This is a genomic window from Nonomuraea indica (assembly GCF_002850745.1).
GTDB classification, from domain to species: domain Bacteria; phylum Actinomycetota; class Actinomycetes; order Streptosporangiales; family Streptosporangiaceae; genus Nonomuraea; species Nonomuraea indica.
In genome coordinates, this window is the sequence record NZ_KZ559484.1 from 38,789 (window position 1) to 92,563 (window position 53,775).

57 protein-coding genes, 4 tRNA genes and 1 riboswitch (1 of these 62 running past the window's edge) are annotated in these 53,775 nt (G+C 71.7%); of the genes, 32 read left to right on the forward strand and 29 right to left on the reverse strand.

Going from position 1 to position 53,775, the window contains the following annotated elements; genetic code table 11:
* Window positions 1–194 precede the first annotated feature (194 nt).
* Together CXR44_RS32925 and CXR44_RS32930 are read right to left on the reverse strand one after the other, a co-directional pair.
* The gene (locus CXR44_RS32925) at window positions 195–416 is read right to left on the reverse strand and encodes a DUF3073 domain-containing protein (protein WP_101790117.1); all 222 of its coding nucleotides are present in this window, start codon (window positions 414–416) and stop codon (window positions 195–197) included.
* Window positions 417–567: 151 nt separating this feature from the next.
* Complete coding sequence (locus tag CXR44_RS32930) at window positions 568–1,647, reverse strand: Leu/Phe/Val dehydrogenase (protein ID WP_101790063.1); 1,080 nt, start codon at window positions 1,645–1,647, stop codon at window positions 568–570.
* Window positions 1,648–1,752: 105 nt separating this feature from the next.
* Here CXR44_RS32930 and CXR44_RS32935 point away from each other — a divergent pair, with 105 nt between their 5' ends.
* Together CXR44_RS32935 and bldC are read left to right on the forward strand one after the other, a co-directional pair.
* Window positions 1,753–2,616, forward strand: a complete 864-nt coding sequence (locus tag CXR44_RS32935) for a DUF8083 family protein (protein WP_101790064.1) — start codon at window positions 1,753–1,755, stop codon at window positions 2,614–2,616.
* A 322-nt stretch (window positions 2,617–2,938) separates the two neighbouring features.
* The gene (gene bldC, locus CXR44_RS32940; RefSeq protein WP_013133571.1) at window positions 2,939–3,142 is read left to right on the forward strand and encodes a developmental transcriptional regulator BldC; all 204 of its coding nucleotides are present in this window, start codon (window positions 2,939–2,941) and stop codon (window positions 3,140–3,142) included.
* 130 nt (window positions 3,143–3,272) lie between these two features.
* Here the strand turns inward: bldC and CXR44_RS32945 are convergent, their stop codons facing one another.
* Entirely contained in the window at window positions 3,273–3,935 is a 663-nt protein-coding gene (locus CXR44_RS32945) for a TetR/AcrR family transcriptional regulator (protein ID WP_245899711.1), read from the reverse strand.
* A 147-nt stretch (window positions 3,936–4,082) separates the two neighbouring features.
* Between CXR44_RS32945 and CXR44_RS32950 the strand changes: the two genes are divergently transcribed.
* The 4 genes from CXR44_RS32950 to CXR44_RS32965 all read left to right on the forward strand — a co-directional run bounded on the left by CXR44_RS32950 (window position 4,083) and on the right by CXR44_RS32965 (window position 8,008).
* On the forward strand, window positions 4,083–5,123 hold the full coding sequence (locus tag CXR44_RS32950) for a LacI family DNA-binding transcriptional regulator (protein ID WP_101790066.1): 1,041 nt from the start codon (window positions 4,083–4,085) through the stop codon (window positions 5,121–5,123).
* A gap of 137 nt (window positions 5,124–5,260) precedes the next feature.
* A complete protein-coding gene (locus CXR44_RS32955) occupies window positions 5,261–5,509 on the forward strand; it encodes a hypothetical protein (RefSeq protein WP_101790067.1) in 249 nt (82 codons plus the stop codon).
* A gap of 28 nt (window positions 5,510–5,537) precedes the next feature.
* Entirely contained in the window at window positions 5,538–6,413 is an 876-nt protein-coding gene (locus CXR44_RS32960) for an N-acetylmuramoyl-L-alanine amidase (RefSeq protein ID WP_101790118.1), read from the forward strand.
* Entirely contained in the window at window positions 6,410–8,008 is a 1,599-nt protein-coding gene (locus tag CXR44_RS32965) for a beta-N-acetylhexosaminidase (RefSeq protein WP_101790068.1), read from the forward strand. Before CXR44_RS32960 ends, CXR44_RS32965 begins: the two co-directional genes overlap by 4 nt.
* Before the next feature lie 13 nt (window positions 8,009–8,021).
* Here the strand turns inward: CXR44_RS32965 and CXR44_RS32970 are convergent, their stop codons facing one another.
* Genes CXR44_RS32970 through CXR44_RS32980 form a run of 3 tightly spaced genes read right to left on the reverse strand, consistent with a single transcriptional unit; the run spans window position 8,022 to window position 10,300 of the window.
* Window positions 8,022–8,573 carry a GNAT family N-acetyltransferase gene (locus CXR44_RS32970; protein WP_245899713.1) on the reverse strand — a complete coding sequence of 184 codons (552 nt, stop codon included), beginning with the start codon at window positions 8,571–8,573 and terminating at the stop codon, window positions 8,022–8,024.
* The gene (locus CXR44_RS32975) at window positions 8,570–9,643 is read right to left on the reverse strand and encodes a quinone-dependent dihydroorotate dehydrogenase (protein WP_180903820.1); all 1,074 of its coding nucleotides are present in this window, start codon (window positions 9,641–9,643) and stop codon (window positions 8,570–8,572) included. The genes CXR44_RS32970 and CXR44_RS32975 overlap by 4 nt, the downstream gene beginning before the upstream one ends.
* A 6-nt stretch (window positions 9,644–9,649) precedes the next feature.
* A complete protein-coding gene (locus CXR44_RS32980) occupies window positions 9,650–10,300 on the reverse strand; it encodes a response regulator (protein ID WP_101790070.1) in 651 nt (216 codons plus the stop codon).
* A gap of 19 nt (window positions 10,301–10,319) precedes the next feature.
* Here CXR44_RS32980 and CXR44_RS32985 point away from each other — a divergent pair, with 19 nt between their 5' ends.
* The 3 genes from CXR44_RS32985 (at window position 10,320) to CXR44_RS32995 (ending at window position 12,447) form a co-directional block, all read left to right on the forward strand.
* Window positions 10,320–10,694, forward strand: a complete 375-nt coding sequence (locus CXR44_RS32985; protein ID WP_101790071.1) for a tautomerase family protein — start codon at window positions 10,320–10,322, stop codon at window positions 10,692–10,694.
* A 77-nt stretch (window positions 10,695–10,771) separates the two neighbouring features.
* Window positions 10,772–11,767, forward strand: coding sequence for an NAD-dependent epimerase/dehydratase family protein (locus CXR44_RS32990; protein WP_101790072.1), 996 nt, complete (start codon window positions 10,772–10,774; stop codon window positions 11,765–11,767).
* Entirely contained in the window at window positions 11,764–12,447 is a 684-nt protein-coding gene (locus tag CXR44_RS32995) for a glycosyltransferase family 2 protein (protein WP_101790073.1), read from the forward strand. The genes CXR44_RS32990 and CXR44_RS32995 overlap by 4 nt, the downstream gene beginning before the upstream one ends.
* On the opposite strand, the gene CXR44_RS33000 is transcribed toward CXR44_RS32995, so the two are convergent.
* Window positions 12,425–13,807, reverse strand: a complete 1,383-nt coding sequence (locus tag CXR44_RS33000; protein ID WP_101790074.1) for a glycosyltransferase 87 family protein — start codon at window positions 13,805–13,807, stop codon at window positions 12,425–12,427. The two genes, CXR44_RS32995 and CXR44_RS33000, sit on opposite strands and share 23 nt — an antisense overlap.
* Before the next feature lie 155 nt (window positions 13,808–13,962).
* Between CXR44_RS33000 and CXR44_RS33005 the strand changes: the two genes are divergently transcribed.
* Both CXR44_RS33005 and CXR44_RS33010 read left to right on the forward strand, forming a co-directional pair.
* Complete coding sequence (locus CXR44_RS33005; RefSeq protein ID WP_101790075.1) at window positions 13,963–14,613, forward strand: TIGR04282 family arsenosugar biosynthesis glycosyltransferase; 651 nt, start codon at window positions 13,963–13,965, stop codon at window positions 14,611–14,613.
* Complete coding sequence (locus CXR44_RS33010) at window positions 14,610–15,221, forward strand: class I SAM-dependent methyltransferase (protein ID WP_101790076.1); 612 nt, start codon at window positions 14,610–14,612, stop codon at window positions 15,219–15,221. Before CXR44_RS33005 ends, CXR44_RS33010 begins: the two co-directional genes overlap by 4 nt.
* 27 nt (window positions 15,222–15,248) lie before the next feature.
* Here the strand turns inward: CXR44_RS33010 and CXR44_RS33015 are convergent, their stop codons facing one another.
* Entirely contained in the window at window positions 15,249–15,932 is a 684-nt protein-coding gene (locus tag CXR44_RS33015) for a hypothetical protein (protein WP_101790077.1), read from the reverse strand.
* An 89-nt stretch (window positions 15,933–16,021) separates the two neighbouring features.
* On the opposite strand from CXR44_RS33015, the gene lpdA reads away from it, so the two are divergent.
* Entirely contained in the window at window positions 16,022–17,401 is a 1,380-nt protein-coding gene (gene lpdA, locus CXR44_RS33020; protein WP_101790078.1) for a dihydrolipoyl dehydrogenase, read from the forward strand.
* Window positions 17,402–17,454: 53 nt separating this feature from the next.
* Here the strand turns inward: lpdA and CXR44_RS33025 are convergent, their stop codons facing one another.
* Entirely contained in the window at window positions 17,455–17,910 is a 456-nt protein-coding gene (locus tag CXR44_RS33025; RefSeq protein ID WP_101790079.1) for an anthrone oxygenase family protein, read from the reverse strand.
* 84 nt (window positions 17,911–17,994) lie between these two features.
* On the opposite strand from CXR44_RS33025, the gene CXR44_RS33030 reads away from it, so the two are divergent.
* Window positions 17,995–18,366: a DUF4345 family protein gene (locus tag CXR44_RS33030; protein ID WP_101790080.1), complete on the forward strand. Its 372-nt coding sequence runs from the start codon at window positions 17,995–17,997 to the stop codon at window positions 18,364–18,366.
* A 331-nt stretch (window positions 18,367–18,697) separates the two neighbouring features.
* On the forward strand, window positions 18,698–18,874 hold the full coding sequence (locus CXR44_RS39805) for a hypothetical protein (RefSeq protein WP_180903821.1): 177 nt from the start codon (window positions 18,698–18,700) through the stop codon (window positions 18,872–18,874).
* A 62-nt stretch (window positions 18,875–18,936) separates the two neighbouring features.
* On the opposite strand, the gene sugE is transcribed toward CXR44_RS39805, so the two are convergent.
* From sugE to CXR44_RS33045, 3 genes are all read right to left on the reverse strand, one after another.
* Window positions 18,937–19,260 carry a quaternary ammonium compound efflux SMR transporter SugE gene (sugE, locus tag CXR44_RS33035; protein WP_101790081.1) on the reverse strand — a complete coding sequence of 108 codons (324 nt, stop codon included), beginning with the start codon at window positions 19,258–19,260 and terminating at the stop codon, window positions 18,937–18,939.
* Window positions 19,261–19,281: 21 nt separating this feature from the next.
* Window positions 19,282–19,348, reverse strand: a riboswitch (guanidine-III (ykkC-III) riboswitch).
* On the reverse strand, window positions 19,349–21,238 hold the full coding sequence (locus tag CXR44_RS33040; protein ID WP_144070175.1) for an ABC transporter ATP-binding protein: 1,890 nt from the start codon (window positions 21,236–21,238) through the stop codon (window positions 19,349–19,351). It abuts the riboswitch before it with no gap.
* A 50-nt stretch (window positions 21,239–21,288) separates the two neighbouring features.
* Window positions 21,289–22,986, reverse strand: coding sequence for an ABC transporter ATP-binding protein/permease (locus CXR44_RS33045; RefSeq protein ID WP_101790083.1), 1,698 nt, complete (start codon window positions 22,984–22,986; stop codon window positions 21,289–21,291).
* Window positions 22,987–23,105: 119 nt separating this feature from the next.
* Between CXR44_RS33045 and CXR44_RS33050 the strand changes: the two genes are divergently transcribed.
* The 4 genes from CXR44_RS33050 (at window position 23,106) to CXR44_RS33065 (ending at window position 27,074) form a co-directional block, all read left to right on the forward strand.
* On the forward strand, window positions 23,106–24,083 hold the full coding sequence (locus CXR44_RS33050; RefSeq protein ID WP_101790084.1) for an ABC transporter substrate-binding protein: 978 nt from the start codon (window positions 23,106–23,108) through the stop codon (window positions 24,081–24,083).
* Entirely contained in the window at window positions 24,080–25,081 is a 1,002-nt protein-coding gene (locus CXR44_RS33055) for a FecCD family ABC transporter permease (protein WP_219602112.1), read from the forward strand. The genes CXR44_RS33050 and CXR44_RS33055 overlap by 4 nt, the downstream gene beginning before the upstream one ends.
* Window positions 25,082–25,191: 110 nt before the next feature.
* Complete coding sequence (locus CXR44_RS33060; protein ID WP_101790121.1) at window positions 25,192–26,247, forward strand: FecCD family ABC transporter permease; 1,056 nt, start codon at window positions 25,192–25,194, stop codon at window positions 26,245–26,247.
* Window positions 26,244–27,074, forward strand: a complete 831-nt coding sequence (locus tag CXR44_RS33065) for an ABC transporter ATP-binding protein (RefSeq protein ID WP_101790085.1) — start codon at window positions 26,244–26,246, stop codon at window positions 27,072–27,074. The genes CXR44_RS33060 and CXR44_RS33065 overlap by 4 nt, the downstream gene beginning before the upstream one ends.
* A gap of 14 nt (window positions 27,075–27,088) precedes the next feature.
* Here CXR44_RS33065 and sigJ read toward each other — a convergent pair whose 3' ends face one another.
* The gene (gene sigJ, locus CXR44_RS33070; RefSeq protein WP_101790086.1) at window positions 27,089–28,018 is read right to left on the reverse strand and encodes an RNA polymerase sigma factor SigJ; all 930 of its coding nucleotides are present in this window, start codon (window positions 28,016–28,018) and stop codon (window positions 27,089–27,091) included.
* 233 nt (window positions 28,019–28,251) lie between these two features.
* On the opposite strand from sigJ, the gene CXR44_RS39810 reads away from it, so the two are divergent.
* The gene (locus CXR44_RS39810) at window positions 28,252–28,389 is read left to right on the forward strand and encodes a hypothetical protein (RefSeq protein WP_180903823.1); all 138 of its coding nucleotides are present in this window, start codon (window positions 28,252–28,254) and stop codon (window positions 28,387–28,389) included.
* Between the two features lie 48 nt (window positions 28,390–28,437).
* On the opposite strand, the gene CXR44_RS33080 is transcribed toward CXR44_RS39810, so the two are convergent.
* From CXR44_RS33080 to CXR44_RS33095, 4 genes are all read right to left on the reverse strand, one after another.
* Window positions 28,438–29,169 carry a neutral zinc metallopeptidase gene (locus CXR44_RS33080; RefSeq protein WP_144070177.1) on the reverse strand — a complete coding sequence of 244 codons (732 nt, stop codon included), beginning with the start codon at window positions 29,167–29,169 and terminating at the stop codon, window positions 28,438–28,440.
* A gap of 57 nt (window positions 29,170–29,226) precedes the next feature.
* The gene (locus CXR44_RS33085; RefSeq protein ID WP_245899715.1) at window positions 29,227–30,384 is read right to left on the reverse strand and encodes an MFS transporter; all 1,158 of its coding nucleotides are present in this window, start codon (window positions 30,382–30,384) and stop codon (window positions 29,227–29,229) included.
* A 379-nt stretch (window positions 30,385–30,763) separates the two neighbouring features.
* Complete coding sequence (locus tag CXR44_RS33090; protein WP_144070178.1) at window positions 30,764–32,416, reverse strand: hypothetical protein; 1,653 nt, start codon at window positions 32,414–32,416, stop codon at window positions 30,764–30,766.
* Between the two features lie 117 nt (window positions 32,417–32,533).
* Complete coding sequence (locus tag CXR44_RS33095; RefSeq protein WP_101790090.1) at window positions 32,534–33,082, reverse strand: GNAT family N-acetyltransferase; 549 nt, start codon at window positions 33,080–33,082, stop codon at window positions 32,534–32,536.
* A gap of 303 nt (window positions 33,083–33,385) precedes the next feature.
* On the opposite strand from CXR44_RS33095, the gene CXR44_RS41850 reads away from it, so the two are divergent.
* Window positions 33,386–34,387, forward strand: a complete 1,002-nt coding sequence (locus tag CXR44_RS41850; protein ID WP_101790091.1) for a LysR family transcriptional regulator — start codon at window positions 33,386–33,388, stop codon at window positions 34,385–34,387.
* Window positions 34,388–34,444: 57 nt separating this feature from the next.
* On the opposite strand, the gene CXR44_RS33105 is transcribed toward CXR44_RS41850, so the two are convergent.
* The 3 genes from CXR44_RS33105 to CXR44_RS33115 all read right to left on the reverse strand — a co-directional run bounded on the left by CXR44_RS33105 (window position 34,445) and on the right by CXR44_RS33115 (window position 36,121).
* Complete coding sequence (locus CXR44_RS33105) at window positions 34,445–34,654, reverse strand: hypothetical protein (RefSeq protein ID WP_101790092.1); 210 nt, start codon at window positions 34,652–34,654, stop codon at window positions 34,445–34,447.
* A 44-nt stretch (window positions 34,655–34,698) separates the two neighbouring features.
* On the reverse strand, window positions 34,699–35,403 hold the full coding sequence (locus CXR44_RS33110) for an alpha/beta fold hydrolase (protein WP_101790093.1): 705 nt from the start codon (window positions 35,401–35,403) through the stop codon (window positions 34,699–34,701).
* 97 nt (window positions 35,404–35,500) lie between these two features.
* Window positions 35,501–36,121: an isochorismatase family protein gene (locus CXR44_RS33115; protein ID WP_101790122.1), complete on the reverse strand. Its 621-nt coding sequence runs from the start codon at window positions 36,119–36,121 to the stop codon at window positions 35,501–35,503.
* A gap of 31 nt (window positions 36,122–36,152) precedes the next feature.
* Between CXR44_RS33115 and CXR44_RS33120 the strand changes: the two genes are divergently transcribed.
* Window positions 36,153–37,127, forward strand: a complete 975-nt coding sequence (locus CXR44_RS33120) for a LysR family transcriptional regulator (RefSeq protein WP_245899717.1) — start codon at window positions 36,153–36,155, stop codon at window positions 37,125–37,127.
* A gap of 461 nt (window positions 37,128–37,588) precedes the next feature.
* Here CXR44_RS33120 and CXR44_RS33125 read toward each other — a convergent pair whose 3' ends face one another.
* The 6 genes from CXR44_RS33125 to CXR44_RS33150 all read right to left on the reverse strand — a co-directional run bounded on the left by CXR44_RS33125 (window position 37,589) and on the right by CXR44_RS33150 (window position 41,637).
* The gene (locus CXR44_RS33125; protein ID WP_219602113.1) at window positions 37,589–38,389 is read right to left on the reverse strand and encodes a helix-turn-helix domain-containing protein; all 801 of its coding nucleotides are present in this window, start codon (window positions 38,387–38,389) and stop codon (window positions 37,589–37,591) included.
* 120 nt (window positions 38,390–38,509) lie between these two features.
* Window positions 38,510–39,199: an alpha/beta fold hydrolase gene (locus CXR44_RS33130; RefSeq protein ID WP_245899719.1), complete on the reverse strand. Its 690-nt coding sequence runs from the start codon at window positions 39,197–39,199 to the stop codon at window positions 38,510–38,512.
* 574 nt (window positions 39,200–39,773) lie between these two features.
* Window positions 39,774–39,847 (reverse strand) — tRNA-Phe (locus tag CXR44_RS33135).
* 5 nt (window positions 39,848–39,852) lie between these two features.
* Window positions 39,853–39,927, reverse strand: a tRNA-Asp gene (locus CXR44_RS33140).
* 95 nt (window positions 39,928–40,022) lie between these two features.
* Window positions 40,023–40,095: transfer RNA gene (locus CXR44_RS33145), tRNA-Glu, on the reverse strand.
* Window positions 40,096–41,637 carry a metallophosphoesterase family protein gene (locus CXR44_RS33150; RefSeq protein ID WP_245899721.1) on the reverse strand — a complete coding sequence of 514 codons (1,542 nt, stop codon included), beginning with the start codon at window positions 41,635–41,637 and terminating at the stop codon, window positions 40,096–40,098.
* A gap of 45 nt (window positions 41,638–41,682) precedes the next feature.
* On the opposite strand from CXR44_RS33150, the gene CXR44_RS33155 reads away from it, so the two are divergent.
* Window positions 41,683–42,033 carry a metallopeptidase family protein gene (locus CXR44_RS33155; RefSeq protein WP_397019012.1) on the forward strand — a complete coding sequence of 117 codons (351 nt, stop codon included), beginning with the start codon at window positions 41,683–41,685 and terminating at the stop codon, window positions 42,031–42,033.
* A gap of 108 nt (window positions 42,034–42,141) precedes the next feature.
* A complete protein-coding gene (locus CXR44_RS33160; protein ID WP_245899723.1) occupies window positions 42,142–43,425 on the forward strand; it encodes an MFS transporter in 1,284 nt (427 codons plus the stop codon).
* Here CXR44_RS33160 and CXR44_RS33165 read toward each other — a convergent pair whose 3' ends face one another.
* Window positions 43,426–43,737, reverse strand: coding sequence for a PspC domain-containing protein (locus tag CXR44_RS33165; RefSeq protein ID WP_101790098.1), 312 nt, complete (start codon window positions 43,735–43,737; stop codon window positions 43,426–43,428).
* Between the two features lie 91 nt (window positions 43,738–43,828).
* Here CXR44_RS33165 and CXR44_RS33170 point away from each other — a divergent pair, with 91 nt between their 5' ends.
* Both CXR44_RS33170 and CXR44_RS33175 read left to right on the forward strand, forming a co-directional pair.
* Entirely contained in the window at window positions 43,829–44,983 is a 1,155-nt protein-coding gene (locus CXR44_RS33170) for an acyl-CoA dehydrogenase family protein (RefSeq protein WP_101790099.1), read from the forward strand.
* 110 nt (window positions 44,984–45,093) lie between these two features.
* A tRNA-Lys gene (locus CXR44_RS33175) sits at window positions 45,094–45,166 on the forward strand.
* Window positions 45,167–45,237: 71 nt separating this feature from the next.
* Here the strand turns inward: CXR44_RS33175 and CXR44_RS33180 are convergent.
* Window positions 45,238–45,663 carry a tyrosine-type recombinase/integrase gene (locus CXR44_RS33180; protein WP_180903824.1) on the reverse strand — a complete coding sequence of 142 codons (426 nt, stop codon included), beginning with the start codon at window positions 45,661–45,663 and terminating at the stop codon, window positions 45,238–45,240.
* Between the two features lie 675 nt (window positions 45,664–46,338).
* Between CXR44_RS33180 and CXR44_RS33190 the strand changes: the two genes are divergently transcribed.
* The 7 genes from CXR44_RS33190 (at window position 46,339) to CXR44_RS33220 (ending at window position 53,066) form a co-directional block, all read left to right on the forward strand.
* Window positions 46,339–46,677 carry a YciI family protein gene (locus CXR44_RS33190; RefSeq protein ID WP_101790101.1) on the forward strand — a complete coding sequence of 113 codons (339 nt, stop codon included), beginning with the start codon at window positions 46,339–46,341 and terminating at the stop codon, window positions 46,675–46,677.
* On the forward strand, window positions 46,677–47,837 hold the full coding sequence (locus CXR44_RS33195; RefSeq protein WP_101790102.1) for an RNA polymerase sigma factor: 1,161 nt from the start codon (window positions 46,677–46,679) through the stop codon (window positions 47,835–47,837). The genes CXR44_RS33190 and CXR44_RS33195 overlap by 1 nt, the downstream gene beginning before the upstream one ends.
* 94 nt (window positions 47,838–47,931) lie before the next feature.
* A complete protein-coding gene (locus CXR44_RS33200; RefSeq protein ID WP_245899727.1) occupies window positions 47,932–48,354 on the forward strand; it encodes a YybH family protein in 423 nt (140 codons plus the stop codon).
* Window positions 48,355–48,384: 30 nt separating this feature from the next.
* Window positions 48,385–48,756, forward strand: coding sequence for a DoxX family protein (locus CXR44_RS33205; RefSeq protein ID WP_101790104.1), 372 nt, complete (start codon window positions 48,385–48,387; stop codon window positions 48,754–48,756).
* A gap of 135 nt (window positions 48,757–48,891) precedes the next feature.
* Window positions 48,892–50,232, forward strand: coding sequence for an FAD-binding oxidoreductase (locus CXR44_RS33210; RefSeq protein WP_101790105.1), 1,341 nt, complete (start codon window positions 48,892–48,894; stop codon window positions 50,230–50,232).
* Window positions 50,233–50,506: 274 nt separating this feature from the next.
* Window positions 50,507–51,358: an SDR family NAD(P)-dependent oxidoreductase gene (locus CXR44_RS33215; protein WP_101790106.1), complete on the forward strand. Its 852-nt coding sequence runs from the start codon at window positions 50,507–50,509 to the stop codon at window positions 51,356–51,358.
* A 475-nt stretch (window positions 51,359–51,833) separates the two neighbouring features.
* Window positions 51,834–53,066 carry an SGNH/GDSL hydrolase family protein gene (locus tag CXR44_RS33220; protein ID WP_101790107.1) on the forward strand — a complete coding sequence of 411 codons (1,233 nt, stop codon included), beginning with the start codon at window positions 51,834–51,836 and terminating at the stop codon, window positions 53,064–53,066.
* A gap of 393 nt (window positions 53,067–53,459) precedes the next feature.
* Here the strand turns inward: CXR44_RS33220 and CXR44_RS33225 are convergent, their stop codons facing one another.
* Window positions 53,460–53,775: the 3' portion of a GNAT family N-acetyltransferase gene (locus CXR44_RS33225; protein ID WP_101790108.1), read on the reverse strand. The gene runs 287 nt beyond the window's last position; only the last 316 of its 603 coding nucleotides appear in the window; its start codon lies off the right edge, out of view; its stop codon occupies window positions 53,460–53,462.

Sequence of the window (53,775 nt, forward strand, 5' to 3'; positions counted from 1 at the left end):
GCTGGAGCTTCCCGGGCGTGGCCCCGTGGTCTCCGGGGCGTGGCCGCGTGGTGTCCGGGCGTGGCCGCGTGTTTCGCCGAGCACGACGAAAGCCCCACGGGCTTTCGCCCGTGGGGCCCGACGCGGTGGACGTGCAGCGCGCACCCGGCGTGGCGGCCACGCCAAGTGATCGACTGCGTCACCCGGGAGAGCTGCTAGCGACGTCCGGACGAACGGTCGTCGTCATCGCCGTAGTCGCCGGCGTAATCGGCATAGCGATCAGCCAACTCGTCGTTGAGGTCGTCGGCGTCGTCATTGCGGCTGGGGTCTCCGACCCCGAGTTCGTCGCGAAGACGGTCAAGATCTGTGCCACCGCTGTTGTACTTCAGCTGGCGAGCAACCTTGACCTGCTTGGCCTTTGCTCGGCCGCGCCCCATTGGCTCGACCCCCTCGTGTGGGGTCGTCCCCGACCCCTCGTCGCTAACGCACCACACGCTGACCCCGCCTGACTACGGGCGTCAGCCTATCGTTCGCCTATTACCGTACCTGTTTTGTGCCCAGCTCGGTACGTCGTATGGGCGTGGGGCGTCAGTGGCCCAGCCAAATGGCCCTAATCCGCCCGACTTCCGACATTCTGCGCTCGGCTAGCCTATCGGCTGCGACGGCCGGAGGGACGCCCTCGTCCGCGGCGATCTCGAAAATCTTCAGCGTGGTGTCGTAGATCCGGGCCGCCTTGGCCCTGGCGCGCTCCATGTCGAAGCCCCGGATCTCGTCGGCCACCTGGATGACGCCGCCGGAGTTGACCACGTAGTCGGGAGCGTAGAGGATGCCGCGCTCGGCGAGCTGCTTCTCCACACCCGGGTGGGCGAGCTGGTTGTTGGCCGCGCCGCAGACCACCTTGGCACGCAGCCTGGCCACCGTGTCGTCGTCGAGCGCGCCGCCCAGCGCGCAGGGGGCGAACACGTCGATGTCGGCCGTGGTCAGCGCCTCGGCGTCGGTCACCACCTCGACCTCGGGCCGGCGCTGCCGCACGCGCTCGACGGCCTGCTCGCTGACGTCACAGATCACCACCTCGGCGCCGTCCTCGCGCAGCAGCTCGACCAGGCGGTGGCCGACCTTGCCGACGCCCTCGACGCCGACCCGCCTGCCGAGCAGCGACGGGGTGCCCCAGACGCGCTCGGCCGAGGCGCGCATGCCCTGGAAGACGCCGAAGGCTGTCAGGATGGAGGAGTCGCCGGCGCCGCCCTGGGCGAGCGTGCGGCCGGTGACGTGGCGTGACTCGCGGGCCACGACGTCCATGTCCTCGCTGTAGGTGCCGACGTCGCAGGCGGTGATGTAGCGCCCGCCGAGCGACTCGATGAACCTGCCGTAGGCGCGCAGGAGCGCCTCGCTCTTGTCGCGGGACGGGTCGCCGATGATGACGGCCTTGCCGCCGCCGTGGTCGAGGCCGGCCAGGGCGTTCTTGTAGGCCATGCCGCGCGAGAGGTTGAGCACGTCGGCCAGGGCCGCCTGCTCGCTCTCGTACGGATAGAACCTGGTGCCCCCGAGCGCGGGGCCGAGTGCGGTGTTGTGGATGGCGATGATGGCGCGCAGGCCACTGTGCGCGTCGGCACAGAAGACGACCTGCTCGTGCGCGTCCTTGTGAGACGGGTCGAAGACGTCGGTCACGGTAGTGACTCCCTGTCCGGTCCGCCGCACCTTCGCGGCGGAGATCCCTTCCAGGGTAGTGGGCACGACGGTGCGAGCCGATTGTCTTCATGACACGATGCCTCCGTGCTGCCCTATGCCGCGTACCTCCGCGTCTACGAGCCGTTGACCGCCTTCCCCGAGTCCCAGCAGAAGGTCTGGGCCGACTACGCCGACTCGCGCGACCGGCCGCGCCGCGCCAACGCGCTCAACCACGAGCACGGCGAGTCGGTGCGGCGGCTGCTCGGCACGCCCCCTCAGCCGGTCCCCGCCCAGGAGAGCCCCAACGCCTATCTGCGGCGCGTCGAGGACCGTCTGTACGTCTGCCCCTGGCAGACGCGCCTGCGCTCCTGGCTGGCCTTCTCACGGCTGCGTGGCAGCACTCCCCCGAAGCTGATGGATCACATGGTCCCCAAGGCGATCGCCGAGCAGACCGCCGACGACTTCGACCGCTACAAGCGCGGCGGCTCCTCCTCCGCGCTGCGCACCCACATCCGCACCACGGCCTGGCACGTGCCGCCGTCGTGGTTCGTGCCGTTCGACGGCAACGAGCGCTGGCTCGTGCTCGGCTCTGCGGTCCCCGGGCAGGACGTGACCACGGCCACGGGCCGCAACCTCATCTACGTGACCTCCATGGCGCAGGCCAGGAGGCGGGCGGCGCGGGCCCTGCAGGTGCTGCGGCGGCACCTGGGCGACGTGGCGGCCAACCTCGACGTGGAGGACGTGGCCCGCTGGCTGGAGGAGTTCCATCCGCACTCGCTGGTCGAGCTCGACTACGGCGGCCTGGTGCACCTCATGGACGACGACGCGCTGCAGGCGGACCAGTCGGTCGCGGAGCTGTCGGCCGCCCTCACGGGCCTGGACACGGGTCAAGAAGAGCTTGCCTTCGCCATGTACCAGCGTGTCGTCCTGCGCTGGAAGTCAATGCAACTTCTGGAATCTGCCAACTGAGCCCCAATGCAACCGTCTGACCTGCATGAGTAGGTCATGAGTAGCGGCTGCTCGCTTCTGCGAACTGAGCAGTTTGCCGTTTTCACTGCGATACCACGAAACGTGTCGCTAGAATCACCGAGCGTGACATCGCCATGGGGGCGGGCAGTTGGGTCAAAGAAGGGCTCGCCAATCGCTCAGCGTGGCGGTATGGTCACTTCGGGTGATGCCGCATATGGCCGAGAAAAGCCGCACGTTCGGGGCCATAGGGGGACATCCGTGACACGCGCAAAGGCAGTCACAGGATCGCTAAGCCGGTCCACACGGAGGAGAGGCCGCACAAATGTCAGCTCGTACACCCGAGGCCGAGCCACTGCTCACGCCCGCCGAGGTCGCGACCATGTTCAGGGTCGACCCCAAGACCGTCACGCGGTGGGCCAAGGCGGGCAAGTTGACGTCGATTCGCACCCTGGGGGGCCACCGGCGTTACCGGGAGACCGAGGTCCGGGCTCTGCTGGCGGGGATTCCGCAGCAGCGCTCTGAGTAGTGCCGGGGTTCGTCACGGACCTCAGGGGGGTTGAACGGTGGGCCAGGCCGGCGGCATGGTCCACCTCTGTGACGAGGACCGTCGCGTCCGGAAGCTGGCGCCGCCCGCCCGGCGCCATCCTTCCGATCCCCTATGCCGGCCGCTCCCCCAGCGCCTCGAGGAGCCGGCCGACGTCACCGTCATAGCGGGCGGCCGCGCCCAGGAGCGCGACCAGCTGGTCGACCAGCATCCTCTCCAGCGTCGGCCGCTCGATGTCACGGTGTTCGAGCCAGTCGAGGCCCGCGGTCTCGACCGAGGCGATCCACGAGCGCAACGACGCCCGCAGCACCGGGCTCGGCCGCTCGACGCCCAGTTGCTTCTGGATGCGGCGCGACAGGCGCTGACGCACCCCGTCGACGATCTCGCCGACCTCGCCCGCCCGGTTGGCCGGCCCGCCGCGCAGCAGCGCCGCGAACCCCGCCGCGTGCTCCTCCACGAAGTCGAAGTAGCGGGTGAGGCCCGAGGCCAGCTCGTCCAGCGGGCTCCCGCCGAGCTGCGGACGCAACCTCGACTCCAGCTGATCGGCCGCGCCGCGCAGGGCGGCCACGTAGAGCTCCTGCTTGCCGCCGAAGTAGTGGTAGACCAGCGCCCGTGAGGCGCCCGCCGCCGTGGCGACGTCGTCGATCGAGACGTCCTCGGCGTCACGCGTGCTGAACAGTTCGAGGGCCGCCGCCATGAGCTCCTCGCGGCGACGGTCGACAGTGAGCCTGCGCCGCGCCGGACGCGCCTGCTCGGCTGGCTTCCCGGGTGTCACACCTGCACAGTAACCGAGCGCCCCGTTCTCGGCGGACATGTGACCTCACCGTCAATAACAGGCTTCCCTAACCTCAAGCCGTACCCTGCGGCGAACTCGATCGTTTGGTGAGACAAGGTGCCCATCTACGCATCGCGGGGGAGAACCATGTCAGGACCACCCGTCAAGTCTTCAACCATCGACCTCCGGGAGATACCACGGCCCCGGCCGACGATCCGCAACGTCGCCGAGCGGGCCGGCGTCTCCAAATCGCTGGTGTCGCTGGTGCTGCGCGGCTCGCCGCACGTCAGCGAGCACCGCCGCCAGGCCGTCCTCCAGGCCGCCCGTGAGCTCGGCTACCGGCCGAACGCCGTCGCGCGCAGCCTGGTCGAGGGCCGTACGCATCTCGTCGGCGCGCTCGTCGCCGACCTGCACAACCCGTTCTACGCCGAGTTCCTGGACGGCCTGCAGGAGAGCCTGCACGGCGACGGCCTGCGCATGCTCATCGGCAACAGCCAGTGGGACCCGGCGTTCGAGGACGAGGCCGTGGCCGCCTTCCTGGAGCTCCGGGTGGACGGGCTGGTCCTGTTAGGGATCGCCCCGACCAGCGAGACGCTGATGGAGGCGACGTCCTACACGCCCACCGTCGTCGTCGGGGAACGCGACATCGAGCTCGACGGCGTCGACATCGTCGTGGACGACGACCGGCACGGCGCCCGCCTGGCCGTCGACCACCTGGTCGGGCTCGGGCACCGCAGGATCGCGCACATCGAGGGCGCCCGGCCGTCGCGCTGCGAGGGCTACCTCGTGGCGATGCGCAGGCACGCGCTCGCGCCGTACATCATGGTCGAGGCCGCCGAGGCGACCGAGGAGGGCGGCCGGACGGCGGCGCTGGCGCTGCTGACCCGCGACCCGCGCCCCACGGCGATCTTCGCGGGCAACGACGTGGTGGCGGTCGGCGTGCTCCTGGCCGCCGAGGAGCTGGGGCTCCGGGTGCCGGAGGACCTGTCGGTCGCTGGCTACGACAACACCCACCTGGCGGCCTCCCGCCAGATCGCGCTCACCTCCGTGGACCAGTCGCGCCGCGCCATGGGGCGGTCGGCGGCGTCCCTGCTCAGCGACCGGATCGGCGATCCCGCGAAAGCCGCTCGGCTGCACGAGGTGGCCCCCGAGCTGATCGTACGGCGGAGCACCGGCCCCGCCGCCTGACCGGCCGCGGCGCGCTCGGCACCGAGCACCAGGCGCGCCCAAGAGCGGCTCAAGCCTCGGTCAACCCGTACGGCCGGCCCCGGTCCGGGAGGTTTACTCGTCAGGGTCATGTCACGAACTGATCCAGGGGGACAGTCATGCGTGATCCAGAACTGGTGTCCTGCGCGCAGCGCGCGGCGGCCGAACTCGAACGCGCGTGGGCCCAGTGGCGCTCGGGCCGGGGCCGCATGGCCGACGCGGGGGCCGAGTCCGTGGCCAGCTACGTCGCCCATTCCCTCGACCACCCGTGGGGCCGCCCCCGCGTCGTGCTCGGCCTGGACGCCGAGGACGCGCGGGAGCTGGCCGCCCTGCTCCAGCGGCAGGAGGTCGGCGAACACGTCTGGTGACCGCCTGCCTTGACGTACGGTGGAGGCCATGCGTGCACTCCCAGCCACCGTTCTCGCCGCGTGCGGCCTGATCGCCACCGCCTGCGGCGGCGCGGCCGGCGGCACCTCCACAGGTGCCGCCCCAGGTTCCGCCCCGGCGGGTCAGGCCGTCCAGCAGCCGCAGGCCGCGAGCTCCTCGGCCGCCGCGCCGGGAGCGGCCGCCGAGACCGGCACCACGCCGGCTGCGGCCAAGGCCGCCGCCGCGCCCCTGTCCGGCAAGGTCGTCGTCATCGACCCCGGTCACAACGGCGCCAACTACCGCAACCCGAAGGCCGTCAACCGCAAGGTCAACGTGCTGACCCAGTGGAAGCCCTGCGACACGACGGGCACGTCCACCGACTCCGGCTACTCCGAGGCCGCCTTCACCTGGGACGTGTCCACCCGGCTCGCCAAGATCCTCAAGAGCCGGGGCGCCCAGGTGAAGCTGACGCGCTCCGACAACGACGGCGTGGGCCCGTGCATCACCGAGCGGGCCGCCATCGGCAACAAGGCCAAGGCCGACGCCGCCATCTCGGTGCACGCCGACGGGTCTGGTCCGGCCGATCGCGGCTTCCACGTGATCATGCCGAAGAAGATCAATGGCCCGGTCGACCCGGTCGTGGACGACTCGCGCGAGCTGGGGCTCGCCGTCCGCGCGGCGTTCAGGAAGGGCACCGGCCTGCCCTACTCGACCTACATCGGCAGCAAGGCGCTCAGCTTCCGCGACGACCTGGGCGGGCTCAACCTCTCGACCGTGCCGAAGATCTTCATCGAGTGCGGCAACATGCGCAACGCCGCCGAGGCGGCCAAGTTCCGCGACCCGGCGTTCCGGCAGCGGATCGCCCTGGCGCTGGCGAACGGGATGCAGCACTATCTGCAAGCATGATCCCGCGCCCGCGCATCTTCAGTCATCTGTCCGGCTCCTATGAGCTGACCGCCGGCTCCGTCGTCTCCGGCCCCGCCGACCTGGCCGACGCCGTACGGGCCGCGCTTCCCGGCCTCGACCTGCGGCCTGGCGACTCCGGAGCGATCGACCTGCGGCTCGACCCGGCGCTCGGGCCCGAGGCGTACCGGCTGGTGGTGGGGTCGCGCGGGGTGGAGATCACGGCGGGCGACCGCGCCGGGGCGTTCTACGCCGGCCAGTCGCTGCACCAGCTGCTGCCCGACGCGTCCTACCGCTTCTCGGCGGGCGCCGCCTGGCGCGTGCCGGGAGTGCGGGTGGAGGACGCGCCGCGCTTCCCCTGGCGCGGCCTGCACGTGGACGTGGCCCGCCACTTCTTCCCCAAGCGGGAGATCCTCCGGCTGATCGACCTGATGGCGGCCCACAAGCTCAACCGGCTCCACCTGCACCTGGCCGACGACCAGGGGTGGCGGGTGGAGAGCAGGGCCTATCCCCTGCTGCACGAGGTGGCCTCGCACCGGCCGCGCACCGCCGTCCACCACTACGGCGAGCCCGAGGCGTACGACGACGTGCCGCACGGCGGCCACTACACGCTGGCCGACCTGGCCGAGCTGGGCGCCTACGCGCGCTCCCGCGAGGTCGTGATCGTCCCGGAGATCGACGTGCCGGGCCACGCCTCGGCCATCCTGGCGGCCTACCCCGAGCTGGGGGCCACGGGCGAGCGTCACGAGGTGCTCGACCGCTGGGGCATCTCCCCCGCGATTCTGTCGCCGCTGCCGCCCACGGTCGAGTTCCTGAGCGCGGTCTTCGACGAGGTGATCGGCGCGCTCGGCGAGGTCCCCTACTTCCACATCGGCGGCGACGAGGTCGTGCTCGACCACTGGGCCGCCTCACCGGAGATCGACGCCTACCGGGAGTCGCTCGGGCTGCCCTCGACGGGGCCGTTGCACGCGTGGTTCCTGCGGCGGCTGGCCGACGCGCTCGCCGAGCGGGGGGCGCGGGCCGTGGTGTGGGACGAGGCGTTCGTCAGCGGCGAGCTGCGGTCCGACACGGTGGTGATGCCGTGGCGGGGCATGGAGGTGGGCCGCCGGGCCGCCGCCGCCGGTCACGACGTGGTGGCCACGCCGGTGTTCCCGCTGTACTTCGACTACGCCGAGGCGGCGACGGCCGACGAGCCGATGGCGATCGGCGAGACGATCACGGTCGCGGACGTGGCGGCCTTCGACCCGGCTCCGGAGAGCTGGCCCGAGCAGTCACGGGCGCGGGTGCTCGGGGCGCAGGCGCAGCTGTGGACCGAACGCATCCCCGACGGGCGGACCCTCGACTACCGCACCTGGCCGCGGGCGTGCGCGCTGGCCGAGGTGACCTGGTCGGGCGCGACGGACGAGGACTTCCCCGGACGGCTCGAAAGGCATCTGGGCCGGCTCGACGCGCTGGGCGTCGAGTATCGGCCGCTCGACGGGCCCCGGCCGTGGCAGCGCCGCCGCCCGCACCGGCCGGGCGTCGTCCGGGTGCCCGACGTCATGGAGCGGCTCGACCGGCTCACCCACGACGCCGAGTCGACCCGTCCCAGCGTGTGAGCCGCCGGGCCCGTCAGAGGGCGGGCGGCCGGTCGTGGAGGATGCGCTGGAAGAGCCGATGGTCGCGCCACTCCCCCGCGATGGCGAGGTAGCGGGGGGCGATGCCGAACGACTCGAAGCCCGCCTTCACCAGCACCCGCTGGGAGGCCGCGTTGTCGAGCAGCGTGCCCGCCTGGACGCGGTGCAGGCCGAGCCGCTCGCCGGCATGCCGGCACGCCTCCTGCGTCGCCCGGGTGGCGAGGCCCCGGCCGGTGTAGCCGGCGTCCATCCAGTAACCGAGGTCGCCGTTCTGGAAGGGCCCGTACACGATGTGGGACAGGGTGAAGCAGCCGACGATCAGGTCGCCGTCGGCGAGCACCCACGGCACCAGCCGCGCTTCGGCGTGCTGTTCGAGCTGGAGCCGCACCCGCTCGGTCTGGCCGGCGACGGTGAAGAACTGCTCGGGCCGGTGCGGCTCCCAGCGGCGCAGGTGCTCGCGGTTGCGCGCGTAGGCGTCGGCGAGCGCCTGCGCGTCACCCTCGGCGACGAGCCGCATGACGACGCCGTCGCCGAGCGGGACGCTCACCGCGCGTGCCGGCTGTCGGGCGCCGTACGGCCGATGACCTCGGTGATGGAGGCGAACCCGTGGCGGCGGACGCGCCGCGAGAGCTGCCGATGGATGCGGGAGGCCCACAGCGGCCCGCCATAGACCCAGCCGGTGTAGCCCTGCACCAGGGTGGCGCCGGCGAGCAGCCGCTCCCAGACGTCGTCGACGTCCTCGACGCCGCCGACCGAGACGAGCGCCAGCCGGTCGCCCACCCGGGCGCGCAGCCGGCGCAGCACCTCCAGGGAGCGCCCCTTGAGCGGCCGGCCGGACAAGCCGCCGGTCTCGCCCTCGTGCCGGATCGTGGTGTTGGTCGCGATGATGCCGTCGAGCCCCAGCTCCAGGGCGAGGTCGGCGACGGCGTCCACGTCCTCGTCGGCCAGGTCGGGAGCGATCTTGACCAGCAGCGGGGTGCGGCGCGGCGTGCCGTCGGCGACGTCCTTGACGGCGGCGAGCAGCGGCCGCAGCTTGGAGACGGCCTGCAGGTCGCGCAGGCCGGGCGTGTTGGGCGAGCTGACGTTCACGACCAGGTAGTCGGCCAGCGGCGCGAGCTCCTTCGCGGCGGCCACGTAGTCGGCGACGGCCTCCTGCTCGGGCACCACCTTGGTCTTGCCGATGTTGACGCCGACCACGACGGGCACGCCGCGGGTGCGGCGCAGCCGGCGGGCGGCCGCGGCGGCGCCGGCGTTGTTGAAGCCCATCCGGTTGATCACCGCCCGCCGGCCCACCAGCCGGAACAGCCGGGGCCGGGGGTTGCCCGGCTGCGCGTGCGCGGTGATGGTGCCGACCTCGACGTGACCGAACCCCAGCGCCGCCACGCCCTCGGCGCAGGCGGCGTCCTTGTCGAACCCGGCGGCCAGGCCCAGCGGCCCGGGGAAGTGCACCCCGAAGGCGGACACGCGCAGGGCCGGGTCGTGAGGCGCGAGCGATCGGTGCAGCAGCCGCTTGACCAGCGGCAACGCCGACAACAGGGCGAAGGCCCGCACGGTGAGATGGTGCACGGCCTCGGCGTCGAAACGCCGCAGGACCTGCATGAACACGAGGCGATACATCACGTGTCAGGCTACCAAGCCGGCGTCGTGGGCGATGATCGCGGCCTGCACGCGGTTGCGCACGTCGAGCCGCGTGAGGATGGCGCTGACGTACGCCTTCACCGTCCCCTCCACCAGGTGCAGCTCGCGGGCGATCTCCGCGTTGGACATCCCGGCGCCGACCAGGGCGAGGACCTCACGTTCGCGGTCGGTGAGCACCTGGACGCGCTCGCGCGCCACACTGCCCTTCGACATGCGGCCGCCGGCGAGCTGGGTGATGACGCGCTGGGCGACCTTGGGCGACAGGTACGCGGCGCCGCCCGCCACGGCGTGGATCCCGGCGATCAGCTCGCGCGGGTCGCCCGACTTGAGCAGGAACCCGCCGGCGCCCACGTCGATGGCCCGGGCGATGTAGTCGTCCTCGCCGAACGTGGTGAGCATCACCACGGCCGTGTCCGGCGCGACCCGCCGGATCTCGGCCGCCGCCCCGAGCCCGTCGAGCTTCGGCATGCGGATGTCGAGCAGCGCCACGTCCGGGTGGTGGCTGATGGCCAGGTCCACCGCCGCCCGGCCGTCGCCCGCCTCGGCCACCACGTCGAGCGACGGGTCGGAGGCGAGGATGGCCCGGATGCCGGCACGGATCATGGCCTCGTCGTCGGCCAGGAGAATGCGGATCACGGCCTCTATAGTGGCCCATATGGCTCAGGTGAAGGTCTACGGACGCCGTGACGTGTGGGCGGGACGACAGCGCGAGGTGTCCGACCTGCTGCACGGCTGCCTCGTGGAGGCGTGGGGGCTGCCCCAGGACAAGAGGTTCCACCGGTTCCTGCTGCTGGACGCGGACGACCTGATCTGTCCCCAGCGCGGCGACGGCTACCTGATCATCGAGGTGGTCTGCTTCACCGGCCGCAGCGACGAGGCCAAGCGGGCGCTGATCCGCGCGATCTACGACCGGCTGCCGTACCCGCCGGAGGACGTCGAGATCACGATCATCGAGATGCCCCGGGTCAACTGGGGCATCCGCGGCGTGCCGGCCGACGAGCTGGCCCTGCCGTACACGGTGGAGGTCTAGCCCCGAGTCCTTACGGCTCGCGAACGTGATGGCGCCGTCCCTTCTGGCGCACCGGACCGGTGACTAGCGTCGACGGCGTGAAGGTGATGGTCACCGGCTCCGCCGGTTTCATCGGGAGTCACGTCGCCGAGGCGCTGACGCGGGCGGGGCACGAGGTCGTCCCGTTCGACCTGCGCGCCGGCGCCGACGTGCGGGACGGGGCCGCCCTGGACCGGTCGCTGCCGGGCGTGAACCTGGTCGCGCACCAGGCGGCGAAGGTCGGCCTCGGCGTGGACGTGTCCGATCTCCCGGCGTACGCGGCCGCCAACGTGCACGGCACCGCCGTCCTGCTGGCCGCGATGGCCCGGCACGGGGTCGGCCGGCTGGTGCTGGCGTCGTCGATGGTGGTCTACGGCGAGGGCGCCTACGACTGCGCGAAGCACGGCCGGGTGCGGCCCGGTCCACGCGCCCGCGAGGACCTCGACGGCGGCCGATTTGACCCGGTCTGCCCGGTGTGCGGCGCGCCGGTGAGCCACACCGTCATCGGGGAGGACGCGCCGCCGGACCCGCGCAACGCGTACGCGACGACCAAGCTCGCCCAGGAGCACCTCGCCGCGAACTGGGCCAGGGAGACGGGCGGGATCGCGGTCGCGCTGCGCTACCACAACGTCTACGGGCCGCGGATGCCGCGTGACACGCCCTACGCCGGGGTGGCGGCGATCTTCCGGTCGGCGCTGGCCGCGGGGCGGGCGCCGCGGGTGTTCGAGGACGGCGGCCAGCTGCGCGACTTCGTGCACGTCCGCGACGTGGCCGACGCCAACCTGGCGGCGGCCGGCGCCACCCTGCCTCCGGGCCGGCTGAGGGCCTACAACATCGCCAGCGGGACGCCGCACAGCGTCGGCGAGATGGCCGCCGCCCTCGCCGCCGCGCGCGGCGGGCCGCGGCCCGTGGTCACCGGCGAGTACCGGCTGGGCGACGTCCGGCACATCGTCGCCGCGCCCGGCCGGGCCCGCGCCGAGCTGGGCTTCCGCGCCGCCGTCGGGTTCGAGGCGGGCATGACGGAGTTCGCCGCGGCGCCGCTGGGGGTGTCATGAGCGTCGAGGTGATCCTGCCCTGCCTGGACGAGCGGGAGGCACTGCCGTGGGTGCTCGGGCGGATGCCGCCCGGCTACCGGCCGATCGTCGTCGACAACGGGTCCACCGACGGCTCGGCCGCGCTCGCCGCCGAGCTGGGCGCGCACGTGGTGACCGAGCCGCGCCGGGGGTTCGGTGCCGCGTGCCACGCCGGGCTGCTGGCCGCGACGGCGGACGTGGTGTGCTTCATGGACGCCGACGCCTCGCTCGACCCCCGCCTGCTGCCCGAGGTGGCCTGGCCCGTCCTGTCGGGGCGGGCCGACCTGGTGCTCGGCCGGCGGGTGCGCCGGCCCGGCGCGTCGTGGCCGCTGCATGCCCGGCTGGGCAACGCCGTGCTGGCCAGGAGCCTGCGGCAGCGCACCGGGGTCCCGCTGCGCGACCTGGGCCCGATGCGGGCCTGCTCGCGGGCCGGGCTGCTGGCGCTCGGCCTGACCGACCGCCGGTTCGGCTACCCCCTGGAGATGGTGCTGCGCGCGGCGGCGGCCGGCTGGCGGATCACCGAGGTGGACGTGGCCTACCTGCGCAGACACGGACGCTCGAAGGTCACCGGCACGGTTCGCGGCACGCTGCGGGCCGTCGCCGACATGCGCGGGGTCATGCGCGAGGTCACGAACCGGGTCATGCGTGAGCCGTCCCGGTGAGGTCCGGGGAGCGGCGCGCCGACCGGCGGACGGCCCAGCAGGCCGCCACCGCCAGCGCCGCCGCCGCGTACGCCGCCGTGGCCGTGCCGGGCGGCGCGGCCGGGCCGGACAGGTAGGCGACCGCTCCCGCCGCCGCCACCCCGAGCCACTCCCACCGTCCGTCCATGGCGGCCAGCGCGACGACGAGGAGCGCGTACCACGAGTACCCCGGCGTGAACAGCAGCAGCAGGGAGCCCGTGACCAGCAGCGCGCCGGCCCACGGCCGGTCCGGGTCGCCGCGGCGCAGCACGTGCAGGACGGCCAGGCCCAGCAGCAGGATCGCGGCGTACGGGGCCCACGCGTCGGGCAGGAACAGCCGGAGCAGCCCGTACCGATCGCGCGCGGCGGGCTCCTCGTACCCCTCCTCCTGGACGTAACCGAAGAGGTACCCCACGACGGACCCCCGCGAGGCCAGCAGGTACGGCAGGTAGGCCAGCGCGACGACCAGCGTGGCCGGCGCCATGACGGCGAGCACGCGCCGCGTCCCGTCCCGCAGCCCGCCGCCCCCCTCGGCCCGCGTCCCGCCGCGCCAGGCGCGCGACAGCACTCCCGACAGCACTCCCGACAGCGCGCCGGGAAGCGCGACCGCGGGCAGCAGCTTGACCGCCACCGCCGCCCCGAACAACGCCCCCCGCCCGCGCACCGTGTGGCAGGCCAGCACCACGAGCAGCACGCCCAGCACGTCCACGTGCGCGTTGTTCACCGCCTCGACCGGCACGGCCGGGCACCACGCCCACGCCGCAGCCGCCCGGCCGCCGGCCCACCGGTACAGGCACAGCAGGACCGCGACCGACAGCAGCGCGCCGCCGACCTGGAGCGGCTTGTGCCGCGCCTCGGCGGGTGACAGGCCGTGCACCAGCAGGAAGTAGCCCTCGGCGAGCGGCGGGTAGATGGTGTGCACGGCGGGCCGGTTGATCCTGGTGCACCCGCCGTCCGGCAGGCGTGACAGGAAGGGCGCCGCGCACTCCTCGGGGAACAGCCAGCCGTCACGCAGCGGAGCGAGCGCCGGGTCGGCCGGCGGGTGGTCGTAGGGGGAGACGCCGGCCGCCTGCACCCTGCCGTCCCACGCGTAGCGGTAGGAGTCGGTGCTGGTGGCGGGCGGCGCCACCAGGCCGGTGGCGGTCACGGCCAGGCCGCCGGCGACGACGAGTACGGCCAGCTCCCGGCGCGGCAGCCCGCGCGTCAGCCACAGCGCGGCGGCGAAGAGCGCCCAGCCCGCCGCGTACCAGCCCAGCAGGCCGGGATGGCCCAGCGACATCCTGACGAGGACGGCGACCAAGGCCAGGAGCGTCGCTCCGGCGCACACCGTGGTCCTGCTCATGTCCCGGAGCCTGCCACCGGCGGGCCCCCGCCTGGCCGGGGCGGCGGGTCCCGTCCGCACTCCGTAAGGAATGGCCGGGCCCGTAACGACCTCGTAAGACCCCGACGGTGCCGGCTGTCCTACGGTCGAGTCATGAAGATCGCCCTGGAGGTGGCATGACACAGCTCGTGACCATCGCCAAGGAGCCGGTGGCCGGCCGGGTCAAGACCCGGCTGACGCCGCCGTTCCGCCCCGCCGAGGCCGCGTTCCTGGCCGAGGCGGCGATCGTGGACACGCTGCGGGCCGTCACCGCCACCCCGGCCGCGCAGCGGGTCCTCGCGCTGGACGGGCTGCCGGGGCGCTGGCTGCCCACCGACATGGTGGTGATCCCCCAGCGCGGCTCCGGCCTGGACGAGCGCCTGGCCGCGGCCTTCGCCGACGCACACCGGCTCCGCCCCGGACCGGTGGTGCTCATCGGCATGGACACCCCTCAGGTGACGCCGGGCCTGCTCCTGCGCGCCGTCGAGGAGCTCGACCGCTGTGACGCCGTGTACGGCCCGGCGGCCGACGGCGGCTTCTGGCTGCTGGGACTGCGCCGGCCCGACCCCGCGCTGCTGCTGGGCGTGCCCATGTCCCGCCCCGACACCGGGCGGGAGCAACTCCGGCGGCTGGCGCGGGCCGGGCTGAGCGTGCGGCACCTGCCGGAACTGACGGACGTGGACACCGCGGCCGACGCCCACCGGGTGGCCGCCGAGGCGCCGGGGTCCCGCTTCGCCGCGGCGCTGCGCGCGGTGACCCGGGTCCCGGCGGAGGCGGCCCTGCGGTGATCGGAGAGCTCTACGCCGACGCCCTCACCGGCACGCCCGTCGAGATCGAGCACGTCGACGGCTCCCGCGCCGTCCTGGAGGCGACCCGGTGGACGCGCCCCATCGACGGCGACGAGTCCCTGCTTCGCCGGTGCGCCGGCGCCACGCTGGACATCGGCTCCGGTCCCGGCCGGCTCACCGTCGCGCTGAACCGGCGGGGCGTCCCGGCGCTGGGCATCGACATCACCCCGCACGCGGTGCGGCTGACCCGCGCGGCAGGCGGCTTCGCGCTGCTGCGCAGCGTCTTCGACGAGGTCCCGGGGAGCGGGTGGTGGGAGACGGCGCTGCTCGCCGACGGCAACATCGGCATCGGCGGGCACCCGGGTGCGCTGCTGCGCAGGGTCAGGGAGCTGGTACGGCCGGGCGGCGAGGTCGTCGCCGAGGTGGAGCGACCGGGCGTGACCAGCCGGGTGAACCGGGTGCGGTTGCGCCGAGGCGGGACCGTGGGCGACTGGTTCGCCTGGGCGGTGGTGTCGGCAGACGACGTCGCGCGGGTCGCCCGGCCCGCGGGGTTCGGCGTGGCCGGTCTCTGGGAGGAGGCGGGCCGCTGGTTCGCCGCCCTGCGCTGACGCCGTGGCGGGAGCGTGCCGCACGGGTCAGCCCAGGGCGCCGATGACGACGGCGCCCGCGCCGGCGGCCAGCACCAGCGGGACGGCCCACCACTTCGGGGCGGGCCCGGCGCGCAGCACCCTGACCCCGTACGGCACGAGCGCGACGCACAGGCCGGCGGTGGCCACGACCGACAGGGGGCCGGTCCCCTTGAGCACCCCGATCGGCAGCGCCGCGGCCAGCCCGAGCGCGACGGCGGGCACCACGCCCATGACCCCGGCCCGCCGGAGGCCGGCGGCGAGCACGATCCACCCCGCGAGCGTCGCGAGGTTCAGCGGCTGGAAGACGTGGAAGGCCCCGTAGCCGCCGGCCACGGCCGCCTGGGCCGGCGCGAGCCCCTGCACGTCCACGAGCTGGAACGCCAGGTGCGAGACGCCCGCGTGGAACACCCGGGCGAACAGGCCGAGCAGCACCATCACCCCGCCCCACCGTACGAGCCGGGAGCCCGGCGCCCGGCGCGCCAGGGCGAGCACGCCCGGCCACAGCAGCGCGCAGCCGGCGGCGAAGCACCCGTACGAGGCGCTCATCAGGCCGGGCTCGGCGGCGAAGGCGGCGAGCTGGCCGGGGAAGAAGTCGTCGTGGCCGGCGCGCAGCAGCACTCCGGCGAGCAGCAGGACGGGTGCGAGCGTCAGGCAGACGCCCTCGGCCCAGCGTCCGGGGAAGTCGGTCATGCCCCGATCCAACCGGCCCCGGCCGGCCGGGGCACTGGGGTGGGGGCGAGGGTCAGGGGTAGAGCTGGGTGGACGGTATGGTCCGACTCATGAGCACTCACTATGACGTCGTCGTTCTCGGTGCGGGGCCGGGAGGCTACACGGCAGCTGTCCGTTCGGCCCAGCTCGGTCTGCGCACCGCGGTCGTCGAGGAGAAATACTGGGGTGGCGTCTGCCTGAACGTGGGCTGCATCCCGTCCAAGGCGCTGCTGCGCAACGCCGAGCTGGCCCACATCTTCCACAAGGAGGCCAAGACCTTCGGCATCAGCGGCGAGGTCTCCTTCGACTACGGCGCCGCCTTCACGCGCAGCCGCAAGGTGGCGGACGGCCGGGTCAAGGGCGTGCACTACCTGATGAAGAAGAACGGCATCACGGAGTACGACGGCCGGGGCGCCTTCCTCGACGCCAACACGCTCCAGGTCAACGGCGAGACCATCACCTTCGACCACTGCATCATCGCCACGGGCGCCACCACCAGGCTCATCCCCGGCACGACGCTGTCGGAGCGGGTGGTGACGTACGAGGAGCAGATCATGACCGATCAGCTCCCCGGCAGCATCATCATCGCGGGCGCGGGCGCCATCGGCGTGGAGTTCGCGTACGTCATGCACAACTACGGCGTCAAGGTCACCATCGTCGAGTTCCTCGACCGCGTGGTGCCTCTGGAGGACGCGGAGGTGTCGGCGGAGCTGGCCAAGCGCTACAAGCGGCTCGGCATCGACATCATGACCTCGACCCGGGTCGACTCCATCGACGACACGGGCTCCTCCGTCAAGGTGACGGTCACGCGTGACGGTCAGCAGCAGGTGCTCGAGGCCGACAAGGTCATGCAGGCGATCGGCTTCCAGCCGCGGGTCGACGGCTACGGCCTGGAGAAGACCGGCGTGGCGCTCACCGACCGGGGCGCCATCGCGATCGACGGCCGGTGCCGGACGAACGTGCCGCACATCTTCGCGATCGGCGACGTCACGGCCAAGCTCATGCTGGCCCACGCCGCCGAGTCCATGGGCATCGTCGCGGCCGAGACCATCGGCGACGCCGAGACCATGGAGCTCGACTACGTGATGATCCCGCGGGCGACCTACTGCCAGCCGCAGGTGGCGAGCTTCGGCTACACCGAGGCGCAGGCGCGCGACCTGGGCTACGACGTGAAGGTGGCCAAGTTCCCGTTCACGGCCAACGGCAAGGCGCACGGCCTGGGCGACGCCAACGGCTTCGTCAAGATCGTGAGTGACGGGAAGTACGGCGAGCTGCTCGGCGCCCACCTCATCGGCCCCGAGGTGACGGAGCTGCTGCCCGAGCTGACCCTCGCCCAGCAGTGGGACCTGACCGTGCACGAGGTGGCGCGCAACGTCCACGCCCACCCCACGCTCGGCGAGGCGGTCAAGGAGGCGATCCACGGCCTGGCCGGACACATGATCAACATGTGACGACCGCCACGGAGGATGATCGGTACGGCGTCGCCGTACCGATCACGGGCGGTTCACGAGAGGTGGAGCCCGACCGCGGCCAGCACCAGCGCCACGGTGCAGGCGAGGGAGCGCAGGTGGTTCCACCGGAGCCAGCGCGGGGAGTAGCCGGCCCAGTCCACGCCGCCCGCTTCGAGCGCGTTGTTGAGCGGCACGTTGACCGCCGCCGTCGGCACGAAGGCGCCGAGGAAGTAGACCACCGCCGCGGCGACGAAGAGAGCGCCGGCGGTCGCGTCTCCGTCGCCCATGAGCAGCAGCACACCGGTGGCCAGTGAGGCGATCGGCGCGAGCAGGTAGGACGACAGGAACCACGGGTTCAGGATCTTGATGTTGACGCCGCGCATGGCGGCGGTCGCCTCGGCGGGGCCCGCGGCGTCGAGGCCCTGGATGACGGCCGTGGAGAAGGCGAAGAAGACGCCCGCCATGAGGCCGTTCGCCAGCACGGCCAGAATCGCGAGAACGGGGAGCATGCCCCGATGATCGCAGCCGGCGCCGGCCGCGCACTACCTGGGAGGTAGTCGCGGCGCCGGCGCCCGCGGGGGCAGGATGCCCGGATGGCGGGTGATGATCTGATCGTGGGTGTGGTGGCCGTCTTCTTCGCGGGGATGGGCGTCTACGGCCTGGTGGCGCCGGCCGCGCTGCTGGCTCCGTTCGGCACCCGGGTGGCCTCGGCGGAGGGGCGCAACGAGGTCAGGGCGGTCTACGGCGGGTTCGGGCTGGCCACGGCGCTGGCGCTGGCCCTGGCGGCGCTGGACGTGGGCACGCTGCGTGACGGCGTGCTGGTCGCGGTGGCGCTCGCGCTGGCGGGCATGGCGGCCGGCCGGGTCGTCTCCATGGTGCTGGAGCGCCCGGCGCGTTTCTATCCCACCGTGCTCTATCTGGTCGTCGAGGCGGGTCTCGCGCTGGCCCTGGTGGCCGTGCGCTGAACCGCCGGTGGGCGAGGCGTGGGGGCCGGATACCACCCCGGCCCCGCCACCGCCCGGCTTAGAAGCTCCGCGAAGAGTCGTCTGCGCCGGTCCGACAATACCCTCCGCTCCAGCTTGATCGCGCACAGTAATCAAAAAGTGATCCCAGAAAACTTCTCGGATTCCGCCTGGCGTCAATGATGCGCTCTGCCCGGATCGAGGCAGTAGAGTGCCGACATCGACAGTCCGTAGTCGGTCAATTACCAACCGTGGCAAATGCGGACACAGTCGATATAGCTCCGCGAAGCAGTCAAAGGGGGACACCCTCCCCTCGTCCGAAAGGGGGACAGAAATGCCGTCCCTGGCCCTTCTGAGCGCCGTATGCGTCATCGTCGCCATTCTCTGGCTCACCTACTACGCGATCAGGCGGCTGTCAGACGTCGCCCCGACGGCCATCGCGGCCGTGATCGCCGCACTGGCGGCGCTGCTGACCGCCGCCGCCGACCTGTTCGGACTCCTGCCCATCTGACCCGCGACCGCATCGCCTCCCTCCGCCCAGAGGCGGGGGGAGGCCCGTGAACGGAGCAGGCGCTAGTGACCGCCGCCCGCCAGGTTCAGGCCGACGACGCCGCAGACGATGAGGGCGATCGACACGATCCGCACCGGCGAGGCCGCCTCGCCGAGCAGCGCCATCCCGAGCACGGCCGTGCCCACCGCGCCGATGCCGGTCCACACCGCGTACGCCGTGCCGACGTCCAGGCTCTTCAGCGCGTACGCGAGCAGGCCGAAGCTCAGCAGCGCGAACGTGACGAACCCCGCGCTCGGCAGCGGCCGGGAGAACCCTTCGCTGAGCTTGAGCGAGTAGGCCATGGCGACCTCGAACAGACCGGCGACGACGACCACGAACCAGGCCATGACGGCTCCTTCCACGATCAGGGAGCGTCGTCTTGGCAGACCGGGTACGGCGCGTCTCGTCCGGGCGGGTCCCGGGGCGGGCCCGCGTTCAGGTCAACGGCTCCCGTTCCGGCCCGATTCCCGCACCGGGCGAGTCGAGGCTGAGCAGGCGGGCCAGCCGGCCGCCCGGCCGGGCCATCAGCTCGGCGTAGCCGCCCTGCTCGGCCACCACGCCCTCCTCCAGCAGCACGATGTGGTCGGCGCGGCGGATCGTGGCGGGGCGGTGGGCGACGACCAGCGTGGCCCGGCGGGCGGCCGCCGCCTCCAGGGCGCGGGCGAGGCGGGCCTCGTTCTCCGGGTCGAGGTTGGCCACCGCCTCGTCCAGGACGAGCACGGGCGGGTCACCGGCCAGCGCCCTGGCGATGGCCACGCGCGCCCGCTGCCCGCCGGACAGGGCGACGCCGCGCTCGCCGGCGGTCGTGGCCGGATCCAGGTCGAGCTGCGCCGTGCGCAGCGCCGCGGTCACGTCGGCACCGGGGGTGCCGAGGCGCACGTTGTCCGCCACCGTGCCGGCGAACAGGTGCACGTCCTGCGGCACCACGCTGACGTGGGCCGGCAGGTCGGCGATGCGGTCCAGCGGGACGCCGCCGACCAGGATGCGCCCGCCGTCGGGGTCCCAGTACCGCAGCAGCAGCGACACGCAGGTCGACTTGCCCGCGCCCGAGGCGCCCACCAGGGCGACCGTCTGGCCGGGCGCCACCGTGAACGACACGCCGCGCAGCACCTCGGGGCCGTCCGGCGTGTAGCGGAAGCGCACGTCCTCGAAGACCACGGCGTACGGCTCGGCCGGCGGCACCGGGTCGCGCGGCGCGGCGACGTTGGCCGGGGCGGTGACGAGAGTGTGCACCCGCCCGGCAGCCGCCCGCAGCGTGCCGACCTCCTTGAGCAGCAGCGCCACCTGCGCGGCCGGGCCGAGCGAACCGGCCGCGACCACCATCGCGAGCGGGCCGTCGGCCACGGCCAGCTCGCCGGAGCGCACCAGCAGGGCCACGACCAGCAGCGTGCCCGCCGCGGCCAGCGCCAGCAGGCCGTCGATCAGCGCCGCCTCGGCCCCGCCGCGCGCCGCCGCGGCGGCCTGGGCGCGGGCCAGGGCGCGCGTCCGCCGGGCCAGCAGCCCCCTGCGCCGGTCGAGCGCGCCGAACGCGGTCAGCTCCCGCAGCCCCTGGACGGTGTCCACGATGTCGGAGGTCAGCTCGGCCGTGGCCGCGCGCAGCTCGTCACCGTGCCGGCGTGACACGCGACGCAGCCACAGCGGCAGCGTGAGCACGCCCAGCGCGACCGGCAGGCAGACGACGAGCAGCCACGGGTGCAGCGCCGCCGCGACGGCCGTGCCCGCGGCCAGCACCACCGAGCCGGTGATGAGCTGGGCGAGTGTGTGGGCGAACAGCCACTCCAGCGTCTCCACGTCCGACAGCAGGGCGGCGGACAGGTCGCCGGTGCGCCGTCCGAGCACCCGGGCCGGGGCGATGCGGGCCACGGCGTCGTACACCTGGCCGCGCAGCCCGGCCAGCACCAGATAGGCCAGGTCGTGCGAGACGTACATCTCCCACCACGTCGCGACGGTCACCACCAGCACCAGCACGCCCAGCACGGCGGCGAGCGGGCCGAGCGGGGTCGGCACGCCGGCGACGACCCGGCCGAGCAGCCAGGCGGAGCCGGCGGCGGCCGCCAGGGTGGCGGTCTGGCCGGCGAGGTTCGCGATCAGCGTGGCGGTGAACGAACGGCGGTGGCCGCCCACGGCCCCCGCCAGCCACCGCATCGGCGAGCGCGCCGCGGCGGCCGCACCCGCGTCCGTGGCACCCGTTCTGTCCGGCGCGGTCATGCCCGCCTCCGTGGCGTCGGTCCTGTCCGGCGCGGTCATGCCCGCCTCCGTGGCGTCGGTGCTGGTCGGCGCGGTCATGCCCGCCTCCGTGGCGTCGGTGCTGGTCGGCGCGGTCATGCCCGCCTCCGTGGCCTGGGTTCTGGTCGGCGTGGGTCCGGTCCGGCGGGTCACGTGCGCACCTCCTGGGCGGAGAGCAGGCGGTGGTAGGCGCCCGCGGCGGCGGTCAGCGTCGCGTGGTCGCCGCTCTCGATCACCGCGCCGCCGTCCAGCACGACGATGCGGCGCACGTCCCTGACCACGGCCAGGCGGTGGGCGACGAGCAGGCAGGTACGGCCGCGCCGCAGCCTGGCCAGTGCCTCCTCGGTGCGCGGATCGACGTGGGAGGTGGCCTCGTCCAGGAGCAGCACGGGCGCGTCGGCCAGCAGGGCGCGGGCGATGGCCAGCCGTTGCCGCTGCCCGCCGGACAGGGTCGCGCCGCGCTCGCCGAGCGGGGTGGCGTACCCCTGCGGGAGCGCGGCGACGAAGTCGTGGGCGTGCGCGAGCCGCGCGGCGCGCTCCAGGTCGGCGTCGGAGGCGTCCGGGCGGGCCAGCCGCAGGTTGTCGGCCACGGTGCCGTGGAACAGGTAGGTGTCCTGGGCCACCACGGCGATGCCGGCGCGCAGCGTGGCCAGCGTCAGCTCGCCCAGCGGCCGGCCGCCGACGCTGATGACGCCCGCGTCCGGGTCGTGGTGGCGCTGGAGCAGCGCGGCCAGCGTGGACTTGCCCGCGCCGGACGGGCCCACCACCGCGACGGTCTCCCCGGCCGGGACGGTGAAGGAGACGTTCCGTACGGCCGGCCGCCCGGCGCCCGGGTAGGTGAAGGTCACCCCGTCGAACCTGATCTCGGGCCGGGCCGGGAACGCGGTGCCCGTGCCCCCGTCGCGCACCGCCGGCCGCGCCGACAGCAGTTCCTCCAGTCCGTCGGCGGCCGTGAGGCCCAGGTACCCGGCGTGCCACGAGTCCGACAGGCCGCGTACCGGACGGAAGCACTCGACGGCCACCACCAGCACCGCGAAGGCGCTCCACGCGTCGCCCGGCGCCGCGGCGACGGCCAGGACCGCCCCGGCGGTGCCCGCCTGGACGAAGAAGGCGCTGACCCCGCTCTCCACCAGCGAGATCCTGAGCTGGCCCATCGTCGTCAGGTAGAGCTCGCGGGCGCGGGTGGCCAGCTTCGCGCCGACCCTGCCGACCGCGCCGAAGGCGCGCAGCGTGGCCATGCCCTGCAGCGCCTCCAGGTAGTCGGCGGCCAGTTCGGCGAAGGCCGCCCACCGGGCCCGGCCCCTGCGCAGCAGGGTGGCGTCCCAGAATCTCGGCACGACGAGCACGCCGCCGACCGCCGCCGCGAGCACGGCGGCCGCGGGGGCGTGCACGGTGAACAGCCAGCCGACCAGCGCCAGGGGCACGCAGCAGGTCACGACCACCTGGGGCAGGTAGCGGCTGAAGTAGGCGTCCAGGCCCTCGACGCCGTCCACGAGCGTGGTCTGCACGCGGCCCGTCCGCGCGCCGGTCAGGTGGGCGGGCCCGAGCGCGCCGAGCCTGGCCACCAGCCGGTCGCGCAGCCGGGCCCGGATCAGCGCGCCCGCCCACGCGGCCACGCTCTCCCGGGCCCACAGCAGCAGCCCGCGCGCCGCGATGACGGCGAACGCCCAGGCCAGCAGGACGACCGCGGCGTCGTACCGGCCGGCGGCCAGCTCGCTCAGGGCGGCGGCGAGGAGCAACGCCTGGGACACGTAGGCGGCGGAGACGGCGAGGCCGACTCCGGCGCAGGCGGCGACGGGTGTCCGGACGTCGCCGGCGAGTTGGAGCAGCCGCCGGTGGACCATCATCGGCGGCGGCCTTTCCCTGGGACGGACTTTGCACACACAGCGATGAATGGTAATCATTATCGGAACCATTTTCACCCTATTGGGGAGGATTGACGGTGATTCGTACCGGTGTGGCTGTGATGTTGCTGTTCACGGCCACATTGACCGCCTGCGGGCGGCAGGACGCCCCCGCGAGCACCCCCCGGCCGGCCACGCCGGCCGCCGCGGCCACGGCCACGGCCACGGCCACGACCCCCGTCACGGCGGTCCCGCCGTCGCTCACCGTCACCGACGCCTCGGGCAAGACGCTCACCCTGCCCGAGGCCCCCCGGCGGATCGTCTGCCTGACCGGGATCTGCGACGACATGCTGGTGGAGCTGGGCCTGACGCCCGCCGCGACGGCCACGCCGAAGCTGCTGTCGCGGCCCGACTACCTCGGCGCCGCGGCGGCCCGGGTGCCGGTGATCCCCGGCGGGTTCGGCGCCGAGGACGTCGCCGCCATCGCCAGGGCCGAACCCGACCTCGTGATCGGCCTGGCGGGAGTGCACGACCAGCTGCGGGCGGCGGTGGAGAAGTTCGCGCCCCTGTGGGTGGTGAAGGTCGGCGACCACGAGGACTCGGTCGCCCACCTGCGCACCCTCGCCGCGCTCACCGGTCGCGGAGCCCAGCAGGCCGAGGCCGAGACCCGCTTCCGCGCCAAGGTCGCCGAGGGCCTGGCCACCGCGCGGGCGAAGGGGCTCGACCGGGTGACCGCGCTCGCCATGTACGGCGGCTCGTCCGTGGGCGTCAACACCACCGACGACGTGCTGGGCGGATTCCTGTCCAGGTTCTTCGCCTACCCCTGGCCCAGCAAGGGCGGCGGTTTCGAGACCGCGCAGGCCTACAGCGTCGAGGAGATCCTGGCCAAGGCCCCGCAAGTGATCTTCGTGCAGTCGTTCGCGTTCGGCGGCGGCAAGCCCGTGACCGAGACCTACCGGGACAACCCCGTGTGGAAGCGCATCCCGGCCGTCGCCGGCGGCAAGGTGTTCGAGGTACGGCCCGAGCTGTGGGCCTCGGGCCGGGGCACCCGGGCGTTCGGCATCATCCTCGACGAGGCGATCGCGAAGGCCGCGGGGTGACCGGCGCCCGCCTGGCGGCACGCGGCCGTTCCCCGGCGTCCGCCGTGCTGGGCGGGGTGCTGGCCGTGCTCGTCACGGCGGGGCTGTGCCTCGGCACGCCGCCCGTCGCGCCGCAGCACCTGCCCGCCGTGTTCGCCGATCCGGCGTCGCTGGAGTACGTCGTGCTCTGGGAGCTGCGCCTGCCCCGGGTGCTCGTCGGCCTGCTCGGCGGCGCCGCCGTGGGCGTGGCCGGGCTGCTGCTGCAGGAGTCGCTGCGCAACCCGCTGGCCGTGCCGGAGCTGACGGGCGTGTCCGCCGGGGCGGCCCTGGCGGTGGTGGCGTGCGTGGTGTGGACGCTACCGGTGCCCGTCGCGCTGTACCCGGTCGCCGGGCTCGCCGGAGCGGTGGCCGGCGGCGCGGTCACGCTGGCCGTGGCGGGCACGGCGCGCAGCGCGCAGGGCGTGCTGCTGGTCGGGGCGGCGGTCTCGACCGGGATCCAGGCGCTCATGCTGGCGGTGCTCGCCACGGCCGACCGGCTCCAGTACGACCTGCTGTTCCGCTATCTCGTCGGCAGCCTGAACGGCCTCATGTGGGAGCAGGCCGGCCGGGCCCTCCCCTGGTTCGCCGTCGCGGCCCCCCTCGTCCTGGCCTGCGTGCCCGCCCTGAACCTGCTGCGGCTGGGCGACGAGGCGGCGGCCGCCCTCGGCGGCCGGGTCCGGGCCGCCCGGCTCGGCGTGCTCGCCGTCGCCGCGCTGCTCGTCGGCTCCGTGGCCGGGCCGTGCGGCCCCGTGGCCTGGGTGGGCTTCGTCGCGCCGCTGCTGGCCAGGAGGATCCGTCCGTACGGCGGGGCGCGCACGTGGCTGCCCTGGACGGCGGCGCTGGGCGCGGCGGTCACGGTGGCGGCCGACCTGGTCGCGCGGCTGGCGTTCGCCCCGGTCGAGACCCCGCTGGGCGCCTGGACGGCACTCTCCGGCGTCCTCATCGGCGCCGCCCTGCTCCGCCACCGGAGTCCGTCGTGACCGCCACGAGACCGGACGACGACGTGAGCCCGGACGACCACCTGAGGCCGGACGATGACGTGAGACCGAGTGACGACCTGCCGCCTGACGGCGTGAGACCGGGGCGGGGCATGAGGCAGGGCCGAGGTGCGGGGCAGCGGCGGGCCGCCAGGCCGGGTGGGGGGCTCGCGAGGCGGGGGGCGCTGGGCGTCGCGGTCCTCGTGGTCCTCGTGGTGGCGGCCGTGGCGCACCTGCTCTCCCCTGGCGTCTCGCCCGGCACGCTGGCCGGCGTGCTCGACGGCGCGCCGCACGGGCTGCCGGAACGGATCGTCTGGGAGCTCGGCCTGCCGCGCCTGCTGACCGCCGCGCTCACCGGCGCGGCGCTGGCCGTGGCGGGGCTGGTGCTGCAGGGCGCGCTGCGCAACCCGCTGGCGGCCCCCGAGTTCACCGGGGTGAACCCCGGCGCTGTGCTCGGGGTGCTCGCCGGCGTCGCCTCCGGCGTCTTCCCCGCCGACTCCCCGACGGGGACGCTGGCCGCCGCCGTGCTGGGCGGAGCCGTGGGCGGCGCGCTGAGCTGGCTCTTCACGGCACGTGGCGGGCCCGAACGGCTCATCGCGGGCGGCCTGCTGTGCTCGGCCGTGCTCGCCGGGCTCAGCACCATGCTGCTCGCCTACCAGCCCGCCCGGTTCGGCAACGCGCTGCGCTGGCTCGTCGGTTCGGCCGAGGGCCGGGTCTGGGACCATCTCGGCGTCGTCAGCTGGTGGATCGTCGCCTGGATCGCCGTCCTGTGGGCGTGCTCGCCGGCGCTGGCCGTGCTCGCCGGCGGCGACGACCACGCCGCCTCGCTGGGGCTGCCCCCGCACGCGGCGCGGGCGGTGGCGTCGGCCGGCGCGGTCGCGCTGACGGCGGGCGCGGCCGGCCTCGCCGGCGCGGTCGCGTTCGTCGGGCTGGCCGTGCCGCACGCCGCCCGGTGGCTGGCCCGGGGTGAGCCCCGGGCCGGTGTGCCCGCCGCCGCGCTGGCCGGTGCGGTCGCCCTGACCTGTGCCGACGCCCTCGCCCAGCTCCTCACCCGGCTCGTCGCCGGTGGGGCGCTGGCCCAGCGTGTCGGCGTGCCGACCGGCGTGGTCACCGCTCTGACCGGCGCCGCCGTCCTCATCGCACTCGTCCGCAGGGAAAGGACCACATGACCGCCATCGAGGCCCGCGGCCTGACGTTCTCCTACGGCGGCGATCCGGTGCTCTCGGGGGTGGACCTGACGGTCTCGTCCGGGGAGTTCGTCGCCCTCGTCGGGGTGAACGGCTGCGGCAAGAGCACCCTGCTCAGGATGTTCGCCGGGCTGCTGCGGCCCACCACCGGCACCGTCCTGCTCGACGGCGTCCCGCTGACCGGGTTCTCCCGCCGCGAGGTGGCCCGCCGGGTCGCCGTCCTGCACCAGACCCTGCCTCCGGTGCCCGGCCTGACCGTACGCCAGCTCGTCCGGCAGGGCCGCTACCCCACCCGCGGCGCCCTCGGCATGCTGTGCGAGCCCGACGCCGGCCACCACGCCGACCAGGCTCTCGACCTCACCGGTGTCGCCCATCTGGCCGACCGCGTCCTGGACACCCTGTCCGGCGGGGAGCGCCAGCGCGTCCGGCTCGCCCTGGCCGTCGCGCAACGGGCCCCCGTCCTGCTGCTCGACGAGCTGACCGCCCACCTCGACATCCGCCACCAGCTGGAGGTCCTCGGGCTGGTCCGCGAGCTGCGCGCCACCCGTGGCCTGACCGTCGTCGCCGTCCTGCACGAGATCGACCACGCCGCTCGCTTCGCCGAACGGGTCGTCGCCCTGCACGGGGGCCGGGTGCACGCCGACGGGCCGCCCGGCCGGGTCATCACGCCGGAGCTGCTCGCCGAGGTGTTCGGCGTGGCGGGGCGGGTGGTCGTGGACGAGCTGCACGGCACGCCGCGTTGCCTCCCCGACCACCCCTTGGCGCCGGGCCCCGCGCACGGGACCCGCGTACCCGCCCCCACCGAGTAACCCGGCCAGGCCGGTCAGGAGCCGGTGGCCGAGGAGCCGGTGGCCGAGGAGTCGACGACCGAGGAGTCGACGGCCGAGAAGTCGAGGCGGCTCAGGCGCTCGGGATCGGCCAGCACGTCGATGGCGACGATCCGCCCGCCGGTGACGGTGAAGGCCATGACGGACAGCGGCCGGCCCTGCGCCGCGACGACCACCCCGGCGGCGCCGTTGACCAGCGCCGGCCGTACGAACGGGGCGAACCGCCCGAACGTGACCGCCTGGCCGGCCACGGCACGCGCGCCCGTGACCACGAGCGTGTGGCGGGCCCGCGTGACGCCGCCGTCGGACCGCAGCACGACCTCGGGGTGGAGCACGGCGACGAGCCCCTCGAAGTCGCCGTCCCGGGCGGCGGCGAAGAATGCGTCCACGACGCTGCGCTGGCGGGCCAGGTCGGGGTCGGGAACGGGGGCCTGGTCGCGTACCCGGCGGCGGGCCCGGCTGGCGAGCTGCCGCGTGGCCGCGGGCGTCCGGTCGATCATCGGCGCGATGTCCTCGAACGGCACGGCGAACATGTCGTGCAGCACGAACGCGAGCCGCTCGGCCGGTGACAGCGTCTCCAGCACCACCAGCAGCGCCAGCCCGACCGCGTCGGACAGCACCGCCTCGTGCTCGGGGTCCGCCCCCGACTCGGGCCCGATGACCGGGTCGGGCATGTACGCCGCGAACGGTTCCTCGCGCCGCTGCTCACGCGAGCGCAACATGTTCAGGCACACCCGGGCCACCACCGTGGTCAGCCACGCGCCGAGGCTCACCACCTCGCCGGTGTCGGCCCGGTTGAGCCGTATCCACGCCTCCTGGACGGCGTCGTCGGCCTCGCTCACCGAGCCCAGCATGCGGTAGGCGACCGCCCGCAGGCGACTCCGGTGCTCCTCGAACCGCGTCGCCAGGTCCTCGCGTTCGTCCACCGTGTCACATTCCTTCCTCGCCGCGGGTCACAGCAGCAGACCCAGGACAACCATCGGAGCGGCGCCCTGACGTCCACCATTCTGGTCACCGGCGGCACCGGCACTCTCGGGCGCCTGGTCGTTCCGCTCCTGCGGGACGCCGGCGCCAGGGCGCGGGTGCTCAGCCGCGGCACCGCCGCGCCCGGCGACGCCATCGAGCACCTGACCGGCGACCTGCTCGGGACGAGGTGCGGATGCCGGGCAGGGCCGGCCGCACCTGCCGGGCAGGCGAGAACCTCTGCCGGGCGGGCGAGAACCTGACGCTCGACGGGGCCGACCTGGGCACGCGCACGTGGGAGGAGTTCCTGGCGGAGCGCATCGGGTCAGGGTGATCGACGCCCCCGAGCGCGATCACGCCGCCGAACCGGTGTCCCCGCGTGTCAGGCGACCTTCGCGGAGCTCGCCGTCCAGGTGTTGCAGGTCCCGGGGTTGCCGGACTCGTAACCCTGCTTGATCCAGTGCAGGCGGTTGGCGGGCTTGCCGTTCCACTTGAAGCCGGAGTACTCGCGCGGCTCCATGCCCGCGACGAACGCCCTGAAGTCGCCGACCCTGCGGCCCAGACTCTTGGCCGAAACCCCGGCGAGGCAGTCCTTCTGCAGGTAGAAGCGGTGCGTCTGCTCCCACATCTCGGCCCCGTAGGTCTTCTCGCTCAGCTCCCACCAGGCCTCGCCGATGCCGGTCTGCCCCTGGACGACGCCGCTCCACGCCCGGGTGACCGCGGCGAACACCTTCATGTCGTCCTTGGCCCTGATCCAGTCGGCCGCCACCCGTACCTCGATGACCGTGTCGCAGATCTCGGCGAACGAGCCGGCGATGTCCATGCCGGTGGAGCAGGACTGCTGGACGTCCTTGAACTCGACCTTGACCGGCTGGAAGTCCTTGATCCTCGATTTCCAGCCGGTGTTCAGGCAACCGACGAGCTTCTCCACGTACGTCCGCGTCGAGTCCGCGCTCGTCCCCTTGGCCGGCTTGCAGGTGACCTTGGGCAACGCGCCCTTCGTGTAGAGCTCGTTGTGGGTCAGCTCGGGCACGTCCTTGACGGGGTAGGCGTGGGCCGTTCCGGATAACAGGACGAGACCGGCAGCGGCCATGCCCATCAGACGAATGATCATGGACCCGAACAATAGCGGTCATCGCGCACAGCTCGGTCGATCATGGGATGGCGCGGCTCATCTGCTGCCGGCCAACTCGGCGTCGGGGGCGGCGTCCGAGGCCTTCCGGCCGGTGGCGAGGGTGAGGAGCAGCGAAGCCGCCGTCAGCGCCACACCGAACCAGACGGCACTCGTGACACCCAGATGATCGGCGAACAGCCCGCCGAAGAGCGCGCCGAGCGCGATGGACGTGTTGTATCCCAAGGTGTTGATGGACATGGCGGCTTCGAAGGTGTCGGGTGCGGCGGCGAGCGTCATGTTGATCTGGCACAGGTTCGCCGCGCCGAAGGAAACGCCCCAGAGGGCCAGGGAGACGATCGAACCGGCCTGCGAGTGACCGATCGTGAGCAGCAGCACCAACGACACCACGAGTCCCGCGCAGGCGACGACGAAGCTGCCCCGCAGACTCTTGTTCACCGTGTACCCGGCGATGAAGTTGCCGGCGGCGCCTCCGACGCCATAAATGATCAGCAACGCGGCGACGAAGGCGGGCGTGGCGGACGCGTTGTCCTCCATGAAGGGGCGGACAAAGGTGTACGCCCCGAAATGGCCGAGCACGTACAGGATGACGGCGAACATCACCGAACGCAGCCGGACGTTCCTGAACGGGAGCCCGAAGACCTCCCGGACCGGAACCGCGTTCTCCGACGGCAGCGACGGAATGACGGCGGCGACGGCGAGGAGCACCAGCACACCGAGGCCGCTCCAGATGAGGAACGTGGTCCGCCAGTCGGTGAGGCTTTCGAGGAAGGTTCCCAGCGGTATGCCCACCACCGTGGCGATCGAGATGCCGGACAGCGCGACCGCGGCCGCCCTGCTCGCGTGGCGTCGCGGAACGAGGCGCATCGCCATGCCCACGCCGATGGCCCAGAACACCCCGTTGGCGAATCCCATGATGAGCCGCGCCGCCAGGACCAGCGGATAGCTGGGCGAGACGGCGGTGACCAGGTTTCCCAGAACCAGCACCGCGAGCAGGGCCGACAGCAGCACACGCCGGTTGACGCGCCTGGTCCAGGCCACGATGAACGGGACGCCCAGCCCGGCCGAGACGCCGTACAGGGTGACCATGAGCCCGGCGACTCCCACCGACACCTGCAGGCTTGCGCCTACGGGCGTGAGCAGGCCGACGGGCATCAACTCGGTGGTGACGAAGATGAACAGGCTCGCGGTGATCACGGCAACGCCCAGCCATGACCGCAGGGCCGAGTGTGGGTGTCTATCGGGTGTGGTCACTTCTTCTCTCCGACTGTTTCGCGGATGAACGGAAAGAGCGGCGGCCCTGGGACGCCCGCCGCGCTCGTCGGGCCGGTCGGGGCTGCCCGGTCAGCACGGCAGCGATGATCAATAGCCCCTGTCGCCAGCCGCCTCTGGGTCACTCTCATCAACAATCTCAACGTTGAGATAAGACCACAGAGATCAGTTCAACGTCAAGTAAATGAGTGTTGAGATACTTTGCGGTGAGAGAGTCCCGGTCATCACCGCCGGACGGACCGGTCTTCCTGCCGGCGGCACCGGCCGGCCCTCGCTACGCCGCTCTGCCGACCGGATACCCTCGCTACGCCGCTCTGCCGGCCGGATAGACGAGGATGAGGTCCACCCCTGGGCGCGTATACAGGCGCAGCCGGTAGCGGCCGGGGCCACGGCGGGCGAGATCGGGGAAGCGCACCCTGCTCGCCGACAGCGTCTGCATGCGCAGGTGACCCGACTCGCTGACGATGTCGGCCTCGACCACCTTGTCCCAGCCCTTGCGTCGCAGGGGTGGCGGGGCCGAGCTCAGGGCCTTCGCCGTGACACAGGTCGCCCAGTCCTGGGCCGGCGTGAAGATCAGGGCCAGCGAGCCCCTGGTCGCCAACGTCTCGGGCGGATCCCCAGTCCAGAGCGCTCCCGAATCATCCTCGGTATCCGCTTTCGGGTCGTAGATGCCGTACGGCTGGGCGTCCCAGTCGTAGTAGGACGCGGTCGCCTGGAACCTGGTGCGCAGCGCGGGCCATGGGTCGCGGCACAGGGCGTCCTCCTTGCGGGCCTCGCGCGCCAGCTCTTCGCGCTGGACGTTCTCCTTCTCCGCCTGTTGCCGCTCCATCTGGGCGGACGACAGCATCAGATCGGGATGTCTCCGCGCGACCACCTCCGGGCAGAGCAGCGCGAGCAGCGCAGGCCGGGCCTTGACCGGCTCCCCTGCCGCGAACCTCGCGCACGCGCCTCTGCCCATGCCGAGAAGCTCCTGGTCCGAGACATCCCGGTCAGGCTTGCGCACGCTGCACAGGTAGGCCCGATCTCGCTCGTGGGCCGGGATGTCCGCGACGCGTGGCGGCTCCCACCGTCCCTGGCATTCCATGGGCCCATCGCTCCGCCAGGTGTAGGAGAGACGTGGACCGCCCTCGGGCCCGACGACCATCAGCAAGGGGAGCACGGCCACAGCCATGACCGCTGTCGGCACTCGCAGAGGCGCCTTCGGGCTCGGCTCACGGTTCAGCTCGTGCGCCGTCCGCGCCAGCCAGACGATGGAGAGCACGTCCATCGCCTCGGCGATCGACTCGATCGTGCCGCCCCTCGTCAAGCTGTCCACGAGCTCCACCAGGAAGCCGCTCGCGAACGTGCCCAGACCGATGAGGAGCGTCACCCGGCTCCAGCGCCCGTCGCGCCGCTGGGCGAGCAGGAGCATCACCGTCATGACGAACGTGGCCAGCGCCGCGGCCATGACAGTCACCTGGTAGGCCGGGCTCACGAAGAGCCGCGGCTCCGCCGCGGCGTCCGCCAGGCCGTACGTGAGCGATCTGGCCGGTTCCACCAGTCCGAGCAGGAGCAGCACCAGCCGGAAGGGCCGGCCTGACCCGCTGAGGACCACCACGAGCAGCACGAGCGCGGGCACCCACAGCGTCAGCCCGATGATCGTCTCGACCGGGCCCGGGAGGAAGGAGGGGATCAGCAGCCACACCGCGTTGGCGTACAGCAACAACCGTAGCCACGCGGCCGCCCCCCACGTCGAGGCGGCCTTGAGCGCGGGCCCGCGCAGGACCTGCCACAGCGTCCACGACTTCACCAGCCCGAGCAGCAGCAGTCCGCCCAGTACCGGCACCGGCGGAGAGTTCCCGACGATCTCGTCGGGCGGGTACCACATGGTGACCACCCATGCGGGTGTCGCGGTGCCGATCGCCAGGCTCAGGATGACCGAACCGACGGTGAGGGCCAGGAAGGCGGAAGCCGCCAAGCGGTAGAAGGGCACAGTGAGGCTCGATCGTAGTACGACCGAGTCATGTCTCGTTGACGTCCAGTGGACGAAGGGCAGAAGGCGGCACCGCGGTCGACCGGAGCGGCGCCGTGCGGCTCAGACCTCCGGAAGGGAGGGATCGGGCTCCCAGGGCTGGGGTGCGGTGATGGACCAGCGTTCGTGGTCGCGCCAGGCCCCGTCGATGTACAGGTAGGCGGGCGACAGCCCCTCGTAACGGAAGCCCAGGCGCTGGGCCAGGGCCAGGGACGCCTTGTTCGCCGGCTGGATGTTGGCCTCCAGCCGGTGGAGTCGCAGGTCGGTGAAGGCATGCCGCAGGATGACGGTGAGTCCCTCGGTCATGTAACCCTGCCCTGCCGACGGGGCGAAGGCCGCGTAGCCGAGGGACGCGCCCTGGTAGCGGCCCCGGATGATCGAGTTGATGTTGACCATGCCGGCGGCTGCGCCGGTCTCCCGGACCCGGATCAGGAAACCCAGGTTGGTGCCGTCGTCGAAACGACGCATCCAGGCCTGGAACTCCTGCGCGGTCGCGGGCAACTGCATCCACGGCAGGTGCAGCCCGGTGCTGGCCCGCACGAGGGAGCAGAACTCGTCCTGGTCGGAGAGGGTGAGCGGGCACAGTTCGACCCGTGACGGCATTTCAGACATGGACCAACGTTAGGGCTTTTCGCGAGCGGCGGATCGCCCGAGTGTTCCCGCCCAGAGCCGGCCGGCCCTTGTGCCGGCCGAGCGACCTGCCGGCTTGGCGGGCGACCCGCTCGTGACGGTGTGAGCCGTCAGGCCCGGCGGGTGGACGAGGCTCAGGAGGACGCCGGTCTGGGCGGGCGACAGCGGCATGCCGCTGATCAGCTCTGTCATGGATGTCACCGGTCCAGCCTCACGGAGTTCGCGACGCTGGGTCCAACACCGGAAACGCCGGGATCAACGCGAATCTGTTGTTAATGTGGGCCGGTGGACCTGCATCCCCGGCTGCTCAGGGTGTTCGTCACCGTCGCCGAGGAGCTGCACTTCGGTCGCGCCGCCGCCCGCCTGTACGTGGCCCAGCAGGCGCTCAGCCGCGACGTGCGGCGGCTGGAGGCACAGCTCGGGACGGCGCTGTTCACCAGGTCCACCCGGCGCGTGGAGCTGACCCCAGCGGGAACCCGGCTGCTGTCCGGGGCCAGGCGGCTGCTCGCGCTGCACGACGAGCTGGTCGCGGAGTTCTCCGGCAGCCGGGGGCCGCTGCTCGTGGACGTCAACATGCAGGGGCACGAGGTGCCGCAACCGCTGGCCAGGGCCAGGGAGCTGGCGCCGGGCATGGAGATGCTCGCTCGCTTCCACGGCGGGCTGGCCGCCGGGGTCGCCGCCATGCGGGAGGGGCGTCTCGACGTGTCGTTCGGCCGGATCGCCGGACTGCCCGCCCACGTACGCAAAGGGCTGGCCCAGGTGCCCGTGCGGCTGGATCCGCTCGCCGTGCTGGTGCCCGAGGACCATCCCCTGGCCGCGCTGGAGGAGGTGCCGCTCGGCACGCTGGCCGGCTTCCCACTGGATGCCCTGGCGGGCAACCCCGCCACCACCGAGTGGACCGACCTGGGCGAGCGCCTGGCAGAGGAGTTCGGGCTCAGCCTGGCCGCGCCGCACGCGCCGCCGGTCGGACCCCACGAGATGGGCCTCTACCTGCAACGACACCGGGAGCCCGTGCTGGCCACGGTGAAGGTCGGCGGGGTCCCCGGCGCCGTGGTGCGCCCACTGGTCGATCCCGTGCCGCTCACCCTCGAGAACCTCGTCTTCCCCGAGGCCCTGCGGCATCCGGGTCTGGACGCGCTGCTGCGGGCCGTGACGGAGTTCCAGAGGTCGGAGCGCTGGCTGCACCGGCCGCCGCGCTCCTGGCTGCCCGAGGCCGACGCGGCCGTGCTGATGCGCTCGGGACACGCTGTGGATGCGTTCCCCCCTCGACGAGAAGCGCCGGGCTGACGTGATCACCTCGCGCCGCGAAGCGCCCCAGGGCTCCTGGAGCGCTTCGCCTCACCTCTAGTAGAGCCACTTCTCGCCATGGCGGTGCCGCGTGGGCTCCGGTTCCTCGCCTCGCAGCAGGATCAGGCGGACGCGTCGCCGGGCCTTCCTCTCGGCGATGTTCGTGTCCCTCCCGATGCCCTCATAGGAACCGCCCACGTCATGCCGGTAGCGGCGGCCGTCCTGTTCCTGGATTCGTAGCGGCATCGTCTTGTCGGTCCGGCTCACGGAACGAATCTTGCACCCCTTCGGCGGTCCTGACACAGCGGATATCAGCGTCGATCACGCAACACAGCCCTGACGAACTCGTGGACCGTGCGCGTGAACAGCTCGGGCTGCTCGAGGTTCCAGATGTGACCGGCGTTCGGGATCACCCGGTGTTCGGCGCCGTGAATGCCGGCGGCGATCTCCTCGGCATGCGGCAGGTTGGCCTTGTCCTTGGCTCCATTGAGCACGAGGGCCGGGATCCTGATCTCGCCGAGCCTGTCGCGCAGATCGAGCCGGCCCAGCTCAGCCAGTCCCGCGAGGATGGTGGCCTTCCCCGCGTGGCGAAGGTCCCGGGCGGCTTGGTCCAGGTGTTCGGCCTTGCCTCCGGCGTACATGCCCTTGAGGATGCTCACGATCATCCCCTCCGGCATCAGGCGCAGCATGAGGCGTTGCACAGCGTCTCCGCGCCCGCCGCGTGCCGCGCCTCCGGACAGGACCAAACTGGCGACCCGAGCCGGCTCGGCCAGCGCGACCAGCAGTGCCACGCTGACCGAACCGGAGACGGCCACGAGGTGGACGGGCTCGGCCTCGCCGAGGATCATCGCACGCGTCGACGCGACGGCCCGTTCCAGCGAGAACGGTCCCGGCGTCGCGCCGTGACCGGGCAGGTCAGGAGCCAGCACCCGATGTTCGTCTCTCAACCGGAGGACCTGCGGCTGCCAGGCGCGCCCGCTGGATCCGAACGCGTGCATGAAGACGATGACCGCCATATCGCGGCTCCTTCCCTGTTACGTGGTGGGCCTGCCCTCGTCGAGGAGCGCGCGTGCCCCGCGAGTCCGGTCTCAAGGCGGGCAGGCCACACCGGGGTCAGCGGCTGTAGGCCGCGGCGAGCTGTCCGACGAGGGTGGCGAACGGCATGTCGAGGTCGCCGTACACCTCGCCGGCGATCGGGTGCGCGTTGTCTGCGAGGATCTCCACGGCGAGGCTGGCGTAGTCGCTCACGATCACACCCGCCTGCTGCAGCCGGAGGAGCCCGGTCTCCCGCTTGGTCCGGGAGAAGGTGCCACAGGCGTCGACGGCCACGTAGGCGTCATAGCCTGCCGCGGTCGAGGAGATCGCGGGGAACGCGGCACACACCTCGAGCGAGACGCCCGCGATGAGGAGCTTGCTGCGTCCGGTCGCCTCGACGGCGTCGCGTACCCGGTCGTCATGCCAGGCGTTCACCGAGCTCCGGTCGATCACCTTCAGCTCCTCCGGGAGTACGGCCCGCAGTTCGGGGATGAGTGGTCCCCACATGCTGTCAGCGGCCGTGGTGGTGACGACGATCGGCAGCTTCAGGCGCACCGCGGCCTTGGCCAGGCTTGTGACGTTGTGCTTCAGCTCGCTCACGGTGATGTCGCGCACCCCGGTGAACAGCCCGATCTGGTGGTCCACCAGCAGCAGGGCGGCGTTGCCGGCGGTCAAGGGGGTGTGGAATCGGTCCTGCATGTCGGTCTCTCTCTGCTGAAAGTCATGGTCGGTGACGCGCATCCAGCCTCGATGCACCGGCCTGCCGGAACAATCGCGATTTGGCACACTATTGGTGAGCAATCTTCACCAATGGGGGCGCAGGCAGTTGGACGAGCAGGAGATCGAGACCTTTCTGACCCTCGCCGAAGAGCTGCATTTCCGTCGTACGGCAGAGCGTCTCGGCCTGTCGCAGGGCCGAACCAGCCAGATCATCAAGAAGCTGGAACGCCGCATCGGCACTCCATTGTTCGAGCGCACCAGCCGGCGGGTCAGTCTGACTCCGATCGGGCGCCAGCTCCGCGACGGGATCGAGCCGGCCCACCGGCAGATCCAGCGCGAGATCGCCAAAGCCTCAGCCGCCGGGCGCGGCATCCGCGGGGGGTTGCGCCTCGGCTTCTTCGGCCCGGCGACCGCGCACCTGCTCAGCCAGATCATCGACGAGTTCCACGCTCGTCATCCTGACTGCGAGGCCCAGCTCACCCTGGAGACGCAGATCGACGACCATCTGGCGCCGCTGCGCGACGAGAGCGTCGACCTGCTGGCCACCCTCCTGCCGGTGAACGAGCCTGATCTCACCGTCGGCCCCGTACTGCTGCGCGAAAGCTACGTGCTGGCCGTCTCCTCCCGCCACCCCTTCGCGCGGCGCGAAACGGTCGTCCTCGACGACCTGGCCAGGGATACGGTGCTGACCGTCGACGGCGCCCCCGAGTACTGGCTCGACCGGCACATCCCGCCGCGGACCAGCGCCGGCGAACCCATCCGCCGCGGACCGTCGGTGACAACATTCCAGGCGGCACTCGCCCTGGTCGCGGCGGGCAAGGCCATGGTCCCGCTCACCTGCCAGGCCACCCGCTACTACGCCCGGCCGGACATCGCCTACATCCCCATCACGGACGCCCCGGAGGCCGCCTACGGCCTGGTCTGGAAGACCGCCAGGGAGAACGCCAGAATCCGCGCCTTCGCCGGCCTCGTCCCCAACACGTGAGCCCGGGACCCGGGCTGGCGCGTGGCGAAGTGGGCGATCGTCACGGCCCTGACCACTTCGAGGCGAACTGCAGGATGACCCGCGACGACAACCCCCTACGGTGCACTTCGGGCATCCGGGGTCGAACCGCCGACCTTCCGCTTTTTCAGGTGTGGCGATCAACCTGCTCACGGGCACGGACCTTGGGGTACGTGGGCGCTCGTGTCGCAGTTCGTACGGGACCGGTAGTCAGCGTTACCCTCACAGAACCCGGGATGCCCGGGGGCAGGGACCCGACGGAGGAGGCCCGCGGCAGGCGATCGCCCTGGCCACGTACGGCAGACACCGAAGTCGGCGATCGTCACGGCCTCTGCAGAACACTTCATTACGAGCTTGGCTGTGGGGCCTGGTGATCCAGTTCCTACAGCCGTCCCGTGCCGTCCACGCAGCACGTGGAAGCCGCCTCTTCGCAGGCAGGCTGTTCAACGAAGGTCGGGGACGCGTTCGCCGTTCTTCGCAGGGCTCCGGTCTGGCGATGAAGCCGGCCACGCGACGTCGTCGATCGCGAGCCACGGCGCGGCGGCCACGGCCGCGGGCGTGAGCCCGGCGAACGTCCTGACCTCACGGTGAAGGTGCGACTGGTCGACGTAGCCGCTCTCGGTGGCGACGCTGGCGGCGGCGTGACCTGCCGCGAGAAGATGGGCAGCGTGGTCGAAGCGCACCAGTTGGGCGGCGCGTTTGGGCGTGATGCCGAGCTGGGATCGGAAGCGGGACCACAGGCGTTTGCGGCTCCAGCCGACCTCGTCCGCCAGGCCGTCGACTCGCACCCGCCCCCGGCTGGCGAGCGTCCGCCGCCAGGTGTAGGCGACTTCCGGATGAACCGGCGGGCGGGCGCGCAGCCGTCGGCCGAGGATATCCGCCACGATCGCGAACCGTTCGTCCCACGACGCGGCGGCGCGCAGCTTGTCCTCGGCTTGCTCGGCGTCGCGGCCCCAGACACCCTCAAGGGCTACCACCGTCCCGGTGAGCTCGATCGATGCGTCGAACACCGCGGCCGCCGCCACCGGGTCGAACCGGATCTGGAGGCACTGCCCGACCCCTCGGCCGGTTGCTCGAAGATCGCCTGGGAGGAGCCCCACGACGACACTGCCGCGCTCGCGTCGGCCGTGGATGTGGTGGACGATGCCTTCTCCGTCGCTCAGATCGACGAGCAAGGTGACGGACGGGTGCGCGACCATGGCGATGTCGACGAGTGCGGGGGCTCGGTGATGGAACCCGGCCATGCTGATCCCCGGCAGCCGACCTGATGGGCGCGGGACGGCGACCTCCACCCCCGCCCAGTCGGGTGGTGCCCCTGTCGACCGCACATGACCAGTTTAGGCGTCAGAGATCGCGGGCGGGTGTCAGTGGCCCGTTGCCGTGAAGCCCAGCAGCAGTTTGCTGGTCGTCTCGGGGGCTTCGAGCATGGGTAGGTGCCCGACGCCGGGCAGCAGCTCGACCTGGGAGTTGGGCACCGCGTCGTACTGGTGCGCAGACGACGGCTCCCAGCGGGGGTCGGCGGCGCCGAAGATCACCATGACCGGCACCTGGAGGGCGGCCAGACGCTCGGGTACGCTTCGCTCGGCGATGTACGCGGTGTTTCGGCGCAGCACCGTCCTGAACGTGCGGTAGGAGGTCCCTCGCAGTTCGGCGACCATGTCGTCCGGGACCTTCACCGGGCGAGCGGCCGTCGCGCTGAGCCCCCTGCGGATCATCGCGTCCGAACGCCTCGGCCACAACAGCGGGCCGAGAGGCGGGCCCAACAGGACCCGGAGGATGAACGGCTGCGGAAGCAGCGCATCCGGACTCGGGCCGGTGCTGATCAGCACGAGCGACCTCACCAGGTCGGGGCGCTGTTCGGCCAGCGCGGTGGCGACGTAGCCGCCGCTGGAGTGCCCCACCGCGGCGACGGGACCGAGGCCGAGGTCGTCGAGCACCGCCGCCACCCGGGCCGCCTGGTCGGGCACCTCGTGCGACGACGCGGGCGGGGACTGGCCGCAGCCTGGGAGGTCGACCCGGACGAGGTGATGGTGGCCGGCGAGTTCCGGGACCATCGGGCTCCAAGAGGCGCCCGAGGCCCCCGATCCGTGGATGAGCAGCAGTGGCGGCGCCTGTCGCGGGCCGTCGTGGACCACGTGCATCCGATGCGAGCGCTCAAACTCGTACGTACTCATGCAGGGGACTATGCACGGACGCTCGACCATCAGTCTTGGACAAATGTTCCCGCGGGCTCACGACCGACGGACCGCGCTCTGCGACCACTCGAAAGCCGTATCCATCTACGTAGTCCTGCCCGACGGACGCCACGCCACCATCGTCGCGGCCTCGGAGGGCCACGTTGTCATCGGCTGGATGAGGACGACAGCGCCTTTTCCAGCATGGGGCACGATCGATCAGCCAGCACCGCGTGCCCGCGGGCAAGCAAGAGCGACACTTGCCATGCTCACGATCGTGCGCCTGTCCCTACAGGGTTTCGGTCCCCAACGTGCTCGATCCCGGTGACGTTTCATGCTCATGCCGAGCGTCGGGTAACAAGTACGGAAACCGCACGACGACATTGCCGTCAGCAGAGACACAAACGCCCCGGAGCGATCTTCGCTTCGGGGCATTTTTGCTGGTCATATGAGGTGGTCAGGGGCGGGGTCGAACCGCCGACCTTCCGCTTTTCAGGCGGACGCTCGTACCAACTGAGCTACCTGACCCAGAGCGGTCCTGACGGGACTTGAACCCGCGACCTCCACCTTGACAGGGTGGCGAGCACTCCAAACTGCTCTACAGGACCTTGCGTTGTCTTTCCTTGCCTTGCGACTCGTTTAGCTTACCAGTCTTTCGGAGGTCTTCGACCATCCGTTTCCCGGTGCGCTGAGCGCGTCGCGGTGCCCCCAACGGGATTCGAACCCGTGCCGCCGCCTTGAAAGGGCGGTGTCCTAGGCCGCTAGACGATGGGGGCTTAGGATTCCCTGTCGCCTTCCGTCGGAGACCTCTGAAGCATAGGGGACGATCGCCCCTGATGCCAAAGTGGCGGGCCGGCGGCCGGCTTGGGGGTGCCACTCACGGTCCCCGCTGGCGACGGGGCGTTCGTTGGCTCAGGGGAAATCATACGTCCAGGGTCGTCCTCCACGTGACGCTGGACGTACACCGACTGCTCCCCCAGCCCGCCCAGCGTGATGTCGTCCCAGGCCTGCAGGCGTTTGGTCTCCCGGTCGAAGTAGAGGACGGAGGCCTGGACGGGGGTCGGCGCGGCGTGTTCGAGGGCGCGCAGGCCCGCGCCGCCGGTGGAGCCCTGGACCATGACGCGGGTGCCGGTGGGCAGGAGGGCGGTGGAACGCTTGTGGGCGTGGCCGGCCAGGACGAGCGGGGCGGCGCCGGAGAAGCCGCGGGCGATGATGTCGTCGTGGACGGCGACCAGGTCCGCTCCGTCCAGCCTGGGGACGCGGGCGCGGCCGTACTCCCGCAGGTTGGACGGGTCCGCGTCGACCGCCACCGACTTGTCCGGGGTGAAGCGGGGGTCGCCGAGACCGTAGATCTTCAGCCCGGCGACCGTCCTGGTCCGGTCGTCCAGGACGACGGCGTTCTTCTGCCGGGCCACGGCCTTCTGCGTGGTCATCGAGTCGTGGTTGCCGCGCACGAACACGTACGGGACGCCGAGGGGGCCGATCTCCTCGACGAACTTGTTCTCGGCCTTGGTGCCGTGGTCGGAGATGTCGCCCGTGTCCACGATCACGTCCACGGCGAACTGGTCCTTCAGGGAGCGGATGACGTTCCAGCCGATGGGGTTGAGGTGGATGTCGGAGACGTGGAGCACCCGGATGGAGCGCGGATCCGCGTCGTACACGGGCAGCGTCGAGACCGTGTCGTACAACTTGGAGACGTTCGTCACGAGCTTGGTGAGCTGCGACCGGTACGACTCGAACTTCGTCACGATCGACTCGGCGCTGCCGACCAGGGACGGCGCCGCGGCCACCAGGCCGGAGTAGCGCGGCTCCACCAGCGAGCCGGGCCGGAACGTCAGCGCCGCCAGCGCGCCCGTGGCGGCCAGCCCCACGGCGGCGGCCAGCAGGCCCGACAGGGCGACGCGTGGGCGCCGGTACACCATGAGGACGGCCAGCAGCGCCCCCGCCCCGGCGCACAGCAGCGAGCGGATGACCAGCGCCCGGACGCCGTCGAGCAGGTCACGCTCGATGATCTCGGGGAGGCGGTCGGCCAGGCGCGGGTCCTCGATGAGGGACTTGGCGCGCTCCTGGTCGATGTTCTCCAGCGTGATGCGCAGGCGCAGCGGGGCGTCGTGCGTGTGGAAGGTCAACGTCCCCAACGGGCTGGCATCGACGACGGTCTCACCACCCCACGCGGGACGGAGGGACATGCCGGTCTCCACGGGCCCGATCTGGGCCCTGACGGTGCCGCTGAGGAAGATCCCCAGCCAGGCCCCGACCGCGGCGACGAGCAGCACGGCCAGAATCCTCGACGCGCGTGACCGGACGACAGCGTTCAAGCTGCGGACGAACTTCATACGGGCTTACCTGACCAGCGGGGCAGAATGGCAACTGTGATCGACGTTTCGCGGGAGAGGTTCGAGGAGCTCGTGGCCGAGGCACTCGACACGATCCCACCCGAGCTGACGCAGGCGATGAGCAACGTCGTCGTCACCGTGGTGGACGAACCTCCCGAGCCAGACCTGCTGGGTCTCTACACAGGTGTCCCCCTTACCGAGCGCGGCGACTGGTACTCAGGAGTTCTGCCCGACCGGATCGAGATCTACCGTCATTCGATCTGCCGAGTGTGCGACACGGAGGAGGACGTGGTCGACGAGGTGCGGATCACGGTCGTGCACGAGGTCGGTCACCACTTCGGGATCGACGACAAGAGGCTGCACGAGCTGGGCTGGTGATCCGCCGGACGGGTTGACCGCTTCCGCTTGCGGGGCGGGCCGTGATCAGGCACCTTAGGTGACATACTGAACACGCTCAGTCAGGCACAGCGGAGTCCAATGGGGGCCATGCGGACGCGACGGCTGCCGGGGCGGCATCGCCGTGCTGGAGACCATCACGCCACCTACGGCGAGGTCATCGCCATCAGCGAGTTCCGCGCGCTCTGGTACGGCCAGGGCCTCTCGCTCCTGGGTGACCAGCTCGCCCAGGTGGCGCTCGCGGTGCTCGTCTACGACCGCACCGGCTCGCCGCTGGCGACCGCCGCCGTCTACGCCCTGACCTACCTGCCGTCCATCGCGGGCGGGCCGCTGCTGGCCGGCCTGGCCGACCGGTTCGCGCGCCGGGGCGTGATGCTGGCCTGCGACCTGATCCGGGCCGCGCTGGTCTCCGTGATGGCGCTGCCCGGCATGCCGTTCTGGCTGCTGTGCGGGCTGGTGTTCCTGGTGGTGCTGCTCAGCGCGCCGTTCTCGGCCGCCCGCGCGGCGCTGCTGCCGGAAGTGCTGGAGGGCGACCGCTACGTGGTCGGCTCCGCGCTGCAGAACATGACCAACCAGGCCGTGCAGATGCTGGGCTTCGCCGCGGGCGGGGCGGTGATCGCCACCATGGGCCCCTACCGGGCGCTGGCGCTCGACGCGGCGACGTTCCTCGGCTCCGCGCTGATCCTGGTCTCGGGCGTACGGCGGCGCCCGGCCGCGAGCACCGACGGGCCCAGGCCGTCCATGTGGACGATGACCAGGTCGGGCGCGCGGCTCGTCTTCGGCGACCGGAGGCTGCGCACGCTGGTGCTGTTCGCGTGGCTGTGCGGCTTCTACATCCTGCCGGAGGGGCTGGCCGCGCCGTACGCCGCGCAGCTCTACACCGGCACGCTGCCGGTGCCGGTGATCACCGGGTTGCTGATGGCGGCGATGCCGCTGGGGACGGTGGTGGGGGCGTTCGTGTTCGGCAGGTTCGTCTCGCCGCCGAGACGGCTGCGGATGATGGGCTGGCTGGCCGCGCTCAGCTGCCTGCCGCTCGTGGTGACCGCGCTGCGGCCGCCGCTGGCCGTGGTGCTGGCGGCGTGGGTTCTGTCCGGGATCGGGGGCGCCTACCAGCTGGCGGCCAACGCCGCGTTCGTCCAGCGGGTGCCCGCCGAACGTCGAGGGCAGGCGTTCGGGCTGGTGCAGTCGGGGTTGATGGCCGTACAGGGCGCCGGGATCCTGCTGGGCGGGCTGGCGGCGGAGAGACTCGGCCCCGAGCCGGTGATCGCGCTGGCCGGCCTCATGGGGGTGGTGTGCTCGGTCGTGCTGACCCTGATCTGGGCCGAGTCCCGTCGTGACAGCGCCGCCCGTGCCGGCGCCCCGGCCACCGGCTGATCACTGCTGGGGCTTCGGCCGGTCGTCCCAGGTGTCGGTGGTGCCCTGCCAGCTGTCGGCGGAGCCGGACTTGGCCTGCTGCTTGTTGATCAGGTCCTGGACGATGGAGGAATCGCTGCCCTCGTCAGGCATGAGCAGCCAGCCGATCGCGTAGACGCCGACCCCCATCCCGCCGAACAGCGTCGCGATCGCCAGCCCGATGCGGATCAGGTTGGCGTCGATGCCGAGGTAGTCGCCGACGCCCGAGCAGACGCCCGCGATGATCCGGCCGTTGCGGGTCCTGCGCAGCTGCTTGATGCTCTTTTCGTTCATGCCTCAAGATTGCCCCGGCGCATGGCGTTCGCACATCGGGATTCCCCCTGGTAGAACCCTGGTAGCCCCTTACGCGAAGAGAGGACACGGCATGGACGACCTGCTGCGCGTCGACGACCGGCTCAGCGGTGACCAGAGGTTGATCCGCGACACGGTGGCGTCCTTCGTCTCCGACCGCGTACTTCCGCACGTGGCCGACTGGTTCGAGGAGGGCACGTTCCCGGCCCGCGAGCTGGCGCCCGAGCTGGGCTCGCTCGGCCTGCTCGGCACGCACCTGGAAGGCTACGGCTGCGCCGGCACCGACGCCGTCTCCTACGGCGTCGCCTGCCGCGAGCTGGAAGCCGGCGACTCCGGCCTGCGCTCGTTCGTGTCGGTGCAGGGCTCGCTCGCGATGTTCCCCATCTGGCGGTACGGCTCCGACGAGCAGAAACAGGAATGGCTCCCCCGGATGGCGGCCGGCGAGGCGATCGGCTGCTTCGGCCTGACCGAGCCCGACCACGGCTCCGACCCGGCCGGCATGCGCACCTACGCCAAGCGCGACGGCTCCGACTGGGTGCTCAACGGCTCCAAGATGTGGATCACGAACGGGTCCGTCGCCGACGTCGCGGTGGTGTGGGCGCAGACCGACGAGGGCATCCGCGGGTTCGTGGTGCCCACCGACACGCCCGGCTTCTCCGCCCCCGAGATCCACAAGAAACTGTCCCTGAGGGCGTCGATCACCTCGTCGCTGTACTTCGACGACGTCCGCCTGCCCGGCTCCGCCGTCCTGCCCGGCGTCACGGGCCTCAAGGGCCCGCTGTCGTGCCTCACGGAGGCCCGCTTCGGCATCCTGTGGGGCGTCGTGGGCGCCGCCCGGTCATGCCTGGACGCCGCGGTGGAGTACTCCAGGACCCGCGTGCAGTTCGGCAAGCCGATCGGCGCCTTCCAGCTCACCCAGGAGAAGCTGGCGTGGATGTACGTCGGGATGACGCAGGCGTCCCTGACCGCCCTCCACCTGGGCGAGCTGAAGGACGCCGGACGGCTGGAGCCGCGCCAGGTCAGCTTCGGCAAGCTGGCCAACGTCCGCGCCGCGCTCGACATCGCCCGCCAGGCCCGCTCGGTGCTGGGCGGCAACGGGATCACCCTCGAGTACCCGGTGATCCGGCACATGAACAACCTGGAGTCGGTGCTGACGTACGAGGGCACGCAGGAGATCCACACGCTGGTCCTGGGCGAGGCGCTGACGGGGATCGCGGCGTATCGGTGACCTTGCGGGGCTTCTCATCGGAAACCGATGGGAAGCCCTATCCGTTACTGTGATGAGGGCCGTTACGACGTCGCGTACCAGGCGGTAGTCTCGGTACCCTTGCTGTGCATGGGGCGTTAGCTCAATTGGCAGAGCTGCGGACTTTTAATCCGTAGGTTCCGGGTTCGAGCCCCGGGCGCCCTACCTCACTGAACTGGGCGGACTCCCCTTTTGATGATCGGGAAATCCGCCCAGGGTTGCAATGTGGGTTGCAATCACGTCTCCCACAGCGCATGTCCCAGGCGCGCCGCCGCCTCAGTGGCGAGCGTTTCCGTGATGTGGGTGTAGCGCTTCGTTGTACTCAGTTGAGAGTGGCCGAGAACGGCTTGCACCACACGAATGTCTACGCCCTGCTCCAGTAGCAGGGTCGCGGCGGTGTGGCGGGCGTCGTGGACTCGGGCGTCCTTGTCGATGTCGGCCTCTTTGAGGATCTCTTTCCACTCGTCCCAGTCGCCCGTGTCGATGGGGCTTCCGTCCGGCATGCACCAGACGAGGTCCCAGTCCTGCCGCGTCTCCCCTGCGGCTTCGCGTTCGGCCTGCTGCGCTTCCCGGTGCAGCCTGAGAAGGGCGATCAGTGGGGGCGGGAGGGCGATCGTGCGCTTGCCCTTTCCCTTGGGTTTCACAAACGTCCAGCCGCCCACCCGCTCGGGGCAGGCTACGGCGTGCTTGACGCAGTCCGGCGGGCAGAACTTCGGGCACTCGCCGTTGTGCTTGGCGCAGTTCGTACGGCACGCAGTCAGGCAGACGTGCCGCCGGCCGGAGGTGCGCTTGGCCTTGGGGCAGTCCTGGGGACACGGGTAGCGGTGGTGGCGTTCGCCGCAGACGTGCGGGTCCTCGCAGCCGTGCCGAGAAACGGCTGGTCAATGGTACGGCGGCGGGGCGCTAGGCGTACTCGGTCATGACGCGGCGGCGCTGTGGCACAGCTGGTGCAGGTCGAGGGGCGTACTGGTCAAGCAGAACGCGGGCGCGGTCGTAGCCGAGGCGGGCGCGGCGCCGGTGTGCAAGGCAGATGACCGTGGCAGCAGGGCAGCGGGCCGGGGGTGCGTGAGGCGCCGTCTGCAGATATGACCGACGGCCGGAGCGGACACGCCGCGCGGCCGTGGACGAGCTGCGCACTCCCGAGGTGACGCCACTGCGCCCACGGCGAAGATCACTCCAGGCGATATCGGCTGTCCGCAGGTTCCTCGCCCCGAGCAAATCCTCGCAGCCCCAGGTATTAGGGTTTCTGATGTCCTGGATTGTTGGACATTCCGACAGTGTCCTGTGCTGGTGCCCGCTCGTTGTGTACGTGCGAGCCCATGACTCCGGAGGTCGCGATGCAGTATGCCCTCTTGATCTACACAGAGCCGGGCTATCACGAGGTGTTGTCCGAGGCGGAACGCGAGGCGGCGTACGCGGAATATTTCGCGCTGGCCGACGACACGCGCTACAGCGCCGGGGCGCGGCTGCAGCCCGTCGAGACGGCGACCACCGTACGGGTGGTCGACGGCCGGACGCTGACGACCGACGGTCCCTTCGCCGACACGAAGGAGGTCCTCGGCGGCCTGTGCCTGATCGAGGCGGCCGATCTGGAGGAGGCGCTCGACCTGGCGGCGCGGCTCCCGGCCGTCCGGCTCGGTGCCGCGGTCGAGGTCAGGCCGTTGGTGCCGCGCTGATGCCGCTCGACGCGGTTTTCCGGGACGAATGGGGCAGGGTGCTGGCCTCACTGGTCGGCTATCTCGGGGATTTCGACAGGGCCGAGGAGGCCGCGCAGGAGGCGTTCGCGATCGCGGCCGAGCGCTGGCCCATATCGGGCATGCCGCCCAACCCGGGGGCGTGGCTGGTGACCACGGCCCGCAACCGGGCGATCGACCGGATCCGTCGCGAGCGGACCCTGGCAGAGAAGATCCCCCTGCTGCCGGTGCCCGAGGCCGCCATGGACGACCTCGACGAATGCGTGTTCAAGGACGAGCGACTTGAGCTCATCTACATGTGCTGCCATCCGGCGCTGTCACTGGAAGGGCAAGTGGCACTCACCCTGCGCGCCCTCGGAGGCCTGCAGACCGCCGAGATCGCCAGGGCATTCCTGGTCTCCCAGGAGACCATGAAGCGCCGCCTGTCCCGAGCCAAAAGCAAGATCAAAGCGGTCGGGATGTCGTTCGAGGTGCCCGATGCCCGCCAGCTTCCCGAGCGTCTCGACGCAGTGCTGACCGTCATCTACCTGATCTACAACGAGGGCTACAGCGGCCGCGTCGATCTCAGCGCTGAGGCCATCCGGCTGGGCCGGTTGCTCACCGGGCTCCTGCCGGACGAACCCGAGGCGCGCGGGCTGCTCTCGCTGATGCTGATCCACCACGCCCGGCGGCAGGCCCGGTTCTCCGGCGAAGATCTCGTACTGCTCGACGATCAGGACCGCTCGCTCTGGGACATGCGCCAGATCGAGGAGGGACGGGCGGTGCTCGACCAGGCGCTCGCGCTCGGCGGGCGCGGTCCCTACGTCGTCCAGGCGGTGATCGCCTCCCTGCAGACACACGAGCGGATCAATTGGCGACAGGTCGCCGAGCTGTATCGGCGCCTGGTGGAGCTCACCGGCTCACCCGTGGTCGAGCTCAACCGCGCGGCAGCGATCGCCCAGGCCGGCGACCCCGTCGCCGCGCTACGCGCTGTCGACAGCCTTAACCTGCATGAATACCTCTATTTCCACTCCACCCGTGCCGAGTTGCTGCGGCGTCTCGGCCGCAGGGAAGAGGCCAGAGCGGCGTACGGCCGAGCCCTGCGGATGGCCACCTCGACGCCCGAGCGGCGATTCCTCACCCGGCGGCTCGAAAATATCTGAGCCGGGTTGTCCCCCCGGCGGGTCGTCATTCGTCGCCTGGATGCAAGCGACGAACGAGACCCAAGACGGGGTAGCGATGACAACGCAGCGTGAGATGGACGAGGCGGAGATCCGCGGACTGGCGGACAAGATCATCAGGGGGCTCCGCGCCAAGGATCTCGAGGGGCTGAAGCGGGTTTACGCCACGGACATCGTGTCCTTCGACATCGAGCCGCCGCTCCAGCACGTGGGGATCGAGGCGAAGCTCAAGAACTGGGCGAAGGTGTTCACGCTCTTCGAGGGCGTGAACTACGAGATCCGCGACCTGACGCTCACCGTGGGCGATGAGGTGGCATTCGGGCACGCCTTCGGCCGGCTCAGCGGCGTGTTGAAGGGCGGGCCGGCGACGAGCGGCATGTGGGTGCGGGTCACCTTCGGCTTCCGGAAGATCGACGGCACCTGGTTGATCACGCATGACCAGGTCTCGGTACCGCTCGACGTCGAGAGCGGCAAGGGCATGACCGGCCTCGAGCCCTGACCGCCGCACGACGACGAGAGACGACCTTCGATGAACATCTTCCTCTGGATCCTCCAGGTCGTTCTGGCCGCCATGTTCGCCATGTCCGGCCTGGAGAAGGCTACTCAGCCGAGGGACAAGCTGATCGGAAAGTACCCGTGGATGGGGGATGTCCCCCAAGCGGCCGTGCGGTTCATCGCTGTGCCGGAGCTGCTCGGCGCGATCGGCCTGATCGTCCCCGCCGCTACGGGGATCGCACCGATCCTGACGCCGCTCGCCGCGGCAGGACTGGCGATCCTGATGGCGCTGGCGGCGGCCATGCACATCCGCCGCAAGGAGACCCAGGGTCTCGCGATCACGATCGTGTTGTTCCTGCTCACCGCATTCGTCTCCTGGGCCCGATTCGGCCCCTACGGCTGGTAGCCACCACCCCGTGCCGCGCGCGTTCTTCGTGTAGCGGAGCTGGCTCGAGCGAGTGATGCCGCGCGTCGGCCAGATCAACCGGCGGCTCCGTTGAGCTCGACATCTATCGACATTCTCCTGTGTGGAAGGAACATCATGAGTTCAGCGTTTGAACTCTCTCGCCGTGACTTCGGTGGGGACGTCATCGAACCGGGCACCGCTGCCTACGAGTCGGCCAGCCGCTCGATGTTGGTTGCGGGTAGTCCGGCCCTGGTCCTGCGACCCGAGAGCGTCGTGGACGTGCAGGCCGGTGTCAGATTCGCCGTCGGCACGGGGCTTGTGCTGTCCGTGCGCGGCGGTGGCCATGGCTTCGCGGGCTTCGGCACCAACGACGGCGGCGTCGTACTCGACCTCGGCAAGCTCGCGAGTGTGGAGATCATAGACAAGGAGCGTCACCTGGTGCGGATCGGCGGTGGCGCCACCTGGGGTCAGGTCGCGGCCGCGCTGGCCCCGCATGGCCTGGCGATCTCCTCGGGCGACACCAGGAGCGTCGGTGTCGGCGGGCTGACCTTGACCGGCGGCATCGGGTGGAAGGTCAGGAAGTACGGTCTTGCCCTGGACAACGTGGTCGCCGCGGAGGTGGTCACTGCCGGGGGCGAGCTGGTGCGGGCGAGCGCGGCGGAGAACCCGGAGCTGTTCTGGGCGCTTCGCGGCGGAGGCGGCAACTTCGGGATCGTGACCGCCTTCGAGTTCGTGGCCCACCCGACGACCGACGTCTTCTTCGGGAAGATCAGCTTCCCGGCCTCCGAGGCGGGCACCGTGCTCCAGGGCTGGGCGGACCACCTCCGTACCGCGCCCGAAGAGCTCACCTCCATCGTGGACTTCGCCAACCCCTTCGCCGGCGGCCCCGACGCGCCCGTCGAGATCCAGGTCGCCTTCGACGGCGATGACCCCGAGCTCGCCGCCCAGGCCCTTGATCCGATCCGCCGGCTCGGTACGGTGATCGGCGACGATGTCGCGCTCCAGCCGTACGCTGATGTGCTCGTGGACTTCGCGCCCCCGCCGCCCGGCATCCAGCTGGTCACCCGAAGCGCGTTCGTCGACGCGGCACCGGTGCCAGAGGTGCTTCGCATCCTTGCCGAGGTAGGGGCATCGCAGTCCCCGCCGAAGATCTCCGTCCGCAGCATGGGAGGGGCGGTGTCCCGTCTTCCCGACGACGCCACCGCCTACGCGCACCGCCGGGCGGAGCTGATGTTCGTGACCACCACCATTGGCCCGCCGCAGGTCATCGAGGCCGCCCGTCCGGGCCTGGACGCGATCTGGGCCAGGCTCGCACCTCATGTCAGCGGGGCCTACGCCAACTTCCTCGCCTCCGCCACCGAGGAGGACGTCGCCGCAATCTATCCGCCGCACGTCTACCAGCGGCTCGCGGCGGTCAAGCGCCAGTACGACGCGCACAACCTGTTCTCCCGCAACCACAACATCCGCCCGCTGTAACGCCCGACGCACAGCACAGTCGTCTGTCGCGTCCCATGCGGATCCGGATGACCAGCAGCGGCCGGCACCGGGAACGACCGGCCGCTACGTACCGAGCCATCCCGCCCGTACGGCCGGGGCGCCGGAGATGGCCAGCTCGGCGCCCGAGCGGCGATTCCTGATCCGGCGGCTCGAACATCTCTGATCCGGGTTGTCCCCCCGAGGGATGCTCATTCATCGCCTGGATGCGAGCGACGACCTTCCACCCCCGACTATCGAAGAATGGAATGACATCATGAGCAAGGTCTGGTTCGTTACCGGTTCGTCCCGCGGCCTGGGCCGCAACTTCGTCGAGGCCGCCTTGTCACGCGGCGACAAGGTGGCCGCCACCGCCCGTAACCCGCACCGCCTGGATGAGCTGGTCGCCACCTACCGCGACGCGGTGCTTCCGCTCCCACTGGACGTGACCGACAAGGCCGCCGTCTTCGAGAGCATGAAGCGGGCCAAGGAGCACTTCGGCCGGGTCGACGTCATCGTGAACAACGCGGCCTACGGCTTGTTCGGCGCGGTGGAGGAGCTGACCGAGCAGCAACTGCGCGACCAGCTCGAGACCAATCTGATCGGCCCGCTCTGGGTCGTTCAGGCCGCCCTGCCCCATCTGCGCGAGCAGGGCGGCGGGCACATCATTCAGATCTCTTCGGTCGCCGGCCTCACCGTGTTCCCGCTCGGCGGCGGGTACGCCGCCTCCAAGTGGGCGCTGGAAGGCCTGAGCGAAGCCCTCGCCCAAGAGGTCGCCCCATTCGGCATCAAGGTGACCGTGATCGAGCCCAGCTCCTACGCCACCGAAGGTTACGCCACCGATGGCGCCGCCGGCGGCGTAACCGCCGACCCCAACCCGCTGTATGACGGTCTGCGTGCGGGCTTCGCCGAGTTCGCCGCTTCACTCGACCTCGGCGACCCGGCCGCGGCAGGCCGGGCAATCCTGAAGATCGCCGACGCGGACAACCCGCCCCTGCGCGTGCTCTTCGGCATCCATGGCAACCAGATTGTTTCGCAGGTCTACGCCGACCGGCTCAAGACCTGGGCTGACTGGCAGGACCTGTCAGCGGAGGCACACGGGCCCACCTCCGCAGCCCCGGCCGTCTGACCCCGGCGACGGCCTGCGGGGGAAGCGCCGATCACGCCACGGCGACCCCGCTAGCAAGGGCAACACCTCGAGCATGCACACGCCTCGGCAGGATGGTGCGGGGCGTCCAGACCAGCGCCGCCCGGCCGTGTCGTAGGTGGCCCGACGAGGCCGACGGCCACGGCCGACTTCAACCGCTCCTCGGCCCGGCCTGGCGCACGGTCACGCAGATCGAGGAATTAGTGGCGGATGCCGGCGTGCATGGTCGACGTAGCAGGGCTCGCGCAGCTCTGCTCGGGGGCTGAGGACGCCGCATCGTGCCACGGGACGGATCACACGGAGCATCCTGCCCCAGGCGAGAACGTCGCGAGGGCCTTCCCGCCAAGACCCTCGCACGGCCTGGCGACATCAAGCAGACCCGCGATTCCGCGGTACCAGGCAACCACCTCGGTCTAGAGCGACCTCAGGCACCACACCGACACGAAAGAACGATCTCATGAGAGTCAAACCATTCCTGATCGCCCTCCTGACCGCGCTGCCCCTGGCCGCCATGCCGTTGCCCGCCACCGCGGATGGCGGCAGGTGGGGCGGCGGGTGGGCGACAGCCGTTCAGCAGCCCACCGCCACGTGGTTCCCCAACTGGTCGCAGGAGGGCTTCGACAACCACTCCGTCCGCCAGGTGATCAGAACCTCGGCAACCGGCACCCACCTGCGTGTCCGGTTGTCCAACGCCTACGGTACGACCCCGCTCCGGCTCACCGGAGCCAGCATCGCCAAGACCACAACCGGCGCGGCGATACGTCCGGCCACGGTCCGGCCGCTGACCTTCGCCCGCTCGGAGTCGGTGACCATGCCCGCCGGCGGACAGGCGGTCAGCGACCCCGTCCGGCTCCCGGTTCGCGCGCTGGAGCAGCTCACGGTGACGCTGTACTTCCGGGGAGCCACCGGCCCGGCCACCTTCCACAGCATCGCCATGGCCACCTCGTACCGCGCCAAGGGCGACCACCGGCGCGACGCGGGCGGCGCCGCGTTCACCGAGACCAGCCTGTCGCGCTATTTCCTGTCCGGGCTCGACGTGTCCGGCAGGAAGAACACGGTCGTCGCCTTCGGCGACTCCATCACCGACGGCTACGGCGCCACCAACGACGCCGACGACCGCTACCCCGACCGGCTCGCCGAACGCCTGGCCAGCTCAGGCACATCAGTGCTGAACGCCGGAATAGGCGGAAACCGGGTGCTCAACGACTCGGCCTGCTTCGGCGAGAGAGCCACCGCCCGCTTCCGGCGCGACGCGCTCGACCAGCCCGGCGTGGGCACCGTGATCGTCCTCGAGGGCCTCAACGACATCCTGTTCCCGAAGAACACCGGGGCCTGCGCCACACCGAACCCGCAGGTGACCGCGGAAGAGCTGATAGACGGTCACCGCGCCCTGATCCGCGCCGCCAGAGCGCGGGGCGTGCGGATCATCGGGGGAACCCTCACCCCGTTCAAGGGATCGGATCTCTACAGCGAGTACGGCGAGGGCGTGCGCCAGGCCGTCAACCACTGGATCCGCACCAGCGGAGAGTACGACGCCGTCGCCGACTTCGACCGCGCCCTGGCCAACCCCGAACCCGGCCACGCCGGCGAACTCCTGCCCGCCTACGACAGCGGCGACCGCCTGCACCCCAGCCCCGCCGGTTACCAGGCCATGGCCGACGCCGTCGACCTGTTCACTCTGACCAGATAATGCCGATGACCGAGATGGACGTGTGCCGCCTGACCAGGCATCCCTGTAGTCGGGGAATTCTGGTCGGCGCTGGTGTGGCGGTTGAAGGGGGCCGGGGCAGGCATGCGGGGTCCGCGGCGTCCGTTGATGCTGGCCGGAACAGCGGCCTGGCGGTGTAGCCGGCGCGGGCCAGCCAGCGCTTGAGCAGGGTGACGTAGTGGCGATCGAACTTCGCCCAGCCGTGAGCGGGACCGCCAAGCGCTGTGCGATGGAACGGGATCCGGCGTTGACCACGCTCGGGCTGGTGCCGAGACAGAGGCCGCTGACCTGGAGGAACCGCCTTACCGCTGGATTCCGTTCCGAATCTCTCTGCCCCGGCGCCGGGAGGGACGGACTGGTTGGGGGCGGGCGTGCTTATCGGTGTCCGACGTGCTTGATGGCGACGCGACCCGCGTCACGGGGTGATGGGCGGAGCGTGTGCCGCCAGGTCAGCAGCGGCTCCCGGGCGCCCTGGCGGGTAAGGGGCGCGGCGTCGGTGAGCTGGAAGCCGCAACCGCGGGCCACGGCGGCACTGGCCAGGTTGTCTTCGGCGATGCGCAGCAGTAATCGGGTGAGCGCCAGCACGTCGTACGCGTAGCTGATCATCAGCCGGACCGCGCGCGAGGCCAGGCCCTGGCGCCGATGGGCGGCACCGATCGCGTAGGCCAGTTCCGCCTCGCCGACCGTGCCG

Excerpts from the sequence above, each read along its gene's own strand:
- CXR44_RS32925 (WP_101790117.1), bottom strand. The coding sequence starts at position 416 with ATGGGGCGCGGCCGAGCAAAGGCCAAGCAGGTCAAGGTTGCTCGCCAG.
- bldC (WP_013133571.1), top strand. The coding sequence starts at position 2,939 with ATGTCAGCTCGTACACCCGAGGCCGAGCCACTGCTCACGCCCGCCGAG.
- CXR44_RS32950 (WP_101790066.1), top strand. The coding sequence starts at position 4,083 with ATGTCAGGACCACCCGTCAAGTCTTCAACCATCGACCTCCGGGAGATA.
- CXR44_RS32955 (WP_101790067.1), top strand. The coding sequence starts at position 5,261 with ATGCGTGATCCAGAACTGGTGTCCTGCGCGCAGCGCGCGGCGGCCGAA.
- CXR44_RS32960 (WP_101790118.1), top strand. The coding sequence starts at position 5,538 with ATGCGTGCACTCCCAGCCACCGTTCTCGCCGCGTGCGGCCTGATCGCC.
- CXR44_RS32965 (WP_101790068.1), top strand. The coding sequence starts at position 6,410 with ATGATCCCGCGCCCGCGCATCTTCAGTCATCTGTCCGGCTCCTATGAG.
- CXR44_RS32975 (WP_180903820.1), bottom strand. The coding sequence starts at position 9,643 with ATGTATCGCCTCGTGTTCATGCAGGTCCTGCGGCGTTTCGACGCCGAG.
- CXR44_RS32985 (WP_101790071.1), top strand. The coding sequence starts at position 10,320 with ATGGCTCAGGTGAAGGTCTACGGACGCCGTGACGTGTGGGCGGGACGA.
- CXR44_RS32995 (WP_101790073.1), top strand. The coding sequence starts at position 11,764 with ATGAGCGTCGAGGTGATCCTGCCCTGCCTGGACGAGCGGGAGGCACTG.
- CXR44_RS33000 (WP_101790074.1), bottom strand. The coding sequence starts at position 13,807 with ATGAGCAGGACCACGGTGTGCGCCGGAGCGACGCTCCTGGCCTTGGTC.
- CXR44_RS33005 (WP_101790075.1), top strand. The coding sequence starts at position 13,963 with ATGACACAGCTCGTGACCATCGCCAAGGAGCCGGTGGCCGGCCGGGTC.
- CXR44_RS33015 (WP_101790077.1), bottom strand. The coding sequence starts at position 15,932 with ATGACCGACTTCCCCGGACGCTGGGCCGAGGGCGTCTGCCTGACGCTC.
- lpdA (WP_101790078.1), top strand. The coding sequence starts at position 16,022 with ATGAGCACTCACTATGACGTCGTCGTTCTCGGTGCGGGGCCGGGAGGC.
- CXR44_RS33025 (WP_101790079.1), bottom strand. The coding sequence starts at position 17,910 with ATGCTCCCCGTTCTCGCGATTCTGGCCGTGCTGGCGAACGGCCTCATG.
- CXR44_RS33030 (WP_101790080.1), top strand. The coding sequence starts at position 17,995 with ATGGCGGGTGATGATCTGATCGTGGGTGTGGTGGCCGTCTTCTTCGCG.
- CXR44_RS39805 (WP_180903821.1), top strand. The coding sequence starts at position 18,698 with ATGCCGTCCCTGGCCCTTCTGAGCGCCGTATGCGTCATCGTCGCCATT.
- sugE (WP_101790081.1), bottom strand. The coding sequence starts at position 19,260 with ATGGCCTGGTTCGTGGTCGTCGTCGCCGGTCTGTTCGAGGTCGCCATG.
- CXR44_RS33040 (WP_144070175.1), bottom strand. The coding sequence starts at position 21,238 with ATGACCGCGCCGACCAGCACCGACGCCACGGAGGCGGGCATGACCGCG.
- CXR44_RS33045 (WP_101790083.1), bottom strand. The coding sequence starts at position 22,986 with ATGATGGTCCACCGGCGGCTGCTCCAACTCGCCGGCGACGTCCGGACA.
- CXR44_RS33050 (WP_101790084.1), top strand. The coding sequence starts at position 23,106 with ATGTTGCTGTTCACGGCCACATTGACCGCCTGCGGGCGGCAGGACGCC.
- CXR44_RS33060 (WP_101790121.1), top strand. The coding sequence starts at position 25,192 with ATGAGGCAGGGCCGAGGTGCGGGGCAGCGGCGGGCCGCCAGGCCGGGT.
- CXR44_RS33065 (WP_101790085.1), top strand. The coding sequence starts at position 26,244 with ATGACCGCCATCGAGGCCCGCGGCCTGACGTTCTCCTACGGCGGCGAT.
- CXR44_RS39810 (WP_180903823.1), top strand. The coding sequence starts at position 28,252 with ATGCCGGGCAGGGCCGGCCGCACCTGCCGGGCAGGCGAGAACCTCTGC.
- CXR44_RS33080 (WP_144070177.1), bottom strand. The coding sequence starts at position 29,169 with ATGATCATTCGTCTGATGGGCATGGCCGCTGCCGGTCTCGTCCTGTTA.
- CXR44_RS33095 (WP_101790090.1), bottom strand. The coding sequence starts at position 33,082 with ATGTCTGAAATGCCGTCACGGGTCGAACTGTGCCCGCTCACCCTCTCC.
- CXR44_RS33110 (WP_101790093.1), bottom strand. The coding sequence starts at position 35,403 with ATGGCGGTCATCGTCTTCATGCACGCGTTCGGATCCAGCGGGCGCGCC.
- CXR44_RS33115 (WP_101790122.1), bottom strand. The coding sequence starts at position 36,121 with ATGCAGGACCGATTCCACACCCCCTTGACCGCCGGCAACGCCGCCCTG.
- CXR44_RS33125 (WP_219602113.1), bottom strand. The coding sequence starts at position 38,389 with ATGGCCGGGTTCCATCACCGAGCCCCCGCACTCGTCGACATCGCCATG.
- CXR44_RS33130 (WP_245899719.1), bottom strand. The coding sequence starts at position 39,199 with ATGGTCCCGGAACTCGCCGGCCACCATCACCTCGTCCGGGTCGACCTC.
- CXR44_RS33155 (WP_397019012.1), top strand. The coding sequence starts at position 41,683 with ATGGCAACTGTGATCGACGTTTCGCGGGAGAGGTTCGAGGAGCTCGTG.
- CXR44_RS33160 (WP_245899723.1), top strand. The coding sequence starts at position 42,142 with ATGCGGACGCGACGGCTGCCGGGGCGGCATCGCCGTGCTGGAGACCAT.
- CXR44_RS33165 (WP_101790098.1), bottom strand. The coding sequence starts at position 43,737 with ATGAACGAAAAGAGCATCAAGCAGCTGCGCAGGACCCGCAACGGCCGG.
- CXR44_RS33170 (WP_101790099.1), top strand. The coding sequence starts at position 43,829 with ATGGACGACCTGCTGCGCGTCGACGACCGGCTCAGCGGTGACCAGAGG.
- CXR44_RS33190 (WP_101790101.1), top strand. The coding sequence starts at position 46,339 with ATGCAGTATGCCCTCTTGATCTACACAGAGCCGGGCTATCACGAGGTG.
- CXR44_RS33195 (WP_101790102.1), top strand. The coding sequence starts at position 46,677 with ATGCCGCTCGACGCGGTTTTCCGGGACGAATGGGGCAGGGTGCTGGCC.
- CXR44_RS33200 (WP_245899727.1), top strand. The coding sequence starts at position 47,932 with ATGGACGAGGCGGAGATCCGCGGACTGGCGGACAAGATCATCAGGGGG.
- CXR44_RS33205 (WP_101790104.1), top strand. The coding sequence starts at position 48,385 with ATGAACATCTTCCTCTGGATCCTCCAGGTCGTTCTGGCCGCCATGTTC.
- CXR44_RS33210 (WP_101790105.1), top strand. The coding sequence starts at position 48,892 with ATGAGTTCAGCGTTTGAACTCTCTCGCCGTGACTTCGGTGGGGACGTC.
- CXR44_RS33215 (WP_101790106.1), top strand. The coding sequence starts at position 50,507 with ATGAGCAAGGTCTGGTTCGTTACCGGTTCGTCCCGCGGCCTGGGCCGC.
- CXR44_RS33220 (WP_101790107.1), top strand. The coding sequence starts at position 51,834 with ATGAGAGTCAAACCATTCCTGATCGCCCTCCTGACCGCGCTGCCCCTG.